This is a genomic window from Streptococcus sanguinis (assembly GCF_026781265.1).
Lineage (GTDB): Bacteria > Bacillota > Bacilli > Lactobacillales > Streptococcaceae > Streptococcus > Streptococcus sanguinis_T.
The window spans coordinates 230,687-288,357 of the sequence record NZ_JAKUVC010000002.1 but is presented as its reverse complement, the minus strand read 5'-3'; the positions used below and the strand labels follow the sequence as shown (position 1 = coordinate 288,357).

The 57,671-nt window shown below is 42.3% G+C and carries 53 protein-coding genes and 1 pseudogene (2 of these 54 running past the window's edge); 35 read left to right on the top strand and 19 right to left on the bottom strand.

The window, feature by feature from the left end; translation table 11 throughout:
* The 15 genes from nox to MK370_RS02205 form a co-directional block, all read left to right on the top strand.
* Positions 1 to 544, top strand: partial view of a H2O-forming NADH oxidase gene (gene nox, locus MK370_RS02275; RefSeq protein WP_268683977.1) — the 3' end only. It extends 833 nt beyond the left edge of the window; only the last 544 of its 1,377 coding nucleotides appear in the window; the start codon falls outside the window, past its left edge; its stop codon occupies positions 542 to 544.
* 149 nt (positions 545 to 693) lie between these two features.
* The gene (locus tag MK370_RS02270; RefSeq protein ID WP_268683976.1) at positions 694 to 2,250 is read left to right on the top strand and encodes a ClC family H(+)/Cl(-) exchange transporter; all 1,557 of its coding nucleotides are present in this window, start codon (positions 694 to 696) and stop codon (positions 2,248 to 2,250) included.
* Between the two features lie 117 nt (positions 2,251 to 2,367).
* Positions 2,368 to 3,240: an iron uptake system protein EfeO gene (efeO, locus tag MK370_RS02265; RefSeq protein ID WP_268683975.1), complete on the top strand. Its 873-nt coding sequence runs from the start codon at positions 2,368 to 2,370 to the stop codon at positions 3,238 to 3,240.
* Positions 3,241 to 3,244: 4 nt separating this feature from the next.
* Positions 3,245 to 4,453 (top strand): iron uptake transporter deferrochelatase/peroxidase subunit, encoded by a 1,209-nt coding sequence (gene efeB / locus MK370_RS02260; RefSeq protein ID WP_268683974.1) that lies wholly within the window; start codon positions 3,245 to 3,247, stop codon positions 4,451 to 4,453.
* Positions 4,431 to 6,131, top strand: coding sequence for an FTR1 family protein (locus tag MK370_RS02255; protein ID WP_268683973.1), 1,701 nt, complete (start codon positions 4,431 to 4,433; stop codon positions 6,129 to 6,131). The genes efeB and MK370_RS02255 overlap by 23 nt, the downstream gene beginning before the upstream one ends.
* On the top strand, positions 6,124 to 6,840 hold the full coding sequence (tatC, locus tag MK370_RS02250; RefSeq protein ID WP_268683972.1) for a twin-arginine translocase subunit TatC: 717 nt from the start codon (positions 6,124 to 6,126) through the stop codon (positions 6,838 to 6,840). The genes MK370_RS02255 and tatC overlap by 8 nt, the downstream gene beginning before the upstream one ends.
* Positions 6,840 to 7,028 (top strand): twin-arginine translocase TatA/TatE family subunit, encoded by a 189-nt coding sequence (locus tag MK370_RS02245; protein ID WP_268683971.1) that lies wholly within the window; start codon positions 6,840 to 6,842, stop codon positions 7,026 to 7,028. The genes tatC and MK370_RS02245 overlap by 1 nt, the downstream gene beginning before the upstream one ends.
* A gap of 64 nt (positions 7,029 to 7,092) precedes the next feature.
* Positions 7,093 to 7,674 (top strand): xanthine phosphoribosyltransferase, encoded by a 582-nt coding sequence (locus MK370_RS02240; protein WP_268683970.1) that lies wholly within the window; start codon positions 7,093 to 7,095, stop codon positions 7,672 to 7,674.
* A 120-nt stretch (positions 7,675 to 7,794) separates the two neighbouring features.
* On the top strand, positions 7,795 to 9,138 hold the full coding sequence (locus tag MK370_RS02235) for an MATE family efflux transporter (RefSeq protein WP_268683969.1): 1,344 nt from the start codon (positions 7,795 to 7,797) through the stop codon (positions 9,136 to 9,138).
* 227 nt (positions 9,139 to 9,365) lie between these two features.
* Positions 9,366 to 11,609, top strand: coding sequence for an ATP-dependent Clp protease ATP-binding subunit (locus tag MK370_RS02230; protein ID WP_268683968.1), 2,244 nt, complete (start codon positions 9,366 to 9,368; stop codon positions 11,607 to 11,609).
* 206 nt (positions 11,610 to 11,815) lie between these two features.
* Positions 11,816 to 13,156 (top strand): dihydrolipoyl dehydrogenase, encoded by a 1,341-nt coding sequence (lpdA, locus tag MK370_RS02225; protein ID WP_268683967.1) that lies wholly within the window; start codon positions 11,816 to 11,818, stop codon positions 13,154 to 13,156.
* Positions 13,157 to 13,171: 15 nt separating this feature from the next.
* Entirely contained in the window at positions 13,172 to 14,245 is a 1,074-nt protein-coding gene (locus MK370_RS02220; RefSeq protein ID WP_268683966.1) for a thiamine pyrophosphate-dependent dehydrogenase E1 component subunit alpha, read from the top strand.
* Positions 14,246 to 14,263: 18 nt separating this feature from the next.
* Positions 14,264 to 15,295 (top strand): alpha-ketoacid dehydrogenase subunit beta, encoded by a 1,032-nt coding sequence (locus MK370_RS02215; RefSeq protein WP_111675830.1) that lies wholly within the window; start codon positions 14,264 to 14,266, stop codon positions 15,293 to 15,295.
* A 13-nt stretch (positions 15,296 to 15,308) separates the two neighbouring features.
* Entirely contained in the window at positions 15,309 to 16,568 is a 1,260-nt protein-coding gene (locus MK370_RS02210; RefSeq protein WP_268683965.1) for a dihydrolipoamide acetyltransferase family protein, read from the top strand.
* Positions 16,569 to 16,810: 242 nt separating this feature from the next.
* Positions 16,811 to 19,411: a PRD domain-containing protein gene (locus tag MK370_RS02205; RefSeq protein ID WP_268683964.1), complete on the top strand. Its 2,601-nt coding sequence runs from the start codon at positions 16,811 to 16,813 to the stop codon at positions 19,409 to 19,411.
* A gap of 110 nt (positions 19,412 to 19,521) precedes the next feature.
* Here the strand turns inward: MK370_RS02205 and MK370_RS02200 are convergent, their stop codons facing one another.
* The 3 genes from MK370_RS02200 to MK370_RS02190 all read right to left on the bottom strand — a co-directional run bounded on the left by MK370_RS02200 (position 19,522) and on the right by MK370_RS02190 (position 23,505).
* Positions 19,522 to 20,907 (bottom strand): MATE family efflux transporter, encoded by a 1,386-nt coding sequence (locus MK370_RS02200; RefSeq protein ID WP_268683963.1) that lies wholly within the window; start codon positions 20,905 to 20,907, stop codon positions 19,522 to 19,524.
* A 115-nt stretch (positions 20,908 to 21,022) separates the two neighbouring features.
* Positions 21,023 to 22,984, bottom strand: coding sequence for a family 20 glycosylhydrolase (locus MK370_RS02195; RefSeq protein WP_268683962.1), 1,962 nt, complete (start codon positions 22,982 to 22,984; stop codon positions 21,023 to 21,025).
* An 83-nt stretch (positions 22,985 to 23,067) separates the two neighbouring features.
* A complete protein-coding gene (locus MK370_RS02190; RefSeq protein ID WP_268683961.1) occupies positions 23,068 to 23,505 on the bottom strand; it encodes a DUF3284 domain-containing protein in 438 nt (145 codons plus the stop codon).
* Between the two features lie 372 nt (positions 23,506 to 23,877).
* On the opposite strand from MK370_RS02190, the gene MK370_RS02185 reads away from it, so the two are divergent.
* Genes MK370_RS02185 through MK370_RS02170 form a run of 4 tightly spaced genes read left to right on the top strand, consistent with a single transcriptional unit; the run spans position 23,878 to position 27,221 of the window.
* Complete coding sequence (locus MK370_RS02185) at positions 23,878 to 24,210, top strand: PTS lactose/cellobiose transporter subunit IIA (protein WP_002895529.1); 333 nt, start codon at positions 23,878 to 23,880, stop codon at positions 24,208 to 24,210.
* Positions 24,207 to 24,497: a PTS sugar transporter subunit IIB gene (locus tag MK370_RS02180; protein ID WP_268683960.1), complete on the top strand. Its 291-nt coding sequence runs from the start codon at positions 24,207 to 24,209 to the stop codon at positions 24,495 to 24,497. The genes MK370_RS02185 and MK370_RS02180 overlap by 4 nt, the downstream gene beginning before the upstream one ends.
* A gap of 13 nt (positions 24,498 to 24,510) precedes the next feature.
* Positions 24,511 to 25,818, top strand: coding sequence for a PTS sugar transporter subunit IIC (locus MK370_RS02175; protein ID WP_002909757.1), 1,308 nt, complete (start codon positions 24,511 to 24,513; stop codon positions 25,816 to 25,818).
* Positions 25,815 to 27,221 carry a glycoside hydrolase family 1 protein gene (locus MK370_RS02170; protein WP_268683959.1) on the top strand — a complete coding sequence of 469 codons (1,407 nt, stop codon included), beginning with the start codon at positions 25,815 to 25,817 and terminating at the stop codon, positions 27,219 to 27,221. Before MK370_RS02175 ends, MK370_RS02170 begins: the two co-directional genes overlap by 4 nt.
* A gap of 47 nt (positions 27,222 to 27,268) precedes the next feature.
* Here the strand turns inward: MK370_RS02170 and MK370_RS02165 are convergent, their stop codons facing one another.
* Entirely contained in the window at positions 27,269 to 27,469 is a 201-nt protein-coding gene (locus MK370_RS02165; protein WP_223310287.1) for a 4-oxalocrotonate tautomerase, read from the bottom strand.
* 105 nt (positions 27,470 to 27,574) lie between these two features.
* Here MK370_RS02165 and MK370_RS02160 point away from each other — a divergent pair, with 105 nt between their 5' ends.
* The 9 genes from MK370_RS02160 to MK370_RS02120 all read left to right on the top strand — a co-directional run bounded on the left by MK370_RS02160 (position 27,575) and on the right by MK370_RS02120 (position 35,787).
* Positions 27,575 to 28,147, top strand: a complete 573-nt coding sequence (locus MK370_RS02160; protein WP_268683958.1) for a thymidine kinase — start codon at positions 27,575 to 27,577, stop codon at positions 28,145 to 28,147.
* 36 nt (positions 28,148 to 28,183) lie between these two features.
* Entirely contained in the window at positions 28,184 to 29,263 is a 1,080-nt protein-coding gene (gene prfA, locus MK370_RS02155; RefSeq protein ID WP_268683957.1) for a peptide chain release factor 1, read from the top strand.
* Complete coding sequence (gene prmC, locus MK370_RS02150; RefSeq protein WP_268683956.1) at positions 29,263 to 30,093, top strand: peptide chain release factor N(5)-glutamine methyltransferase; 831 nt, start codon at positions 29,263 to 29,265, stop codon at positions 30,091 to 30,093. The genes prfA and prmC overlap by 1 nt, the downstream gene beginning before the upstream one ends.
* On the top strand, positions 30,086 to 30,676 hold the full coding sequence (locus tag MK370_RS02145; RefSeq protein ID WP_268683955.1) for an L-threonylcarbamoyladenylate synthase: 591 nt from the start codon (positions 30,086 to 30,088) through the stop codon (positions 30,674 to 30,676). The genes prmC and MK370_RS02145 overlap by 8 nt, the downstream gene beginning before the upstream one ends.
* A 47-nt stretch (positions 30,677 to 30,723) precedes the next feature.
* On the top strand, positions 30,724 to 31,986 hold the full coding sequence (glyA, locus tag MK370_RS02140) for a serine hydroxymethyltransferase (protein WP_268683954.1): 1,263 nt from the start codon (positions 30,724 to 30,726) through the stop codon (positions 31,984 to 31,986).
* 1 nt (position 31,987) lies between these two features.
* Positions 31,988 to 32,962 carry a nucleoid-associated protein gene (locus tag MK370_RS02135; protein ID WP_268683953.1) on the top strand — a complete coding sequence of 325 codons (975 nt, stop codon included), beginning with the start codon at positions 31,988 to 31,990 and terminating at the stop codon, positions 32,960 to 32,962.
* Entirely contained in the window at positions 32,962 to 33,564 is a 603-nt protein-coding gene (locus MK370_RS02130; RefSeq protein ID WP_268683952.1) for a lysozyme family protein, read from the top strand. Before MK370_RS02135 ends, MK370_RS02130 begins: the two co-directional genes overlap by 1 nt.
* 113 nt (positions 33,565 to 33,677) lie before the next feature.
* Entirely contained in the window at positions 33,678 to 34,532 is an 855-nt protein-coding gene (locus MK370_RS02125; RefSeq protein WP_268683951.1) for an alpha/beta hydrolase, read from the top strand.
* Positions 34,533 to 34,806: 274 nt separating this feature from the next.
* Positions 34,807 to 35,787 carry a DUF1002 domain-containing protein gene (locus MK370_RS02120; protein WP_268683950.1) on the top strand — a complete coding sequence of 327 codons (981 nt, stop codon included), beginning with the start codon at positions 34,807 to 34,809 and terminating at the stop codon, positions 35,785 to 35,787.
* Between the two features lie 75 nt (positions 35,788 to 35,862).
* Here the strand turns inward: MK370_RS02120 and MK370_RS02115 are convergent, their stop codons facing one another.
* Positions 35,863 to 36,591 carry a TraX family protein gene (locus MK370_RS02115; RefSeq protein ID WP_268683949.1) on the bottom strand — a complete coding sequence of 243 codons (729 nt, stop codon included), beginning with the start codon at positions 36,589 to 36,591 and terminating at the stop codon, positions 35,863 to 35,865.
* A gap of 113 nt (positions 36,592 to 36,704) precedes the next feature.
* The gene (gene guaA / locus MK370_RS02110; RefSeq protein WP_268683948.1) at positions 36,705 to 38,267 is read right to left on the bottom strand and encodes a glutamine-hydrolyzing GMP synthase; all 1,563 of its coding nucleotides are present in this window, start codon (positions 38,265 to 38,267) and stop codon (positions 36,705 to 36,707) included.
* A 322-nt stretch (positions 38,268 to 38,589) separates the two neighbouring features.
* On the opposite strand from guaA, the gene MK370_RS02105 reads away from it, so the two are divergent.
* The 7 genes and pseudogenes from MK370_RS02105 to xerS all read left to right on the top strand — a co-directional run bounded on the left by MK370_RS02105 (position 38,590) and on the right by xerS (position 44,210).
* Entirely contained in the window at positions 38,590 to 39,288 is a 699-nt protein-coding gene (locus tag MK370_RS02105) for a GntR family transcriptional regulator (RefSeq protein ID WP_002909746.1), read from the top strand.
* Positions 39,289 to 39,441: 153 nt separating this feature from the next.
* Positions 39,442 to 39,774: a putative DNA-binding protein gene (locus tag MK370_RS02100; RefSeq protein WP_032907526.1), complete on the top strand. Its 333-nt coding sequence runs from the start codon at positions 39,442 to 39,444 to the stop codon at positions 39,772 to 39,774.
* A gap of 2 nt (positions 39,775 to 39,776) precedes the next feature.
* Complete coding sequence (locus tag MK370_RS02095; RefSeq protein WP_268683947.1) at positions 39,777 to 39,992, top strand: 2-oxoglutarate:acceptor oxidoreductase; 216 nt, start codon at positions 39,777 to 39,779, stop codon at positions 39,990 to 39,992.
* Between the two features lie 28 nt (positions 39,993 to 40,020).
* Positions 40,021 to 41,595, top strand: a complete 1,575-nt coding sequence (gene ffh, locus MK370_RS02090) for a signal recognition particle protein (RefSeq protein WP_268683946.1) — start codon at positions 40,021 to 40,023, stop codon at positions 41,593 to 41,595.
* A gap of 70 nt (positions 41,596 to 41,665) precedes the next feature.
* On the top strand, positions 41,666 to 42,466 hold the full coding sequence (locus tag MK370_RS02085; protein WP_268683945.1) for an alpha/beta hydrolase: 801 nt from the start codon (positions 41,666 to 41,668) through the stop codon (positions 42,464 to 42,466).
* A gap of 52 nt (positions 42,467 to 42,518) precedes the next feature.
* Positions 42,519 to 42,961: pseudogene (locus MK370_RS02080) on the top strand (MepB family protein).
* Between the two features lie 178 nt (positions 42,962 to 43,139).
* Positions 43,140 to 44,210: a tyrosine recombinase XerS gene (gene xerS, locus MK370_RS02075; RefSeq protein ID WP_268684461.1), complete on the top strand. Its 1,071-nt coding sequence runs from the start codon at positions 43,140 to 43,142 to the stop codon at positions 44,208 to 44,210.
* An 86-nt stretch (positions 44,211 to 44,296) separates the two neighbouring features.
* Here xerS and MK370_RS02070 read toward each other — a convergent pair whose 3' ends face one another.
* The 13 genes from MK370_RS02070 to topA form a co-directional block, all read right to left on the bottom strand.
* Positions 44,297 to 44,935, bottom strand: coding sequence for a hypothetical protein (locus tag MK370_RS02070; RefSeq protein WP_268683944.1), 639 nt, complete (start codon positions 44,933 to 44,935; stop codon positions 44,297 to 44,299).
* Between the two features lie 165 nt (positions 44,936 to 45,100).
* Entirely contained in the window at positions 45,101 to 46,090 is a 990-nt protein-coding gene (locus tag MK370_RS02065) for a lipoate--protein ligase (RefSeq protein WP_268683943.1), read from the bottom strand.
* Positions 46,091 to 46,156: 66 nt separating this feature from the next.
* Positions 46,157 to 47,860, bottom strand: coding sequence for a dihydrolipoyl dehydrogenase (gene lpdA, locus MK370_RS02060; protein ID WP_268683942.1), 1,704 nt, complete (start codon positions 47,858 to 47,860; stop codon positions 46,157 to 46,159).
* Between the two features lie 78 nt (positions 47,861 to 47,938).
* Entirely contained in the window at positions 47,939 to 48,982 is a 1,044-nt protein-coding gene (locus MK370_RS02055; RefSeq protein WP_061591774.1) for a dihydrolipoamide acetyltransferase, read from the bottom strand.
* A gap of 351 nt (positions 48,983 to 49,333) precedes the next feature.
* Positions 49,334 to 50,326, bottom strand: a complete 993-nt coding sequence (locus MK370_RS02050) for an alpha-ketoacid dehydrogenase subunit beta (RefSeq protein ID WP_268683941.1) — start codon at positions 50,324 to 50,326, stop codon at positions 49,334 to 49,336.
* An 18-nt stretch (positions 50,327 to 50,344) separates the two neighbouring features.
* A complete protein-coding gene (locus MK370_RS02045) occupies positions 50,345 to 51,313 on the bottom strand; it encodes a thiamine pyrophosphate-dependent dehydrogenase E1 component subunit alpha (protein WP_268683940.1) in 969 nt (322 codons plus the stop codon).
* Between the two features lie 224 nt (positions 51,314 to 51,537).
* A complete protein-coding gene (locus MK370_RS02040) occupies positions 51,538 to 52,704 on the bottom strand; it encodes an ATP-grasp domain-containing protein (RefSeq protein WP_268683939.1) in 1,167 nt (388 codons plus the stop codon).
* Positions 52,705 to 52,716: 12 nt separating this feature from the next.
* Positions 52,717 to 53,457 (bottom strand): esterase family protein, encoded by a 741-nt coding sequence (locus MK370_RS02035; protein ID WP_268683938.1) that lies wholly within the window; start codon positions 53,455 to 53,457, stop codon positions 52,717 to 52,719.
* A 32-nt stretch (positions 53,458 to 53,489) separates the two neighbouring features.
* Positions 53,490 to 54,314, bottom strand: coding sequence for an alpha/beta hydrolase (locus MK370_RS02030; protein WP_268683937.1), 825 nt, complete (start codon positions 54,312 to 54,314; stop codon positions 53,490 to 53,492).
* 114 nt (positions 54,315 to 54,428) lie between these two features.
* The gene (gene trmFO, locus MK370_RS02025) at positions 54,429 to 55,763 is read right to left on the bottom strand and encodes a methylenetetrahydrofolate--tRNA-(uracil(54)-C(5))-methyltransferase (FADH(2)-oxidizing) TrmFO (RefSeq protein ID WP_268683936.1); all 1,335 of its coding nucleotides are present in this window, start codon (positions 55,761 to 55,763) and stop codon (positions 54,429 to 54,431) included.
* Between the two features lie 100 nt (positions 55,764 to 55,863).
* Positions 55,864 to 56,808, bottom strand: a complete 945-nt coding sequence (locus MK370_RS02020) for a hypothetical protein (RefSeq protein WP_268683935.1) — start codon at positions 56,806 to 56,808, stop codon at positions 55,864 to 55,866.
* Positions 56,805 to 57,305, bottom strand: coding sequence for a phosphoribosylanthranilate isomerase (locus MK370_RS02015; RefSeq protein ID WP_268683934.1), 501 nt, complete (start codon positions 57,303 to 57,305; stop codon positions 56,805 to 56,807). Before MK370_RS02015 ends, MK370_RS02020 begins: the two co-directional genes overlap by 4 nt.
* Positions 57,306 to 57,363: 58 nt before the next feature.
* A protein-coding gene (gene topA / locus MK370_RS02010) for a type I DNA topoisomerase (protein WP_268683933.1) crosses the window boundary here: on the bottom strand, positions 57,364 to 57,671 show its final stretch. The gene runs 1,786 nt beyond the window's last position; the window shows 308 of its 2,094 coding nt (coding positions 1,787-2,094); its start codon lies beyond the right edge, outside the window — the gene reads right to left on this strand; it ends in the stop codon at positions 57,364 to 57,366.

Sequence of the window (57,671 nt, the reverse complement as noted above, 5' to 3'; positions counted from 1 at the left end):
AGATAAGAAGCAAGAAACTAGCATCAAAGATGTTTATGCAATCGGTGACTGTGCGACTGTCTATGATAACTCTATCAACGATACAAACTACATTGCCTTGGCTTCTAACGCCCTGCGCTCTGGTATCGTAGCAGCTCATAATGCTTGCGGTCATGAATTGGAATCAAACGGTGTTCAAGGTTCTAACGGTATCGAAATCTTTGGTCTGAAGATGGTTTCAACTGGTCTGACAGAAGAAAAAGCTAAACGCTTTGGTTACAGCCCAGCTGTGGTTGAGTTTAAAGACACTCAAAAACCAACCTTCCTTGAAAAGGTTGAGCATCATGATGTTACAATCAAGATTGTCTATGATAAGGACACGCGTGTAGTTCTTGGAGCTCAGATGGTTTCTAGAGAAGATATGTCTATGGGTATTCACATGTTCTCATTGGCCATTCAGGAAAAGGTTACAATTGATAAATTGGCCTTGCTGGATCTTTTCTTCCTGCCACACTTCAACAAACCGTACAACTACATCACTCAAGCAGCTTTGCGCGCTAAATAAGAAAATAAGTAAGTCTGGGACAATTCCTGGGCTTTTTTGTGTAGAGTCTTTAAAAAGAAAACTGAAATAAGAAATTTATATTTCATCTGTTTATCAGGCTTGCTTTGTGCTAGAATATTGGTAAAGTAACTATTTAGAGGAGATTGGGAATGGCAAAAGAAGCTAGCTCACGTGAGGACGACATCAAGAGAGAATTTAATTTCGCAACTCATTCAATTATTTCCCAGGTTTTGCGTGGTATCTTAGTTGGGATTTTTGCTGGACTGGTAGTGGGCGTTTTTCGCTTTCTGATTGAAAAAATCTTTCATTTAGTGCAGGATATCTATCAAAGGAGTCAGCAGTCTATGCTTTGGTTACTGGCTTTAGTATTTCTTTATGCTTTCATCGTCTTGCTCAATGCTCGCTGGGTAAAGTCGGAGAAAAATATCAAGGGGTCAGGGATTCCGCAGGTTGAAGCAGAGCTGAAAGGCCTGATGTCGCTTTCTTGGTGGAGTGTTCTCTGGAAGAAGTTTGTTTTAGGGATTTTAGCCATTGCCAGCGGTCTGATGTTGGGGCGAGAAGGACCAAGTATTCAGCTGGGCGCCATGAGTGGCAAAGGCGTCTCTAAATTTCTGAATCTGAGTGCTGCTGAGGAGAGAGCGCTCATTTCTAGCGGTGCGGCAGCAGGCTTAGCAGCAGCTTTTAATGCACCAATCGCAGGTCTGCTATTCGTAGTAGAAGAAGTTTACCGTCATTTTTCACGCTTTTTCTGGGTTTCTACGCTGGCGGCCAGTCTAGTTGCTAACTTTGTCTCGCTCTCCATGTTTGGACTGACGCCAGTACTGGACATGCCTGATAATATCCCGGTCATGAGGCTGGAGCAGTATTGGATTTACCTAGTCATGGGCTTGCTGCTGGGCTTGTCAGGCTATATTTATGAGAAAGTCATTTTGAATATTCAGCTGGTTTATCAGTTTTTGGGGCGAATGTTTAGGGTTTCAGAAGCCTATTATCCCATTCTGGCCTTTGCCTTGATTCTTCCGATTGGTTATTTCCTCCCTCACTTGCTGGGCGGGGGCAATCAATTGATTTTATCTTTGACTGCTGGTCATTACACTGTGGGAACCTTGCTCTTGTTTTTTGCTCTGCGTTTTGTCTGGAGCATGATGAGTTATGGCAGTGGATTGCCAGGTGGTATTTTCCTGCCTATCCTAGCTCTGGGTTCATTGCTTGGCGGAGCAATGGGTGCGATCTGTCTGCAGCTTGGTTTGATTTCTCAGGAGCAATTTCCGATTTTCATTATTCTGGGCATGAGTGGCTATTTTGGCGCCATTTCCAAGGCTCCACTGACAGCCATGATTCTGGTCACAGAGATGGTCGGGGACATTAGCAATCTCATGCCACTGGGACTGGTCACTCTGACAGCTTACATCATCATGGATTTGCTAAAAGGAGCGCCCGTCTATGAAGCCATGTTGGAAAAAATGTTGCCAGACAGTATCGAGGACCAGGGAGATACGACTTTAATTGAAATCCCTGTTTCTGAAAAGATTGCTGGTCGTCAAGTGCATGAGCTAAACTTGCCTGATGGAGTCTTGATTACCATGAATGTCCACAAGGGCAAGACTCAAACGGTCAATGGCAGCACGCGCCTCTATTTGGGGGATACGATTTACTTGGTGCTGAAAAAGACGGAGATTGGGAAAGTCAAAGAAGAGCTGCTTTAGCGGTCTAAATATATAGTTTTTGATTAAATTGTCAGACAATTTCTTGAAATATGAGAAAAAAACTGGTATAATTTACAGGAAATAATCTCATATCAGAGAGAAAACAAAGGAGTCACCATGAAAAAACTTGGCATCGTCCTATTTTCAACGGCAATTTTACTGACTGGCTGTGCAGCCAACAACTCTTCAAACAAGACTGGCTCAAGCAGTCAACCATCCAGCAGTCAAACGACTGTCAATCAGAAAGAATTGGACAAGGCTACAACGGATTACAAAACGTTTGTCCAAGGACAAATTGATCAGCTCCTGACAGATACAGAGAAATTTCGCGATACCCTTAAAGAAGGCAAGCTTGATGAGGCTAAAAAGCAATATCCGCTTATCCGGATGGCCTACGAGCGCTCGGAACCGATTGCTGAGAGCTTTGGTGAATCAGATGTAAAAATTGACTTCCGTTTAGTCGACTATGTGGACGAAAACAAGACCGAAGAAGGCTGGTCTGGTTTCCACCGCATCGAAAAAATCATGTGGGAGCAAGACACGACTAAGGGAACGGAAAGCTATGCTGATCAGCTGGTCAACGATATAAAGGAGCTAAAAGCTAAAATCGCAACAGTTGAAGTGACTCCTGATATGATGTTGACGGGCGCTGTTGACTTGCTCAATGAAGTAGCGACCAGCAAGATTACAGGCGAGGAAGAGGTGTTCTCCCATACAGATCTCTATGATTTTCGGGCCAATATTGAAGGGGCAGAAAAGATTTTCGAACTCTTCAAGCCATTGATTCAAGACAAGGACAAGAAACTTGTCAAGACCTTGGAACTTGAGTTTAAAAACGTCAACGTTCTTTTAGACAAGCACATGACCGACTCGGAAAACTACAAGCTCTATACAGAATTGACAAAAGAAGATACCAAGGAGCTGGCAGAAGCAGTTACCAAACTGGGTGAGCCTCTTTCACAAATGGGAGTCATTCTAGACGGGGAGTAAGCTTATGACAAACGACGAAAAATGGTTTAATAAAAAGATGGATCGTCGTGAATTTCTTAAAAAAGCAGGGATTGGAGGCGCTGGTCTTGCACTGGGTGTCTCTGGTGCATCTGCTTTTTTCGCTAATCAGGCGAAGGAAGATAAGAAATTCGCTGACGGTGAGGAAGAAATCAGCTTCTATGGGGAGCATCAGGCGGGTATCACAACTCCGATGCAGAAGAATATCTACTTTGTTGTGTTGGATTTGCATACGACAGATAGGGAAACCATTATCCAGCTCTTCAAGGACTGGACAGCCTATAGCGAGAAGCTGGTAGACGGAGAATTGGTCAAAAAAGATAATTCCAATGCTCTTTTGCCGCCAACGGATACTGGAGAAACTGTCGGTCTCAACCCTTATCGACTGACCTTGACCTTCGGTGTCTCAGCCTCTTTTCTGAAAAAAATGGGCTTGTCAGACAAACGACCGAAAGCTTTTCGGGATTTGCCGCCTTTTCCAAAGGAGCAGCTTAAAGAAAAATATACAGGTGGCGATATTGTCATTCAAGCCTGTGCAGATGATGAGCAGGTAGCCTTCCATGCGGTCCGAAATCTAATCCGCAAGGGCAGAAATGCCATCACCATGAAGTGGAGTCAGTCAGGCTTTGCTGCTATCGGAGACCGGATGTCAACACCTCGTAATCTCTTTGGATTTAAGGACGGCACAGCCAATGTAACCAAGGAAAAAGACTTCGATAAGGTCATTTGGTGCGATAGCAAGGACTGGATGCGGGGCGGCTCTTACATGGCTGTCCGCCGAATCCAGATGTTCCTTGAGACCTGGGACCGGACCAATCTGCAGGAGCAGGAAAACACTTTTGGTCGCTATAAAGAAAGCGGAGCGCCTTTTGGCAAGAAAGACGAGTTTGACGAGGTTGACTTGGACTTGCTGCCAGAGGATTCACATGTCCGTCTGGCCAAGGAGGTTGATAAGCCCATATACCGCCGGTCTTATTCTTACTCGGACGGGATTGATGAAACTACTGGTCAGTTTGACACAGGCTTGCTCTTTCTTTCCTTCCAGAAAGATCCAGACAGCTTTGTCAAAGTTCAGACCAATCTAGGCGCTCAAGATAAGATGAATGAGTACGTCACGCATGTCGGCAGTGGCTTGTTTGCTTGTTTTGGTGGAGTGAAAAAAGGAGAGTACCTTGGTCAAAAATTATTTGAATAAAAGTCTCTTGATATTAGGGCTCTTGCTGATCTTTTTGGCTAAGCCGGTTTTAGCAGACGAGAGCTACAGCAGTTTATTCGTCAAAATCACTGATGCCAGCACTGCGGTCAAGCAGAAGGACCAGGAAAAAGCCAAGCAGTTAGTCAGAGAAATCAAGACTGACTTTGAAAAGGCGGCTAATCACGACTCTGCAGCAGGACAAGATGTAAGTAAGGCGCTAGACTTATCGGGTCAGATAACTGAGGAGAAGCTGACACAGATTTCTTCTGCCCTCTTGAAATTTGAGAAAGAGCAGAATCCAGTCGACTTAGAGGCTGAGAAAAAGAAGCTTCTCAGTAAGCTAGAGCCAAAATTTGAAAATCTACAAAAAGCTATCAATGCTAAGGATTTAGAAGCGACAAGAGAAGCTTACAAAAAGATGAATAGCACCTGGACTACCAACGAAAGCGTGGTGCGAGACAACAGCACAGCCCATTACGGCAAGGTAGAAACAGCTATTTCATTCCTGCGCAGCGCCATTGAGACAGAGCCTACTAACTTTGACATGATTCAGTCTTCTTTTGATGATTTGAAAACCGCCATTGATAATTTTGTCAAAGGCGAGAAAGTCCAAGAAGCTGCTGGCAATCTGACGCTGAAAGATGGAATTAAGCTCCTAGAGGAGGCTTTGAGTCTCTTCCAAAGTGGAGATGATAAAAAGGCTGCTGCTAAGATGAAAGAGTTCATCACCATTTGGCCAACGATTGAAGGAGATGTCAGTGTCAATAATCCTTCGCTTTATACCAAGGTTGAGAGTCAGACACCTGTTATTATGGTTAAGGGGAGCGAAGAGAAGTATCAAAAGCAGCTAGAATCTTTGATTAGTGAGCTGTCACAGATTGACACAACAGCTTCTTATCATTTTTTTGATGCTATGCTGATTTTGCTACGTGAGGGTGTAGAAGCGCTCTTGATTGTCATGGCTTTGATAACGACTCTGAAAGCCTCCAAGATGAAAAAAGGACTCAAATGGGTTTATGCAGGAGCAGCGAGTGGGCTTCTAGCCAGTGCTGTGATTGCGGCTTTGTTGCAGTTTCTTTTCCCGTCAGTTGCTTCTGGATCCAATCGTGAGATTATCGAAGGTGCAGTGGGTATTTTCGCTGTCGCCATGGTGATATTGGTTGGTATCTGGCTGCATAGCAAGGCATCTATCGAGAAATGGAATGACTTTATGGAAAGCCAAATGAAGGCAGTAACAGCCACAGGCAGTTTTCTTTCCATGTTTGCTCTTAGCTTTCTGGCAGTTTTCCGCGAAGGGGCTGAGACCATCCTCTTTTATGCAGGAATTCTGCCGCGTATCACTATGACTGATTTCCTTTTGGGAATCGGCTTGGCTCTTCTGGTCTTGGTCTTGCTGGCCTTTATCATGAGCAAGGCTTCTGGTCTGCTCAAGCCACACAGTATTTTCTTCTGGCTGACCTGGTTAATCTATGCTCTGGCCTTTAAAATGCTGGGTGTCAGCATCCATGCTCTTCAGCTGACCAATATCCTACCGACTCACTTAATCAATGGCTTTGTGACAGTAGAATGGATGGGGCTTTATCCAAGCCTGGAAGTGGTCGTCAGTCAGGTGCTCTTTATCCTGCTGGTGGTCTATGTAAGCTTTAAAAATCTGAAAAGCGAGCAGCAGCATGGATAAAAAAGAACAGACTATTATTGAGCATTTGACAGAGTTCAGACGGCGTTTTCTAGCGGTACTGGCTTGCTTCTTCCTGGTTTTTCTGGTTAGCTTGCTCTTTTCAGCCGATATTTACCGATGGCTAACCAGTAATTTTGAGCAGAAGCTGCTGGTGCTGGGGCCGGATGATATTCTTTGGATTTATATCAGTCTGGCTAGTCTGGTCGCTTTTTCCCTGACCTTGCCATTTTTGGTTTATCAGGTGTGGGAGTTTGTACGACCGGCTTTGCGAGCCAATGAAGCACGAGCCGTTTCCGCTTATATCCCGGCTACCTTTCTCTGTTTTGTTTTGGGGCTGGCTTTCGGCTTTTACTTTGTGACTCCAGCTATTTTGCAGGTCTTGCTGTTGCTGGGTGAGGGCCTCTTTGAGACTCGACTGACAGCACAGAATTATCTTAGTTTCGTCTTTCATACCACTATTCCAATTGCTTGCCTCTTTGAGCTGCCAGTTCTTGTATCCTTTCTGACTTCTATCGGTTTGCTCAATCCGAAATTTTTGGTAAAATATAGACGATATGCTTACTTCATTTTGCTGGTTTTAGCAGTTGTCCTGACACCGGCTGACTTTATCAGCGACTTGTCTATGACAGTGCCTTTGATTTTGCTCTATGAAGTCAGCATCTTACTCAGTCGCATCATTTATCAAAGAAAATCAAGGAGAAGAAATTAATGGGACTTTTAAAAGACATCGGAGTACCTGGGGTAATCATTATTGTTCTGGGAGCTCTGCTTATTTTTGGACCAAAACGCCTGCCCGAACTAGGACAATCTATCGGTAAAATGTTTTCAGAATTCAAAAAAGCAGTCAATCATGCTGGAGAAGAAGAAAAGACCGAGAATAAAAATCAAAAAGAGTAAACGAAAAGCACGGATAGCCGTGTTTTTCTGCTAACATCAAGTATGCTTGTATTAAGGAGTAAAAGTGAAAAAATTAGAAGAACGGATTCTCAGAGATGGACAAGTGTTAGGTGAAAATATCTTGAAAGTTGACTCTTTTCTGACCCATCAGGTTGATTTTTCTCTGATGAAAGAGGTTGGCCAGATCTTTGCGGAGGCGGTAAAGGACGCAGGAGTTACCAAGGTAGTGACCATTGAGGCTTCTGGTATTGCTCCGGCTGTCTACGTGTCTGAAGCTCTGAATGTCCCAATGATATTCGCCAAGAAAGCCAAAAACATCACCATGACAGAGGGGATTTTGACTGCTGAAGTATATTCTTTCACCAAGCAAGTGACTTCGACTGTCTCAATTGCAGGGAAATTTCTCACCTCTGACGATAAAGTGCTGATTATTGATGATTTTTTAGCTAACGGTCAGGCAGCCAAGGGCTTGATTACCATTATTGAGCAAGCAGGAGCGCAAGTGGAAGCTGTCGGAATTGTCATCGAAAAATCTTTCCAGAATGGACGTCAAGTCTTGGAAACAGCTGGCTATCGAGTGCTTTCTTTAGCGCGAATAGCAGGATTTGAGAAGGGGCAGGTTGTCTTTACTGAGGCAGATATATGATTTCCTTTTCTTTTTGACTATCTGTCTGGCTTATAGTATAGTATAGTAAAGATAGTTGATATTTTAAATATCTAAGCTCATTGATTTTACTTGGGTAGAAAAAATTTTTGAGGGATTTCTATGCACCAAACTCATAATTTACAGCAGCGAATGCGGCTCTTTATTTCTATTTTTTTGCCAATTTTGATCTACCAACTGGCCAATTTTTCAGCTTCATTTGTCGATACGACCATGACTGGCCAGTATGACACCTTGCATCTGGCTGGTGTTTCCATGGCAACTAGTCTTTGGATTCCATTTTTCGACCTGCTGATAGGAATCGTGTCTGCCTTGGTTCCTATAATTGGGCATCATTTAGGACAGGGGAAAAAAGAAAAGATTGCTTCTGATTTTTATCAATTTATTTATCTTTCTTTAGGGCTATCGCTAATTTTATTTGCCTTGGTATTTGTGGGTGCTCCTCTAGTTTTGGCCCACCTTGGCCTAGAGCCCTTGGTAGAAGAAGTGGCTAAGAACTATCTTTGGTATCTGGCGCTCGGTATTATCCCTCTTTTGCTTTTTAGCACCATTCGTTCTCTGTTTGATGTTCTAGGCTTGACCAAGCTTTCCATGTATCTCATGCTCTTACTCTTGCCCTTGAACGGCTCTTTTAATTATGCCCTAATCTACGGAGCATTTGGTTTTCCAGAAATGGGCGGAGCTGGAGCTGGACTTGGGACTTCTTTGGCTTATTGGGTTTTGCTCCTCATATCCTTGTTAGTAGCAGTCAAACATCCAAAAGTCCGAGTCTATGAGCTGTGGAAGATTCGACCGTTAGAGAAAAAGGCATTAATAGAAGGCATTCGACTTGGACTGCCTATCGGAGGAACGTTTTTTGCTGAAGTTGTGATTTTCTCGGTTGTTGGCTTGGTCATGGCTAAGTTTTCGTCACTAATTATTGCCAGCCATCAGGCGGCCATGAATTTTTCAAACTTAATGTATGCCTTTCCTATGAGCATTTCAACCTCAATGTCCATCATTGTTTCTTATGAAATTGGAGCCAATCGTCCTGACGATGTTAAGAAATTCTGTAAACTTGGGCGGCTGACGGCTTTGGGAATTGCTGGATTTACCTTTCTCTTTCTCTATATCTTACGAGACCGAGTGGCTGCACTCTATGGTTCGGATACCGAGTTTATACGTATGACATCTGTTTTTCTGACCTACAGCCTCTTTTTCCAGTTGGCAGATACTTTTGCGGCTCCTTTGCAGGGCATTCTTCGGGGCTATAAGGATACTCAGGTGCCGTTTTACTTGGGTCTGATTGCTTATTGGGGAGTTTCGCTTCCCCTGGGACTCTTCTTAGATTACTATACTAGTTTAGGCCCTTATGGATATTGGATCGGCCTCATTGCCAGCTTGGTGATGAGCGGCATTCTTTTTCAGTGGCGGCTTAATCGTTTGGCTAAAAATATCATAACTTAAAGATCGCTGGCTTGTCCTTTTAAGATAAGTCAGTGTTATTTTTTTCACAAAGTTTTATTAAAAGTAGATTAAAACGGTAAAACGCTTACATATTTTCTAGTATATTGATTGTGAAAATGATATAATAGTCGTAAGATTATCAAGTCAAGTTTTTGTTAAAATAGGTTATTTCTTAAAATATTGTTTGCAGTTGTCTTTGGTTTTCAGAAGAAAAGCGAGGGAACTATATGACTGAACACTATACCCATCTTTTGCAAGAAGTACTAAATGCTGCAAAGGAATTAGCTATTCAAAAACACAATTATCAAGTGGACATTCCGCATGTTTGGACAGTGCTGACCCAGCCTCAAGCTTTTGCCTTGGAATTCTATACCGGTTTGGACCTTGATATTAATGAATTTATTTGTGTCATCAATCAGGAACTAGCCAAGATTCCTGTATTTTCACATACGGACACAAATCGCTTTGGACGTCAGTATAGCCAGCGTCTCAAGAATCTTTTGGATGATGCAGAGGCTGAGAGGACGGAACTGAGAGATGAGGTGGTAACAGTAGAACACCTGATTCTCAGTCTATTTCATCAGCAAAGGAATCCGATAACTGTTTTTTTAAAGCAGACTGGGATTGATAAGGAACTGGTTGCGAAAAAGTTGAATAAGGTTCGTCAAGGCAAACGAGCAGTCTCTTCCAGTCAGGAGAGTCGCTATCAAGCCCTGAGCAAATATGCAACTAACTTTAATCAGTGGTTGGCAGACCAGTCCGGTAAGAAGGTGATAGGCTGCCAAGAGGAAATCAATGATATTATCCGTGTGCTGTGTAGGAAAGAGAAAAGCAATGCCATTCTCCTAGGCTTTCCAGGTGTTGGAAAATCCAAAGTAATGGAGGGATTTGTTAGCAGACTGATTGCTGATGATGTTCCAGAACATTTATTGGGCAAGGAAGTTTTTAAGTTAAATCTAGGCGGACTGATTGCCGGGACTAAATATAGAGGAGAGTTTGAAGAGCGCTTCAAGGCTGTTTTGGATGAGGTGCTGGCTGCTAAGAGGAAGATTATTCTTTATATTGAGGATATTCATCAAATCGTGACAGCAGGTCGGACAGAGGGCTCTCTTGATGCAGGCAATCTTTTAAAGCCGCTATTGGCTCAGGGACAGATTAATATCATCGGAACCACAACTTTTGCAGCCTATCGAGAAAGCTTCGAACTAGATCAAGCTTTGGAGGGGCGTTTCCAGCGGATTCGCATTGAGGAGCCTGATCAAGATAAGGCATTGACAATTCTGCAAGGACTGCGGCAGAATTACCAGGACTTTCACGGAGTTTTCCTGACGGATGAAGCTCTGCAAGCAGCGATTAGTCTTTCAATTCGTTATCTGTCAGATCGTTATTTGCCTGATAAGGCACTGGACTTGATTGATGAGGCTTGTGCTGTCAAGAAAATCCAGCTAGCTCAAGCGGAAACTGAACGACCATACGTCAGTCGCGAAGATATAGCCAGTATCGTAGAACGTATAACGGGAATCAAAGTGCAGGGAATCATGGACAATGAGCGCGAACACCTGTTAAATCTAGACAAGCTCCTGCGCCAGAGAATTGTAGGACAAGACCAAGCTGTTCAAAAGGTTTCGGAGGCGATTTTGCGCTCTAGGGCTGGAATTCAAAATCCAAAGCGTCCTATTGGTTCATTCCTCTTTCTGGGGCCTACTGGAGTCGGGAAGACTGCTCTGGCAAAAGCCCTTGCTGAGCGGCTGTTTGGCAATGAGTTGGAAATGGTTCGACTGGATATGTCTGAATACATGGAAAAACATGCCGTGGCTCGTTTAGTTGGTCCGCCACCAGGCTACGTAGGATTTGAAGAGGGAGGACAACTGACAGAAGCTGTTCGTAGGAGGCTTTATTCGATTGTCTTGCTGGATGAGATTGAGAAAGCCCATCCGGATGTATTTAACACCCTGCTGCAAGTCTTGGACGAAGGACGCTTGACAGACTCTAAAGGCCGTACTATTGACTTTAAAAATACTATTTTGATTATGACAAGCAATATTGGCTCCCAGCAGATTTTGGAAAGTCTCAAAAGTGAACAGGGACTGACTGCTGAAACGCAGGAAGAAGTTCTGTCCTTGCTGCAACATAGCTTTAGACCAGAGTTTTTAAATCGGATTGACGAGACGGTTATTTTCAACCCTCTGAGGGCGGAAGATATGATCAATATCGTAAAAATTATGGTCCAGCAACTTCAGGAAAGGTTGAAACATCAGAAGATTCAGCTTCATCTGAGCGAAGAAGTTTATGCTTTTTTAGCCCAGAAAGGTTACCAACCAGAGTTTGGTGCCCGTTCTATTCAAAGAAGCATTATGCGCTATCTCGAAACGCCTTTGGCTCGTTATTTGGTTGAAAATAAGGAAACAACTGAAATGACAGTTCAAGTCAATTTGAAGGATAGGCAACTGGAGTTTAATTATTTGGTATAAGCTTCTTCCAAAAAGTAAGCGCTTACTATGTGTAGACGAAGAAAATGAAGAAAGGAGGTTCATAGCTTCTGAGCAGACTCTATCCTGAGATTTTAAAATGAGTCTTAGGTATACGAAAAATAATAAGATACTTTTTGTATCTATAGCCGACAGCAATCATTTTGATTGTTGGAGCACCCTTTGCATTTTATGAAAGGAGGAGTGTTTTGTCTGTTTATGATGTTTTGATTATCGGTGCTGGACCGGGCGGTTATGTGGCTGCTGAAGAAGCAGCTCGTTTAGGTAAGAAAGTCGCCGTAGTAGAAAAGAAGTCTATCGGCGGAACCTGCCTGAATGTAGGATGTATACCGTCTAAGGCCTATCTCCAGCACGGTCATTGGTTGCTGACAATGGAGGAAGCTAGGCGTTATGGCGTTGAGAGCAAGCTTGAAAGGATTGATTTTGAGAAATTGGTAGACCGAAAGAATCAGGTTATTGCCAGTTTGCAATCTGGAATTCATGCTAGCTTTAAGTCTTTAGGTATTGAATATATCCAAGGGCAGGCCAAGTTTGTCAAAGACCGAACTTTCTCCGTCAATGGTAAAGAAATCAGTGGCAAAGATGTGATTTTGGCTACTGGCAGTTATCCTTTTGTGCCTCCTATCAAGGGATTGGAACAGGTTGACTATCTAACGACGGATACGTTTTTTGACTTGAGGGAGCTTCCTGAGAAGTTAGTCATTATCGGAGGTGGCGTTATCGCAATTGAGCTAGCTTTCGCTATGGCTCCTCTGGGTGTCGCTATCACTGTTATTGAGGTTGCGCCGGAAATTCTTTTGACCGAAGAAGCTGAAGCGCGACATGTGATTCAAAAGAAACTAAAGAAAATGGGGGTGATGATTTATCAGGGAGCGCAGATAAAGGAAGTCACTGCTAGTTCTGTCTTACTTGAGAACGAGCAGGTTGCTTTCGACCATCTTTTAGTCGCTACTGGCCGCAAACCAAATCTAGAGCTAGCAAAGGATATGGGATTAGCCTTAACAGATCGGAATTTTGTCAAGGTAGATCAATACTACGAAACATCCAAAGAGCATGTTTATGCTATCGGTGATCTCTTGGAATCTTATATGCTGGCTCACGTAGCTAGTGCAGAAGGGATAAAGGCTGTAAGAGCTATCTGCCGGAGAGCTGAAGAAGCAGTTGATCCGCTGGGTGTTCCCCGTTCACTCTACACCAATCCTGAAGTAGCTTCTTTTGGTCTCAGCAAGGAAGAGGCTGAGCAGGCCGGCTATGATGTTCTGGTCGAGAAGCTGCCTTTCTCTTATAATGGGCGGGCTATCGCTATAGGTGAGACAGAGGGCTATGTCAAGTTAATTTCAGAAAAGAAATACCATCTTCTCCTAGGGGCTGTCATCGTCGGTCCGAACGGTACAGATCTTCTGCAGAATTTGATTTTGCTGAGGCAGGCTGAAGCAACGCTGGATCAAGTTCTTGAAACAGTTTTTGCTCATCCTACCACATCAGAACTAATACAAGAGGTCGCTAAAAGACTCGTTCAGGACGATTAATGAGGAGGTAAAAATATGTCAAATTATAAAGATTTACCACAACAATTAAGCAAAACAAGAAACCAAAGTGCTGTATCAGAGCTAGTAGATTTAAAAGTCTATGATGCTACTGAAGTTGAGGTAGAGCAGGTTTCCAAAGAAAAAGCCAAGACCTTGTATAAAACCATGTGGGATATCCGTAATTTTGAGGAAAATACTCGGCGTTTCTTTGCTGCAGGACAGATTCCTGGCTTTGTTCACCTTTATGCAGGAGAGGAAGCGATTGCTACTGGCGTCTGTGCCAATCTGACAGACCAGGACTATATTACCAGTACTCACCGGGGACACGGTCACTGTGTTGCTAAGGGCGGTGACTTAAAGGGAATGATGGCAGAAATTTTTGGCAAGGAGACTGGACTCGGAAAAGGAAAAGGCGGATCTATGCACATTGCTGATTTGGACAAGGGAATCCTCGGTGCCAATGGTATGGTTGGTGGAGGCTTTGGTCTAGCTACAGGTGCAGCTATGCGCAACAAGTACTTGAAAACTGACAGTGTAGCGGTCTGCTTCTTCGGTGATGGTGCAGCCAATGAAGGGAATTTCCACGAATGTCTCAATATGGCATCAATTTGGAAACTGCCAGTTATCTTTGTCAATGAAAACAACTTCTTTGCAGAATCGACACCGCAATGGTATTCTTCAGCATCTGGCACCATTGCTGAAAGAGCAGCTGCTTATAATATGCTTGGCATCCGGGTTAATGGTAAGGATTTATTCGCTGTCTACCAAGTAGCCAAGGAAGCTGTAGAGCGGGCTCGTAGAGGTGAAGGACCTACCTTAATTGAAGCTGTAACATATCGCGATCATGGTCACTTTGAAGGGGATGAGCAGAAGTATAAGGCTTTGGAAGGTGAAGAAAAAGACTGGGCTGATGTGGATGCTCTAGATGTCTTCCGTGATTACGCTATCGAGCATGGCCTCTTGACTGAAGAGGAACTTGATGCCATATTAGAGGAGTCTAGAAAGGATGTGGAAGAAGCTATCAAATTTGCTCAAGACAGTCCGATTCCTCGTTCCGAGTCTCTGCTGGAAGATGTATTTGCTGATTGATAGAAGGAGGTTGATCAAATGGCTAGACAACTGTTATTTATGAAAGCAATCAATGAAGCGCTGGATCAGGCAATGGCAAAAGATGACACCGTAATCCTTCTGGGAGAAGATATTGCTGGCGGTGTAACAATCAAGCACTTGGAAGAAGAAAACGAAGATGCTTGGGGCGGTGTAATGGGTGTAACCAAGGGACTCATGCCAAAATACGGCCGAGAGCGGGTGATTGATACTCCGATTTCTGAGCACGGATACGTGTCAGCTTCTGTTGGAATGGCTCTGACTGGCTTGCGGCCAGTACCGGAGCTGATGTTCAATGACTTTATCGGTTTCTGCTTTGACGCCATTCTGGGGCAAGGCTCAAAAATGCGCTATATGTTTGGCGGTAAGGCCAAGGTTCCGATGACAATGCGGACCATGCATGGGGCAGGAGCTTCAGCTGCAGCTCAGCACTCGGGTTCATATTACGGTCTCTTTGGATCTATACCTGGCATAAAGGTAGTTGTTCCAGCAACTCCGTATGATGCTAAAGGGTTACTGCTGGCTTCCATTGAAGACGACAATATCGTGATTTATTCAGAAGATAAAACTCTCTATGGTATCAAGGGAGAGGTACCAGAAGAATATTATACAGTTCCAATTGGAAAGGCTGCTGTCCGCCGTGAAGGAACAGACCTCACTATCGTTACTATCGGTAAAATGCTTTATGTTGCTTATGAGGTAGCGGATCGCTTGGAAAAAGATGGTATTTCGGTTGAAGTGATTGACTTGAGAACGGTAGCCCCTTGGGATGAGGAGACTGTCTTTGAATCAGTCAAGAAAACTGGACGGCTGATTATCGTTGATGAATCCAACCCTCATAATAACACAGCGACGGATATTGCAGCAGCAGTGACAGACAAATGCTTTGACTATCTGGACGGCCCAGTGAAATGCGTCTGCGCGCCAAATGTGCCGGTACCATTTGCGGTGAATCTGGAACAGCTCTATATCCCTAATGCTGATAAGGTTCTGACTGTTGCTGCAGAATTGATTGACGATCTGAAGAGATAGAAGGGAGGTAAGTATGGCTACAGAAATTGTAATGCCTAAGCTAGGCTTAACAATGACCGAAGGTCTGATAAATAACTGGCTGGTCAAGGAAGGCGACACCGTAGCTGCTGGTCAGCCTGTCTTGGAAATCAGTTCTGAAAAATTGACCAGCGATGTAGAGGCGCCAAGCGCAGGAGTGATTTTAAAAATTATCAGTCAGGCGGGCGATACTGTCCCGTGCAAGAAAGTAATTGCATGGATTGGTGAAGCAGGAGAATCTATTCCAGGTATGGAGACGGAAGAAGTTTCTGCGAACCAGTCAGAAAGTGAGCAAGAGGCAGCTGATGCAGGGGTTGGACTAGCAGAAAAAACTGCGACAGCAAGTTCCAACTCTGTCGGAAACAGTGAACATGGACGTATTTTCATCACTCCTCTTGCCCGCAAGATTGCTAAGGAAAAAGGATATGATATTTCCTTGATTTCAGGAACGGGAGGCAATGGCCGTATTACCCGACGAGATGTGGAAAATTATAAACCAGAGGCGCTTCCAAACCAAACACCTGAAAGTAGCTCAGCAGTCCTTCAGCATGCTGGTCAAGTTGACTATGGTGCAGGATTGACAGGTATGCGCAAGACTATTGCAGAGCGGATGATGAATAGTCTCCAGACATCTGCTCAGGTGACCTTGCATCGTAAGGTGGATATCAGTCGGCTGATAGCCTTTAGGCAGGATATGAAGGATAAGGTCACTTCACCACTAGAAAATGGCGAAATCAGCATCACAACCCTGCTTACAAAGGCTGTTGCCAAGGCGTTGAAAGATCACCCTCAGCTCAATGCTTGGTATTTCAATGGTCAGTATCAGGAAGTAGAAGATATTCATATCGGTATTGCGACTGCGCTTAGTGATGGTCTGGTGGTGCCAGTCATTCGTCACGTGGATAAGCTAACGCTGGCTGACTTGGGCTTAGCTATCAAAACAGAGGCCACCCAAGCTCGTAAAGGCACTTTAGACCCAGCTCTTTACTCAGGTTCAACCTTCAGTATTACCAATCTCGGGGCAGCAGGGATTGAGTATTTCACTCCTATTCTAAATACACCAGAAGTGGCGATTTTAGGAGTTGGTGCCCTGCAAACGGCGCTGGCTCTTGACAGCCAAGGACAGGTCTATGAGCAGAAATTCCTGCCGCTCAGCTTGACTTTCGACCATCAAGTCGTAGATGGTCAGCCCGCAGCGGAGTTTCTATCTAGTCTAGTGGACAAGTTGGAATCTCCTTACGACTTAGTTTTCTGATAAATGAATGAATAATGAATTTCATTCCTACATGATAAAGAAAAAAGCCAGCTGTTTATATCACTCATTAACAGTTGGCTTTTATGTATTCTATCATTCTCTTGCTTCAATTTATAATGTTTAGATAAGGAAATGACAGGATGATAGGGAGTAAGTTCTAAGGCTCTAAGTAGGTGAATCAAGCTGCAGTATAAGATAAATTGAATGACGATAATGGGAGAAAAATATCAGTGAGGTAGAATATGAAGGTTGCCAAAACACTAGTCTTAGAATATCTAGAGCAAGAATTACTAAAGAATAATAAGCAAGGCCTTGAAACGAAAGTAATTGCTGCTGCTTTAGGAATGCAACGCTCAAATGTGAGCACTATTTTGAATCAATTGGTAAAAGAAGGGATACTCGTTAAAGGAAATACACGGCCAGTTCAATACCAATTAAAAGAGGTATTTGTGGAAAATCCTTTGGATTTTCCAAGCATTATAGGTGAAAACGGCAGTTTGCGAACAGCCATCCAGTTAGCACAGGCAGCTATTTTATACCCAAATTATGCTCTTCCTGTACTCATTTTATCCGAAATTGGTGCTGGTAGAACTCACTTCGTTAATAAAATGATAGCGTTTGCCATTCAAAATCAAGCGATTAGTAAACCTCAGTTGTTTGAAAAAATTAACTGCTTAGACTATATTGATGTTCTGGATGATTTGCTGAAGTTGTTATTTGGCTCAGAGGGGACGAAGTCTGTATTTGAGAAAGTGGCAGAAGGAATTTTATTTATAGATAACATACAAGTTCTATCTTCGGCGGATCAAAATAGATTGATTTCCTGGCTGAATCACAGAGAAGGAGAACAAAAGAGACGTCAGAAGAAAGGTTTGGTAATTATCGGAAGTAGCGCTAAGCTATCTGAACATTTATCCAATAAACTTCCTGTTGTAATCCAGCTGCCTTCTTATCCGAATCGACCGATTAGTGAAAAGCTAGAGTTACTAAATTACTTTTTAGCTATCGAATCAAAGAATTCTGCGAATGATATTCAAGTACCGCGTGATGTCATTCATTCCTTCATCCTATCAGCGAATATTAGCAATATAAAAGAATTAGAATATGCAGTTCGAACTGCTTGTGCCAATGCTTTTGTAAGAAGTCTGAGGTCGGAGCTAAAAGATTTAACACTTAGTAATGACGATTTGCCCATTCCTTATCAAGGAATTCGGCATTTAGGTGGTCATAATGTAGTTAAAATCGATGAATTGATTGGCAAACGTAAGGTGCTGATTTATGATAAGGAGTTGGGATTGCTGGATTTTCCAGAGCAAGAGTCGGATGATTTATATAACAAAATTAAATCAGAATATTCTCAGTTATCAGAAAGAGGCATTGAGCAGGATGATGTTTTTGAGGCAGTGAGAAATTATATTCAAAGCTATATTGAATACAAACCTTTTGTTAAGAAAGAAGATGAGTTGGAAAATCTTAATCATCTTGAGACGATTGTTTCTGCTGAAGTAATCCAGTTGGTACAAGCCTTTGTTCTATCTGTTCAAAAAGAACTCAATATAGAGCTTAATTCGACGGCATATTACGGCATCAGCCTTCATGTCAATGCGATGCTTAAGCAGAAAGGGTCGTTAAATCGGCAGTTGGATAATGATGCTATTGTGAAAGTGATTCGGGATTATCCAATAGAGTATGCACAATGTTCTAAATTTGCTAGGCAGCTAGAAACAAGATTTCAACTAGCTGTTCCAATAGATGAAATCGTCATCCTAACAATGTTTATTATTGAATCCGAAAAGAAACAAGATAGTCTACGACCTATCTTGCTCTACGTTCTGCATGGTAAAGGGGTTGCCAAGTCCTTGGCTGAGTCAACCAAGATGCTGACTAAAAATAGCCAAGTGTATGGCTTTGATATTCTATTAGAAGAGTCTCTAGAGGAAAGCTATTGTAAATTAAAAGAGCAAATTGAGGAGCTAGACCAAGGTTTAGGGGTCATCGTCCTCTATGATATGGGCTCGATTAAGGAAATGCTGGATAAAATTCGAGAAGAAACTCTGATTAAAATCAGAGAATTTGAAATTCCCATTACTATGATTGGCATGGGGATTGCACGGCGCTGTTTGATAGAAAATGATATTGAAAGTGTCTTTCACGCTTTTCATATGGAAATGAATCAGCTTTATAAAAATCGGGACCAAGAAAAAATCATCATTACACTCTGTTATACCAGCGAAGGCGGTTCTCTTCAGCTCAAGCACTATCTTGATCAGTATTCAAAGTTGGGTTATCGTGTCATTGCTTTGTCAGTTGCTAATAAGGAGATGTTGATTGAGGAAGTGATGGCCTTAAGAAAGACCTATCAAGTTCATGCTTTTGTTGGAACTTTCGACCCTCAAATTATGGGTATCCCTTTCATTTCCATTAAAGATGTTTTTGAGCAGCCCAAGGAGCACTTAGATAAATTATTGATGTTTGTACCGACCTCTGTCAATAGCTACGATTATGAGAAAGTTTACCAATTTTTAGAAGAGCAATTTGTCTATACTTCCTTAGCTAAGATTAAAAAGATTCTTCCTGCTATTTTAGATGATTTTGATTTTTATTATCAGCTGACAGAGGACCAAACAATAGGTTTGTTTGTTCATATTGCGTGTCTAGTGGAGCGGACCCTTTCAGGAGAATGCCTGAAGAAGAGTAGTAAAGAAATTGCTGGTGTTATCGAAAAATTCCCTGATGACTATAAGTACGTTAGGAAAATCATTCGAACGGTGGAGCGAAGCTTTAAGATTATTGTAGATGACGCAGAGGTCAGTGTTTTAATTCAGATGCTGCGCAAATTATAAAATTGTAAGTTGGAGTCGCAAACTAATAAAAAGCACCTAACTCTCATTACCTTTTTAGTCGGGATTTACATTTCCGATTTCTGTGGTAATGTTGTGAATTAGATGCTTTTTTACATGTGCTCTTGCACAAGATTATGCAGCCATTTCCCTGAGAAGACACGAGGGATGCCCCAGATTGGTTTGAGAATATCTTCGCCATTTATCACAAGAAAGATTAGCCAAATGGGAGCCTGCAGGCTAACTAGGACATAGCCAAGTGGAATGCTGAAGAGCCAAACAGGTAAAATATCTAGCAGGCAGGCATAGTTGGTATCGCCTCCGCTACGTAAAATCCCAACGATTAAAACAACACTAAAAGCTTTTGGGATAAACAACAGGGCATTTAATTGAATCATCAAGATGGTTAGCTGCTCTGTCTGATTACTTAAATTGTAGAGTTTCAGGGCTAAGGGCATGGCCCAGATGAGTAGGATGCTGACGATTAGCCCGATGAGAGGTAGTAGAAGTAAGAAGCGCTTGGCATCTTGTAAGGCTTTTTCTGCTTGATTCTCTCCTATGGTATTGCCTAGCATAACAGCTACGGCATTGCCTGCACCTCGTACAAAGACAAAACCAATTTGGGCAATGGCGCTAGCAATCTGGGTAGAGGCCACCACTTCAGTACCTAATAGTCCGATAATGGCCAAGCCAATCGATGTTCCGAGCGACCAAGCGCCTTCATTGAAGACGACTGGCAAGGTTTTTTTCAAAAATTGATAAACAAAGTCTTTGTGGAAAGCAAAGAGTTCAGCTATGCTAGCGGCTCCAGCCATCCTTGTTCGATAGACACCAAATACTAACAAGCAAAGCTCCAGCAATCGAGCTATAAAGGTAGCAATAGCAGCACCAACCAGTCCAAGTTTAGGAAATCCAATCAGTCCAAAAATAAGAACGGCATTGCCAATAATATTGGTCGCCATGGATAGGAGGCTTGCAAGAGTTGGTAAGAAAACTTCGTTACTACAGCGACACATGGTGGCTAATGAGGTTGTGATGGCTGTCATCAGGTAGGTCCAGGAGACGATAGATAGGTACTGGGCGCCCAACTGAATAGCTTCGGTATCATGGATATAAAAGCCAATCAGTTGCTTGGGAAAAAGTAAAGCGACTAAAGTAAAGGAAGCGGAGATGAGCCCGCTCAGCATATAGACTAATCCCAAGGTTTTTCTCATATCAGCAATTCGCTGGGCTCCCCAGTATTGGGCCATGAAGACAGAAGCTCCGCTACCGATACCAAACTGTACAATAGTCAAGAGAAAGAAAATCTGGTTGGCAGCACCAGCAGCTGCGATTTGTTTTTCCCCTAGCTGTCCAATCATGACAACATCAGCTAGATTGACAGCGCTGGCTAGTAGAAATTGAAGAGAAAACGGTAGACTGAGACGTAAGAATTGTTTCAGAAATGTTTTCTTTTCACTCACTCTCCCACCTCCTTTCGTTTCAAATAGGATAAGCAATCAGTATATCCAGTAAGCCGATGTCTAGAAAGTATCTGTTCTTTTTGAATTGGATGATTCTGATTCCTCATAAACTTCGCTATTTCTATCTGATAGCTTGAAATAAGCCTCAAGTTTAGTGATAATAGGCAATTTGATCAACAAAAATTTGACAATCTTTGTCAGCTTCTGTTTGAACTTCTACATTCTTCAATTCCTTTTCAGGATAAGGGTTTTGAATAGGAAATGCGAAGAAAGTTTGCTGCTCTTTTTGATAAGGTTTGGTGCTAAGAGAGACTTCAAATAGTTGCTCATCTACCTTATAGATAGGTTCACCAGGTAAAGGGTTGGTATTGGTAGACCGATCCCAGTCAACACTTGTTTTGCCAATGTTTTCTCCAAAGATAATGGGAACAGTGAACTCGGTTTGATCAGTATAGGTTAGTAGGATATTTCCGATTTGATAAGTTTCCATTTCAGGGAAGACACCGTCCACAAACCATTGGTATTCCACAAAATAGTCAGTAGCATAGCCGATTTCAATCCAGCTGGGATGCGCCAGTGCTTCAAGACTGCGCGTGTGGTTTTGCAGGTCGGGATAGTGGTAATGGAAGAGATAAGATAAGGTTTTATCACGGATAGTCGCATAGTCTTCATCACGATAGTCATGATTCCAAAACATCTCGTAAGCATAGGCCAAGCCGAAGAAAATGACATTTCTCTGCAGGATTACCTCATTTAAAGTGCTCCAGTTGGAGATGATAGCTCCCTTGCTCCCCTTCTTCAAATGCTCAGCCCAATGCGGAAAGAGATAGCCTTCAAAATTACCATAACGGATGCTAAAGCCTTCTTCTAAAACTTCATCTTCCAGTTTTTCATCCAAACTCCAGAGCCAATGGAGAATTTCGACATCTTTGGGAATCTGGTGAATGGCCTGCCAGGTTGCCGGCATAATGCCAACTTTTGTGCCTGTATCTTTTTTGAACTGGGGAGTGTACATGATGATTTCTGCTCCACCAAAAGGCCCTGCATCAGGAACGATAGCGTTTTTCAGTAACTTGTCTCCCCAAATCATGGTTCGGACATTTTTCTGCTTGAGGTGGTCATAAATCTTGATAATGTCCTCTGCAAAGATATCAGCTCCAGCCTTCCCTTTGCAACGCTCACACATGGCAATTGAATAGTATTCATCATGCCCGATATTGATGACTTCAGGTTCAAAGACCTCAATGATTTCATCCAGAACATCAAAGAGGAGTTCATAAGAGGCAGGATTTGATGGGCAGTAAGTGTCTGGATAAGGATCTTCAGGGATTTCTGCAATTTCTGGGTGGCCAAGCATCAAATAATCGCAGTGACCGAGGGATGGCACTTCAGGAATCACCTCAAAAAATCGTTCCTTGCAGTAGAGGACCAGATCTTTCACATCATTTTGACTTAGAAACTCCCCGTCACCATTCTCCATGTGAATGGCATTCTTGTACCAAGGGAAGGTATAGTCTTGGATTTCTTTGGTCTTGCCAGAGTATTCAGCCATATCAGCACAATATTTAATCCACTCCTGATTAATTTCAGGGTGTTTTTTATATTCCATAGCACCACCGATTTCAATCATGAGGGTATTGTACTTGAAGAAAGCAAGCATATCCACAAATTGCTTGAAGAAATCCATATTCTTACGAGATGGTAAAAAGACCTTGAGGCCACGCTCGGAACAGACAGGTTCATCGTAGGCCAAGCCATAAGGCAAGTAGCCATCCTGTAACATTTGGATAATTGAAATAGCCCCAAAAAATAAGCCACGCTGGGATAAGGCATAAACGAAAATACCGTTTTGAGCAACCTTTACGATGTGCGCTTCAGGGTTGGATGGATAGGGAAGTGAAAAGGACTGCATAACCTCTTGTCCGACTTCTCGGGAAATCCCTTCTATGAAATGAATGGCAGGGAAAGCCAGCTGGCCATCATTTCTTACTTTTGGATGAGCCAGTAAGGTGTCGGTCAAAATAGGCAGAGGGCTGAATATTTGAGTTTCTTTAGTGAAATAGCGACCGTTGTTTTCTTGTTTCCAATATTGAGGTGTGATGCCTTGTTTCATAATCTACTCCTTGAACTATCTGGATATCTGCGAGTCATAAAAAATCTGGGCGCAGAAAAGAAGGTATGGATTGGATTTGCTTTTTACTGAGTTCTCACTTTTCTAGCCTTCTCAATTTCCCCTTGAATCTTATAAAGATTTTCCGAAAGGCGACCAAAGTAGAGAAGCTCTCCCATCCACTTGATGAGCTTGCTTTTTGAATTTTTTGTCAATTTATTTTGTTCTTGCTCTAGCGTAACCTCAAGCCCTTTTGAGCAAGGCTTGGTCTTGTAGAAAGTAATCGTTTTTTCACTATGTGACGTGATTTGAATGACGTAGGTTTCATGGCGACGATAGTCCAGAATCTCATAATCAGTCTTGGTATAGACATTGTCTGACAATTTTGAGTAACGAAGTCCTTTCTTTAACCTATCTATCTTTTTTGTTTGATTGTCAGTTTGATTGATTTGATTCAGAAACTCGCTTTCCAAGAAGTCATAAAATTCATCTGAAGTGACTTGGAGTTCTCTAATAATCTTCATAAATTAAGTATATAATAAGCCCTTGTGGAAAGTAACCCCCTGAGGAAAAAGAGACGGATTTTAATGAATTTTTATACTCTTTAGCTTTGTGTTATACATTATCATAAAAAACGATTAATTTTTATACACTAATTTTACGATAGGTTCTAAAATATATTAAAGGAACTATTTAAAAATAGCAGAGTACTAGAGGTAGAGCACGTAAGAAACTGCTGCTTTAAATTTTTTATAATAAATTGAGTATGAATGACATTTGAAAATGGATACACTAAGCTAGAAAGCTGTATATTAAGAAAATATAAACGCTTTTGACAGTAGAATAGAGCTATAGTAAACTTTGGGTAAGAAGTCAAATTGAAAGGAGGAGTTTGTATGGAAGAATGGAATAGTTCAGCGGAGATTATTGCCATGTCCTTAATTGCCAATTCTGGTGCAGCCCGATCCTTAGCTTTTGAAGCACTTAAAAAAGCAAAATTAGCTGAATTTGATGCAGCTAAGGAATTAATGGATGAGGCAAATAGTGTTATTTTAAAAGCCCATCATTCCCAAACGGATTTATTGCAGGAAGAAGCACAAGGAAACGGTCATCAGTTGAGTATATTGCTTGTTCATGCACAAGATCATTTTATGACGAGTCTCTTGGCCATTGACCTTATCACCGAGATGATTGAGCTGTATTCCAATAGAGAAGGAGAAAGACAATGAAAATCTTATTAATATGTGCAGCGGGTATGTCCACGAGTATCCTGATGAAAAAAATGGAGCAATATGCAAATGACCAAGGTATTGACCTCGATATCAAAGCGGTCGGATTGATGGACTATCAGGATTATGCTCAGGACTATGACGTAATTTTATTAGGTCCTCAGGTTTCTTATAAACTTGATTCTGTCAAAGAGACAGTTTCAAAACCTGTTGCCACCATCCCAGATATGGATTATGCAATGGGAGATTGTAAGAATATCTTTCAATTAATTAAAGCAATATCTTAAGGAGGTTTTTCTGATGGAAAAATTCTTTAACAGTAAATTCATGACCAAACTTCAGGAAATTGGTTATAAACTGGCCAACAATGTGTTTATACAGTCTTTACAAGCTGGATTGGGCTCTCTCTTGGGATTGATTACCGTAGGTTCCTTATTTCAAGTCTTAGCTGCAATTGGAAATGAAACAGCTCTAGGTTGGTTCAAAACAGGGGATGCAGTGTATAATACATTGACCTTGCCTTTCCGTTATTCGATGGATTTTATTTCTATCTGGGTTGCCATCTTCTTTGCTTATCATTATGCTAAGAATTTGAAATTAAAATCCCCTATTATGGCAGCTGTTGATACAGCAGTTACTTTCATGCTTGTGGCAGGAGCTTTTGTTGATACTGAAGAATTCTCCGGTCTGCAATTAGACTATCTCGGCTCACAAGGTATGTTTATCAGCTTCTTTATTGTCTTTGTTGTCGTACAGATTGAAAAATTCTGTTATGAAAAAGATATTAAAATAAAGATGCCAGATGTTGTGCCGCAGTTCCTGCAAGATAGTTTCGGCTCTATTCTGCCGGTATTCTTCTCCATCACTCTCTTCCTCTTGCTGAATGTTGGAATTGGAGCATTGACAGCAGGAGCTTATAATGTTCCGTCTGGTTTTATGGCCCTCTTGCGTGCACCGCTTGGCGCTGTATCATCTGTTCCAGGGATTGTGATGCTTTGTATGTTAGCGCTGATTCTTTGGTGCTTCGGTATTCATGGTACCCTCATCATTATTCCAATCATTTCTCCGCTTGGGATTCAAGCGGCAACAACCAATGCTGCTCTTCATGCGAACGGTCAGCCAATGCAATTCTTCCCAGTCTTACTCTACACTTCCATGGCCTTGGTTGGTGGTACAGGAAATACATGGGCCCTGGTCCTGATGGGCTTACGATCAAAATCTAAACAAATCAGTGCCGTATCAAAGATTTCACTCATTCCTGGGTGGTTTGGTATCAACGAGCCAGTAACATTTGGTATGCCAATTATGTTCAACCCAATTCTTTGTATCCCTTATGTACTCAATGTGCCTATTATGATGATTTTGACTTATTTTGCTTACAAAACAGGCTTTATCATTCCAGCTTGGATTGTTGTCAGCGCTCAGTTGCCAATGGGCTTTAGTAACTATCTGACCACCCTTCGTTGGCAAAACTTTGTTTGGGACTATATCTTGATTTTACCAGCTATGTTAATCTACTATCCATTCTTCAAAAAATACGAAGAGCAATTGGTTAAGCAAGAAGCTGAAATGGAAGCTCTAGAAGCCAAAGGAGGTGCAGCAGCTTGATTGATGTGACAAAATTTTCCAGAGACTTTCTCTGGGGATCGGCTTCAGCAGCCTATCAAGTTGAAGGAGCTTGGGATGAAGATGGTAAGAGTCTGTCTATCTGGGACACCTTTGTCCGCCAGCCTAATAGGACCTTTAAAAACACTACAGGCGATGTGGCAGTGGATCATTATCATCGCTATAAAGAAGATGTTAAACTGATGGCCGAAATGGGCCTAAAAGCTTATCGATTTTCTATTGCATGGACCCGTATTTTGCCCGAAGGACGAGGAGAGGTTAACCAGAAAGGTATTGAGTTTTATTCAAATCTGATTGATGAACTTCTCAAATATAATATCGAACCCATTATCACGATCTATCACTGGGATTTGCCTCAAGTACTGCAAGATGAGTACGGCGGTTGGGAATCTAGAAAGATAATCGACGATTTCCTGTATTATGCAGAGATTCTCTTCAAAAACTTTGGAGATCGAGTGAAATATTGGATTGGACTCAATGAGCAAAATGTCTTTGTTGGACTAGGCTATCGGGATGGTCGTTTTCCACCAGGAATCAAAAATATTCAGTTAATGCACCAGGTGAATCACATTGTCAACTTGGCCAATGCGACGATTATCAAACGATTCCATGATTTAAAAATAAAAGGTCAAATCGGTCCAAGCTTTGCTTTTCCTGTCCTCTATGCTCTGGATAATCGGCCAGAAAACGTTCTAGCCATGGAGAAATCTTTGGATGTTAATGTTTGGTACTGGATGGATGCTTATTTATTAGGACGTTATCCAAAGACAGCCTTAGCTTATCTGAAAAATCAATTCAGTATAGAATTAGATATTCGAGAAGGGGATTTAGAGATTTTAAAAGCTGGTCGTCCAGATTTCGTTGGTGTCAACTATTACCAATCTCATACTTTTGCTGCTAATGTTCCGAATGCTGAAGCTGGAGAACCGGACCAGTTTAAGCATGTGCCAAACGAACACTTAGAGCGTACCAGCTGGGAGTGGGAAATAGATCCAATCGGTTTACGAATTGCTTTGCGACGGATTACCAGCAAATATGATATTCCAATTATGATAACTGAAAATGGGCTAGGAGAGTATGACACCTTAACAGAAGATAGAAAGATCCACGACCCATATCGGATTGAATATCTTGATAAGCATATTACAGCTGTACAAAATGCCATAGAAGATGGTTGCCAAGTCATCGGCTATTGTACATGGTCTTTCACAGATTTACTTTCATGGCTAAATGGTTATGGCAAGCGCTATGGATTTGTTTATGTAGACCGTGATGAGGAAGAAGGTGGTAGTCTAAAGCGGATTCGAAAAGATAGTTTTTATTGGTATCAAAAATTAATTAAAGAATTTGAAAATAAAAGAGATAACAGTAGGAGTCATTCATAGAAAAAAGCCAGCAGTTTGTATCCCTATACACTGCCGGCTTTTCTTTTTTATTTTTCTCGCATTTGACCTTGTGGGAAGTAGGTTCCTTCTGGCATGTCGTTAATAATGACATGGACAGCAGACTGAGGTGCGCCTGTATTTCTGACAACGGCTTCAGTTACTTCCTTGGCAAGAGCTTTTTTCTGCTCCAGAGTACGACCTTCAAATAAATCAATTCTAACAAATGGCATATTTTCTGCCTCCTTTATTTCTTTATCATTATTTTATCACAAATGAGGTTTTAAAGAGTAGTGAATTATGGTAAAATAATGTGAAGTAAAAATGGAGATAGTGAATTAGCAAAGATTTAAATTATGGCTCAGTTATACTACAAATATGGTACGATGAATTCGGGCAAGACCATTGAAATTTTAAAAGTGGCCCACAATTATGAAGAACAAGGCAAGAGCGTGGTTATCATGACCTCGGCTATCGATACAAGAGACGGCTTTGGGGTTGTTTCCAGTCGCATCGGCATGAAACGAAATGCCATAGCTATTGAGGATGAGACAGATATTTTTGGCTATATCCAGCAGCCGCCTGAAAAACCTTATTGTGTTTTAATCGATGAAGCTCAGTTCTTGAAACGCCATCATGTCTATGATTTAGCTAGAGTGGTAGATGAGCTGGATGTTCCGGTGATGGCTTTTGGTCTAAAAAATGATTTTCGCAATGAACTCTTTGAAGGCTCCAAACATCTCTTACTCTTGGCTGATAAGATTGAGGAGATTAAAACTATTTGCCAATATTGCTCTCGTAAAGCCACCATGGTTTTACGGACTGATAACGGAAAGCCGGTTTACGACGGAGAGCAGATTAAAATTGGCGGCCACGAGACCTATATCTCAGTCTGCCGCAAGCACTATTTTAACCCCGATATTAAGTAATCCAATGATAGAAATAAAGGAGATGATGAAAAATCTATGAACATCTATGAACAGTTACAAGCGGTGGAAGATCGCTACGAAGAACTTGGTGAACTCCTAAGCGACCCTGATGTAGTTAGTGATACCAAGCGTTTTATGGAGCTTTCTAAGGAAGAAGCCAGCACCCGCGATACAGTGACGGCATACCGCGAGTATAAAAAAGTCCTGCAAAATATCATAGACGCTGAAGAAATGATAAAAGATGCCTCTGGTGATGCTGATTTGGAAGAAATGGCCAAGCAGGAGCTCAAAGACGCCAAGGCTGAAAAAGAAGAATACGAAGAAAAACTAAAAATCCTCCTTTTACCAAAAGATCCAAACGATGATAAGAATATTATCCTTGAAATCCGGGGTGCAGCGGGAGGAGATGAGGCGCAATTGTTTGCAGGAGACCTCTTGCAGATGTATCAAAAATATGCTGAAAGCCAAGGTTGGCGCTTCGAAGTTATGGAAGCTTCTTACAATGGTGTAGGTGGAATCAAGGAAGTGGTCGCTATGGTCTCAGGCCAGTCAGTCTACTCGAAACTTAAGTATGAATCTGGCGCTCACCGCGTACAGCGGGTTCCAGTGACCGAAAGCCAAGGTCGCGTTCACACCTCGACGGCAACTGTCTTGGTGATGCCAGAAATCGAAGAAGTGGAATACGACATTGATCCTAAAGATTTGCGGGTGGATATCTACCATGCTTCAGGTGCTGGCGGACAGAATGTCAATAAGGTTGCGACTGCTGTTCGTATTGTCCATCTGCCGACCAACATCAAGGTTGAAATGCAGGAAGAGCGGACCCAGCAGAAGAACCGGGATAAGGCTATGAAAATCATCCGAGCTCGTGTGGCAGACCACTTTGCTCAAATTGCTCAAGATGAGCAGGATGCAGAACGCAAGTCTACAATTGGTACTGGTGATCGCTCAGAGCGGATTCGCACCTATAATTTCCCGCAAAACCGGGTGACAGACCACCGTATCGGATTGACTCTGCAAAAGCTGGACACGATTTTAGCTGGTAAACTGGATGAAGTCGTTGACGCTCTGGTTCTCTATGACCAAACGCAAAAACTAGAAGAGCTGAATAAATAATGATGCTGGCTCAATATTTGGCTGAGCTAGAGCAAGAGCTGGTAGCAGCTGGAGAAGAAGCAGAAAGCCTGACTTTCGTTTATCGGGCTCTCAAGGATCTCTCCTTTACCGACTTTGTTCTTAAGCTTCGGACAAAAGTCAGCCAAGAAGATCGTGACCAGCTAAAAGCAATTCAAGAGCAGCTGCTTGCCCACATGCCAGCCCAGTATATCATCGGTAGCAGTGACTTTCACGGCCTGACTCTCAAGGTGGACGAGCGGGTTCTGATTCCAAGGCCTGAGACGGAGGAGCTGGTGAAGCTAATCTTGGCAGAAAATCCTGAAAGTTCTCTGTCTGTCTTAGATATAGGTACGGGTAGCGGAGCCATTGCTCTTGCACTGGCGAACAGCCGTCCAGACTGGCAGATTACTGCTTCTGATCTGTCAAGCGATGCTCTTTCCTTGGCAACAGAAAATGCTCAATCCTGCGGACTCAGCCTCACTTTTGTCCAATCTGATTGCTTGGACGCAATCAGTGGGAACTTTAACATTATCGTCTCTAACCCGCCCTATATTTCAGAAGCGGATAAGGACGAAGTCGGACTTAACGTTCTGACCTCAGAGCCTCACATGGCCCTCTTCGCAAAAGGGGATGGCTATGCCGTCTATCGGAAAATAGCCGAGCAGGCAGGAGACTATCTGACAAAAAAAGGAAAAATCTATCTGGAAATTGGTTACAAGCAAGGAGACGGTGTCAGGGAGTTATTGAAAAAATCTTTTCCCCAAAAACGAATCCGAGTCCTGAAAGATCAATTTGGCAAAGATAGAATGGTGGCGATGGACAATGGATAAGATAGAAAATACTCTGGCAGCTGGCGGAGCGGTTGTCCTGCCGACAGAAACTGTTTATGGCCTCTTTGCTCAGGCTTTGAATCAAGAGGCGGTCGAACGAGTCTACGAATTAAAACGAAGACCTCGTGCAAAGGCTCTTAATCTCAATGTGGCTAGCTTGGAAGAGATTTATGCTTTTTCTAAGAACCAGCCCAGTTATCTAAAGCAACTCTATCAAACCTTTCTACCTGGGCCGCTGACTATTATCCTCCAAGCCAATGACCGAGTGCCTGCTTGGATAAACTCAGGTATGGAAACTGTGGGCTTTCGGATTCCTAAACATCCAGTTACCCTGGACTTGATTCGGAAGTACGGTCCCTTGATTGGTCCATCCGCCAATCTTTCTGGAAAAGCTAGTGGAACTTCTTTCCAGCAGATTATGATGGATTTTCAAGATGAGGTCTCGGGAGTAGAAGATGATAACTTTTTGACCGGTCAGGATTCAACTATTCTGGATTTGTCTGGAGAAAAGGCTCTTATTTTACGCCAGGGAGCCATTACCCGCGAGGACATTCTCGCACAAGTAAAGGATATAAAATTTTAACTTTTAGGACCTAAGGTCCTATTTTCGCAAAAGAAGGGAGACACCTTATGATTTTTGACCAAGAAGACTACAAAGCATTTGACCCAGAGATTTGGGAAGCAGTTGCTAAAGAAGAAGAACGTCAGCAGCATAATATTGAGCTGATTGCTTCAGAAAATGTTGTTTCTAAAGCTGTCATGGCTGCTCAAGGTTCTATTTTGACCAATAAGTACGCTGAAGGCTACCCAGGTCGCCGTTACTATGGTGGGACAGATGTAGTGGATGTGATTGAGAGTCTGGCAATTGAACGCGCCAAGGAAATCTTTGGTGCCAAGTTTGCTAATGTTCAGCCTCACTCAGGCAGCCAGGCTAATTGCGCTGCTTATATGGCTTTGATTGAGCCAGGCGATACAGTTATGGGCATGGATCTGTCTGCCGGCGGCCACTTGACTCATGGTGCATCAGTCAGCTTCTCTGGTCAAACCTATAATTTTGTATCTTATAGCGTTGATCCAGAAACTGAATTGCTGGACTTTGATGCCGTCCTCCAGCAAGCCAAGGAAGTACAGCCTAAGCTGATTGTAGCGGGGGCTTCAGCCTATTCTCATATCATCGACTTTTCAAAATTCCGTGAAATCGCTGATACAGTTGGTGCCAAGCTTATGGTAGATATGGCTCACATCGCTGGCTTGGTTGCTGCAGGTCTCCATCCAAGCCCAGTTCCTTATGCGGATATCACAACAACAACGACCCACAAGACCTTGCGTGGACCTCGCGGTGGTCTGATTTTGACAAATGATGAAGACCTGGCTAAGAAAATCAACTCAGCTATCTTCCCAGGCATTCAGGGCGGACCATTGGAGCATGTCATTGCAGCCAAAGCAGTTGCATTTAAAGAAGTGCTGGATTCAGCTTTCAAGGTTTATGCACAGCAGATTTTGGATAATGCCCAAGCTATGGCTCAAGTCTTCCGTCAGCATGACAAGTTCCGTGTGATTTCTGATGGCACTGAAAATCACCTTTTCTTGGTGGATGTCACTAAGGTTGTAGAAAATGGGAAAGTCGCTCAAAATCTCTTGGATGAGGTTAATATCACGCTTAATAAAAACTCCATCCCTTACGAGACTTTGTCACCATTTAAGACTAGCGGAATTCGTATCGGTACAGCAGCCATTGCAGCTCGAGGCTTTGGTGTAACAGAAAGTATCAAGGTAGCCGAGCTTATTATCAAGGCTCTGGAAAACGCTGAAAATGAAGCGGTGCTGAATCAGGTGCGGGCAGAAGTTCGTGAATTGACGGACGCTTTTCCACTCTATGAGGGCTTGAACTAAGATGGATATTTACGTAAAAAAAGCGATTATTCATCAATTCAGCCCAGCTGATACCGAACTGCTACTGGCAGATAAGTTTCTCAACATTACTCCCAAGATTGAAGAGTACCTGCGCAAGAAAATCGAGCGAGTTTATTCTGACGATGCTAAAACAGGTGTTTTCGATCCTGAAAACGTCTTTTTAGCCCAACTTTCAGACGACCTACTGGAAACATCGGTGACAGTTGCCAAGCTCTGGCAGGAGGAGTTTTCTATCAGTGAAAACCAGAAAACCAATGATCTGATTTTTGTCCAGTTTGACAAAGAAGGTGTGGAGCACTTTGCTTTTCTGCGGATTGCTCTGCGGGAAACACTTACTCACTTAGGTGGTGAGGTTGACAATCCCATCAAGCTGACGCAGAACAATCTGCCTGGCTTTGGTACGGGGGCAGACGAGGCTTTGGTCATCAATCTCAAATCTCGCAAGTACCATCTGATTGAAAAGCGCATCAAGTATAACGGTGCCTTTCTCAATTATATGTCAGATAATCTCTTGCAGGTCAATCCGACAATCTCAGCTAAGAAATCAATCAAAGCTCTGGAGAAGACAGCTCAGAAGGTTGCCGAAAGTTTTAACAAAGACGATTTTCAGTTCCAGTCCAAGGTCAAATCCAGTATTTTCAAAAATCTGGAAGAAAATGACGAACTGTCGCCTGAAAAGTTGGCCGATGATCTTTTTGACAGTAATCTGACTGCCCGCCTTACCTTTATCGATCAGGTTAAGGAAGCTATTCCTGAGCCAGTCAAGTTTGATGAGATTGACAGCCGCCGCCAGAAGAAAAAGTTCGAAAATCAGAAACTCTCCCTTTCAAATGGAATTGAGCTCATCGTTCCCAATAATATCTATCAGGACGCAGAGTCGGTAGAATTTATCCAGAATGATAACGGGACTTATTCTATTTTGATTAAGAACATCGAGGATATCCAAAATAAATAATGTTTAAATTTCTAAGAAGACTGATTTTAGTCCTTTTCGTGCTGTTTGCCGGCTACAAGATTTATCAGGTTCATCATGATGTCAAGCAGGTCATGAAGTATCAGACTTTGGTCAGAGAAGTGCTGGACGAGCAGGACACAGCGGCCAATGAAGAATTGGTACTGGCCATGATTTATACAGAGACCAAGGGAAAAGACACTGATGTCATGCAGTCCAGTGAAAGCGCGACTGGTCAGACCAATGCTATCACGGACAATAAAGAAAGCATTCGCCAGGGAGTTCAGACCTTATCTGATAACCTAGAGTTAGCCAGCGAGAAAAAGGTGGATGTTTGGACAGCAGTACAAGCCTATAATTTTGGTCAGGCCTACATCGACTACGTATCTAAAAACGGTGGCGAAAATACACTGGAGCTGGCCAAGAAATATTCCAAAGATGTGGTAGCGCCAAGTTTAGGAAATGTAACTGGCAAGACCTACGGCTACTATAACCTGATTTCAATTTTTCACGGACCAGAGCTCTATATCAACGGCGGTAATTATTATTATTCCCGTCAGGTCAAGATGAACATGCACATCATGCGCCTCTTAAAATGGTTTTAGAAAGAAGCAATCAAGCTTCTTTTTTTTTGATGGTGAAGTAATAATCCGGATATTTGTAACCACGATGGATACATGATATAATTTTGTACATCTATCATAAAAAGGAATGAAAAATGAACAAGAAACTTGGGTTTAAGCTCCTCATTCTGGTTTCAGTGACAATTGCCGGTCTAACAGCTTTTTACAACCATAAAGAAGCCACTAGCCTCAATACAAAACAATTTGTGCAGTCAACAACGCCGACCTTGTTTTTCCACGGTTTTGGATCCAGCTCTAATGCTGAAAATCATATGACAGAGGCAGCCAAAAAAGCTGGAGTCACTCAGACAATTATCACAGCAAATGTCAGTAAAAACGGTCAAGTAAGCTTATTAGGAGATATACCGAAAGATGCTATCAATCCCATTATTAAGGTAAACTATGAAGATAACCGCAATGCCGACTATGCTCAAGATGGTAAGTATGCAGCTGCTGTGATTCGTAAGTTACAAGAGACTTATGGCTTTGATAAGATGAATCTGGTAGGCCATTCGATGGGGAATATGTCCATCCTCTTTTATATGTTAGAGAACGGTCAGGATGAAAATCTTCCTCAGTTGCAAAAGCAGGTCAATATTGCCAACCATGTTAATGGTCTCGAAGGAAGGGACTTGCCTGAAGATTTGACAATTCTAGATGACCAAACCGGCCAGCCTAGTGCTATGAGCCAGACTTATCAAAAACTACTGGGATTACGAGAAGTTTACCCGCAAGAACAAGTAGATGTTCTGAACATTTACGGTGATTTAAAAAACGAATCCGACGGTTCTGTCCTCAATATTTCTTCTCGCAGCCTCAAATATCTCCTAGTTGAAAATGCCAAATCTTACCATGAAAAGAAAATCACAGGTCAGTTGGCTCAGCACAGCCAGTTGCATGAGAATGCGGAAGTAGACGAGTTATTAATTGACTTCCTTTGGAAAAAGTAGAAATGAGCAGTTGCTGGCTAGCAAATCCAGTGACTGTTTTTTCTTTGAACTTCTTTGAGAAATGTTGTAAAATGTATCTATTATCTCAAGCCCTCAATGGATGAGATAATAATAACTCCATCATTGCAGCAACTTAACTGAAGCACTCTGAATATCACAAGGAGCGGAAATCGCAAGCTCAAGAAACAGAAATTCGAGGTACTCAGAAAGAAGCTTGCTCTATAAAAAGCTATAGAATTTGAGAAACTATAGCGGGAGGAAAAGAGGAAAGAATATGAAATTCAAAAAAACTTTAATGACAGCAGGAGCCTTGCTGGCTACTCTGTTTACTGTATCAACCGCAGCTGCCGATTCAAATGTTCAGAAAGTCATTGATGAGACATACGTGCAGCCTGAGTATGTGCTGGGTTACTCCTTAGATGAGAGCCAAAAACAGCAGACCTTGCAGATGTTGGGCTACAATTCATCTAGCGATAGCAAGCCACTTAAGACCATGACACCGGAAGTCTACTCTAAAATCATGGATGTTGCCAATGACCCTAGCCTGCAGCTTTATTCTTCTGTAAAAATCCAGAAGTTAGGCGGCAATAAGCCATTAGAGGTCAAAATTGTCACTCCGCAAAACATCACCAAGGTTACTGAAGATATGTATCGCAATGCGGCTGTTACTCTAGGTGTTCAGCACGCGCAGATTACCGTTGCGGCACCAATTCCGGTAACAGGTGAGAGTGCCTTGGCAGGGATTTACTACTCTCTGGAAGATAATGGCGCGACCATTCCTCAAGAGAATAAAAACCTAGCTCAAGAAGAACTAGCTGCCCTTTCTGGTATCAATGCTGAAAACACAGGTAAGGAAGGCTATGACGCAGACAAGCTCAACGTAGCCTTGGCTGATATTAAAGCGGCCATCGCCAATGCTAAGAAGAACAACAGCAATCTGACAGCAGATGATGTTCGTAAGATTGTTGAAGAAACCTTGAAAAACTACGGCCTGTCTCAGTCAGTGACCAGTGACCAAATTAACCTCATCGTGAATTTTGCTATCAATCTTTCAAACAGTGGAGTCATTACAGATTCTGACTTTACGAAGACCCTTAGTGACTTGAAAGACAGCATTGTTTCAAAGGCAGGGGATACCTTTAACAATATTAACCTCAACTTTGATGCAAACGGCCTCCTTCAAGAAGGCGGTAATTTCTTTTCTAATATCTGGAATGCCATCGTCAACTTCTTTAAAGGATTGTTTGGCGGTTAATTCCAAGACTATATAAAACAAGGCTGGAACTAAAATGTCCTAGCCTTGTTTTATGTCTAGAAATAAAATTTTAATTTAGCTTTTTAAAAAGAAAATCCGGAAGAGCAGCAGTAGACAAAGGTGAAGCGGATAAAAAGCATAAAAACCCCACTTTACCCAGGCAGGCGAATAACCGCGCTGGCCGTTATAGGCTTTGAGAAGCGGCAGAGTCAGGAGTAGGCCCAACATAGCAACCGCATCGCAAAGAATGATAGGATTAGGATCTTCATGAAAAGCCCAGATATTTATCAGAATAGATACTATCATGAGGGAGAGGATAGGACTAACAAAGCTATCTGACTGCTCCCTTTTTTCATAGAAACCTACAATCGTCAGAATTCCCAAAAAGCCCCAGTCTGATTGTAAAGTCAGAAAAGAAAATGATAAAATTAAGACAAAGCGCAGAAAGGAATGTTGAAGCTTTTCCAAAAATACTAGCAATAGAAGCCCTAAGAGCAAAGTGTAGAGAATGTTATTGTCAACCGTCAACGGTTTGTGGCTTTCAAAAAGATAATAGAATGGTAGAATGGATAGCAACCAAAAGAGAGTTAGACGAAGAGCATATTTTCCTCTACTTCGTGTATGCTGAAATCCCTCAACAAGTAAATAAGCCATGATTGGAAAAGCTAGTCGCCCAATTGTTTCAGTCAAGAAATACAAGTAAATATTCTGATTTTCTAATTGCAGTGTATGTCCCAAGTGATTGATAAACATAGCAATGATAGCAATTAATTTTAAATGAAAAGCATCTAGAGATTTTTTCAACTCTAACTCCTTTATGTATATTAAGCGTTCTTTATATAAAAATGATTTAGGAAGTCAATTTAATCGAAAAGACAAGAGTCCCTTTTGTTAAATAAAGATATAGGTTTCCAATATTACTCCCACTCTACAGTTGCAGGTGGTTTGCTGGTGATGTCATAGACGATGCGGTTGACATGGTCTACTTCGTTGACGATACGTACAGAGATTTTTTGCAGAATATCCCAAGGGATCTTGGCAAAGTCAGCTGTCATGCCGTCTATAGAAGTGATAGCGCGAATTGCAATTGTGTAGTCGTAAGTCCGGCCGTCACCCATGACACCAACAGAACGGACACCTGTATTAACAGTAAAGTACTGCCAGATGTCGCGGTCAAGACCAGCTTTGGCGATTTCTTCGCGGAGAATAGCATCAGATTCGCGGACAGTTTCCAATTTTTCCTCAGTGATTTCTCCCATGACACGAATAGCAAGCCCTGGGCCTGGGAATGGCTGGCGCCAGACAATTTCATCAGGCATACCAAGCTCGGTACCCAAAGCACGAACTTCATCCTTGTAGAGCGTGTTCAGTGGCTCAATCAGCTCAAATTGCATGTCTTCCGGAAGACCACCAACGTTATGGTGAGATTTAATAGTCTGAGCAGTGTCGGTACCAGATTCGATGACATCGGTATAAAGTGTACCCTGAGCTAAGAATTTTACATCTTTTAGTTTGCTGGCTTCGTCGTCAAAGACATAGACAAACTCGTTTCCGATGATTTTACGTTTTTGCTCTGGATCTGAAACACCGGCTAGTTTATCAAGGAAACGTTTAGCTGCGTCAGCCTTGACGATATTCAAACCAAATTTGCCGCCAAGCATATCCATGACCTGATCAGCTTCGCCTTTACGCAAAAGACCATGATCCACAAAGATACAGATTAGTTGATCACCGATTGCTTTCTGCAAGAGAACACCGACGACAGAAGAGTCTACACCACCAGAAAGTCCCAACAGCACCTTTTTGTCTCCAACAGTTTGACGGATTTTCTGGATTTCCATGTCAATGAAGTTATCCATAGACCAGTCGCCTTTGGCTCCACAAATATTAAGAGCAAAGTTGCGCAGGATATCATAACCAAACTCTGAATGACGAACCTCAGGGTGGAACTGAATGCCGTAGATTTTCTTAGCTGGATTTTCAATGGCTGCAAAAGGACAGTCAGCAGAAGTACCAGTACGGACAAAGTCAGCAGGAATTTCTGTTACTGCATCTCCGTGGCTCATAAGAACTAACTGGCTTTCAGGCGTACCGTTGAAAAGGCTGGAATTAGCAGTATGTGATAGATTTGACTGACCGTATTCACGATTTCCAGCATGACCAGCAGGAACAACCTTGCCGCCTAGCTTGTGAGTTAACAGCTGCATACCATAGCAGATCCCCAAAATCGGGATGCCCAACTCGAAAATTTCTGGGTCAATATCAAAGGAGCCGTCTTCATATACAGAATTTGGACCGCCGGAAAGGATAATCCCGACAGGCTGGATAGCACGGACTTCGTCAGCAGTAATCTTGTGGCTCTTGAGCTCAGAAAAAACACCGATTTCACGAATGCGGCGTGAAATCAGCTGGTTGTACTGGCTTCCGTAATCAAGCACGATGATCTTTTCGACATCTTGCAATTCAGTTCTAGTAGTCATCTGTTCCCTTTCTTAAAAGAAGTAATCTTTTCCCCTCATTTTATCACAAAAAAGGAATTTTTCCAAGGTAATAAGGAGTAAGAGTGATGAAAAAACGAATATGAGACTTTGGTTTGCTATTATCGTTTGTTTAGACCGACTTGACATGGACGCCAGTACTATCTCTGACTAAAATCAAATAAACAAGCTCTTAAAATGTTGATCTTTTTGAAAAAATAACTGATTTCGTGAGAAAGGCCTCCGCTCTTCAATATTTAGTTTGACATTTGAAGTATTTGGTACTAAAATAAAGGAAGGTACCAAATAAGAAAGAAGAGTCAACATGTTGCCCGCATATATCAAAATTCATGATCAGATTAAGAAAGATATCGACGATGCCGTTTGGGAGATTGGGGAGCGCCTGCCCAGCGAGCGAGATCTAGCCGAAACTTTTAAAGTCAGCCGTATGACCCTGCGTCAGGCTATTACACTCTTGGTTGAGGAGGGAGTGCTGGAGCGTCGAGTCGGGAGTGGAACCTTCGTAGCCAGCACACGTGTTCAGGAAAAAATGCGCGGCACCACTAGCTTCACGGAAATCATGAAGGCGCAAGGCAAAACGCCATCCAGTCAGCTCATTTCTTATCGCCGTACCCTTCCGAGTGAGCAGGAAGTGGAGAAGCTAGGCATCCATAAGACAGAAAATGTCATTCGGATGGAGCGGGTTCGCTATGCTGACGATTTGCCGGTGGTCTACGAGGTGGCTTCAATTCCAGAGAAGTTCATTAAGAATTTCAAAAAAGAAGAGGTGACCAGTCATTTCTTCCAGACCTTGCAGGAACATGGCTATAAGATCGGCAAGTCCCAGCAGACTATTTATGCTCGGCTGGCTAAGGAAAAAATCGCCAATTACCTCGATATTCCTCGTGGCCATGCCATCTTAGGACTGACTCAGATTTCTTACTTTGACGACGGCACAGCTTTTGAATATGTAAAAAGTCAGTATGTTGGCGATCGTTTTGAATTTTATTTGGAAAACAATTAATTATTGCAAAACTCTTGGTTATCGCCAAGGGTTTTTAACTTGTCTTTTGCTCGGCAGAAAAAAGCTGATTGACATTTTGCAATCTCATATTTCGAGTGTATATTTCCCTTGTCAGACTAGAGTTTATCATGCTTTTCTGGTATAATGTTTCTTATGGAAATTGAAAAAACAAACCGAATGAATGCTCTATTTGAGTTTTATGCGGCGCTTTTGACTGACAAGCAGATGAACTATATCGAGCTCTATTATGCGGACGACTACAGTCTGGCTGAGATTGCTGAGGAATTTGGTGTCAGCCGTCAGGCAGTTTATGATAATATCAAACGGACAGAGAAGATTCTGGAAGACTATGAGAAAAAGCTGCACATGTACTCGGACTACATCGTCAGAAGTCAGATATTTGACCAGATTACAGAGAAATACCCTGACGACAGCTATCTGCAGGAGCAGATCGGGATTCTGTCTGGTATTGACAATAGGGAGTGACTATGGCTAAACAAGTTATCTACAAGGGAATGTCTTGCTGGTTGTTGGAGTCGGAAGAACCTTTTCCTGCCAGGGTACAAATCATCTCCCCTGACGATCTTTCTAAGGCAATGCAAGAAGGTTTCAGTTGCTGGGGCTACCCAAATGAGATTATGAAAGAAGTCTCTGCTGAGGAATATGCTTGTTTAACACGTTTTGGAAATTTTCCACTGAATTGATTGAAATAGAAACTAGGAGAAATAAAAAATGGCATTTGAAAGTTTATCGGAACGTTTGCAGAACGTCTTTAAAAATCTGCGTAAAAAAGGAAAAATCTCAGAGAGCGATGTTCAGGAAGCAACCAAAGAGATTCGTCTGGCTCTCTTAGAAGCCGACGTTGCCCTGCCAGTTGTGAAAGACTTTATCAAGAAAGTCCGTGAGCGCGCTGTCGGTCATGAGGTTATCGACACCCTCAATCCGGCGCAACAGATTATCAAGATTGTTGACGAGGAACTGACAACTATCTTAGGCTCTGATACAGCTGAGATTATCAAGTCACCAAAGATTCCGACTATTATCATGATGGTTGGTCTGCAAGGGGCTGGTAAGACTACCTTTGCCGGAAAGCTTGCTAATAAGCTCAAGAAAGAAGAAAACGCTCGTCCACTCATGATTGCGGCGGATATTTACCGTCCAGCGGCTATTGATCAGCTGAAAACACTTGGACGGCAAATTGATGTACCCGTTTTTGCTTTGGGTACGGAAGTTCCAGCTGTTGAGATTGTTCGTCAAGGTCTGGAGCAGGCAAAAGCCAACCACAATGACTATGTCCTGATTGATACGGCTGGGCGTCTCCAGATTGACGAAAAGCTCATGCAGGAGCTGTCAGATGTCAAAGCGCTGGCTAATCCGAATGAAATCCTCTTGGTTGTCGATGCCATGATTGGTCAGGAAGCGGCTAATGTCGCTCGAGAATTTAACAGTCAACTGGAAGTGACCGGGGTTATCCTGACTAAGATTGATGGTGATACCCGTGGCGGTGCGGCCTTGTCTGTTCGTCAGATTACTGGTAAGCCCATTAAATTTACTGGTACCGGTGAAAAGATTACTGATATCGAAACCTTCCACCCAGATCGTATGTCCAGCCGGATTTTGGGCATGGGGGACATGCTGACTCTGATCGAAAAAGCCTCTCAGGAATACGATGAGAAAAAATCGCTTGAAATGGCTGAAAAGATGCGGGAAAACACCTTTGATTTCAATGACTTCATTGATCAGCTGGATCAGGTACAAGGCATGGGACCTATGGAAGATTTGCTCAAGCTGATCCCAGGTATGGCCAATAATCCTGCCCTCAAGAATATCAAAGTGGATGAGAAAGAAATTGCTCGCAAGCGCGCCATCGTATCCTCTATGACACCAGCTGAGCGGGAAAATCCTGACTTGCTGAGTCCTAGCCGTCGCCGTCGGATTGCCAATGGTTCAGGTAACAGTTTCGTTGATGTCAATAAATTTATCAAAGACTTCAATCAAGCTAAGCAGATGATGCAGGGCGTTCTGTCAGGCGATATGAGCAAGATGATGAAGCAAATGGGGCTCAATCCAAACAATATGCCTAAGAACATGCCTGGTGGCGGAGGAATGCCCGATATGTCAGCTCTTGAAGGCATGATGGGCCAAGGCGGTATGCCTGATATGTCAGGCTTAGGAGGAGCCGGCATGCCGGATATGAGCCAAATGTTCGGCGGTGGCCTCAAGGGTAAGGCCGGAGAGTTTCTAATGCGCCGCAGCATGAACAAGATGGCCAAGCAAATGAAGAAAAACAAGAAGAAGCGGAAGTAATAACAAAAACAAGTCGCATAACTAAGTTTTATGTGGCTTGTTTTTGGAAACATCAGATACGGAGACTAACATGAAGCCTTTTTTGACTCAATTGATTCATCGACTTGCTAAAACCTTTCAAAAATTATTGAATAAGCTGCCTTCCCACCCTATTTCTCATCTTCCTGCCAGCAAGGTCGAAATACGTCCTATTATCATGATTCCGGGTAGTTCGGCAACAGAAAATAGATTTAATCGAATGGTTAAAAAACTTAACCGGAATCAGCATCCACGTCATAGTCTGGTCCGTATTAAAGTCTGGAATGACGGGCATATAACTTACCGAGGGCATTTGAAGCGGAAGGATAGAAATCCCATTTTTGTGGTTGGCTTTCAAAATAATCGTGATGGTTATGAAAATATCAAGCAGCAGGCGGCAATGTTTGATGCTGCCTTGACCGTTTTGCGAGAGAAGTATTCTTTTAACAGCTTTAAGGCGCTTGGACATTCTAACGGTGGTCTAGTTTATACATTATTCCTGCAGCAATACCTTGCAAACCATTCTGGGCTAGAGATGGAAAAGCTCCTGACTATTGGCAGTCCTTATAATCTGAACAAGAAAAATCTCAATCATCGAGTTGAGATGTTAGATGACTTTGTAGCCAACCAGGAAAAACTGCCTAAGAAACTGGAGCATTTGTCAATTTTGGGAATCTTTTTCCGAGATGGCGACGGAATTGTCCATAAAAGCAGTGTAGAGGCTGGGAGTTTGATTTACAAAGGAAAAATCGCTTCACACAGAGAGGTCGTCATCGTAGGCAAGGACGCCCATCATTCTTCCTTGCCGCAAAATGAACAGGTAGTTGATTTGATTAGTGAGTTTTTGTTCTAGTAAATATTTTACATAATTTAATTTCAGTAAAAATTAGAAAGACAATAAAACAATGAAAATGGTAGAGATTCTTCATAGGTATTATGGCGACTTCAATCTGGTAAATGAGAAATGGAACGAAGACTATGAAAGCATTTTAATTAAGCCAAAGGATGATCAAGAATATAAAAGATGCCGTTTGGCAAAGAAAACACCCAAAAAAGAAGGCTACTTTACAGTCTTTTGGAAAAAAGACCAAGACAACAAGAATATTCCTTATACTGATAGAGACTTAGGTGATGAACTGGTTATTGTCGTCATCGACAACCTTCATTGCGGTATATTTATAATTCCAAAGAGGTAGCTATTAGTAAAAAAATTCTTTCTACAAAAGATTGTAAAGGAAAGATGGCTATGCGGTTTTATCCGCCCTGGTGCAGCAATTTAAATAAAACAGCTCAGTCAACACAAAAATGGCAACTGGATTATTTTCAAAAAATCGAATTAGAAGAATAAGTTTTAGGTAAAACAAGATAGAGTTTAGTTTCTCAATTCTGTCTTGTTTTTATTATCTATCTTGTAGTAAAGTTAAATTGATTACTTCCCTCTATCATCTTTCCGAAAAACTATAATTTTCTTGAAAAATATATCTAGATATGCTATACTACCATTATAGAAAAAACGGAGAAATATGATGAGACGTGAACTGTTATTAGAAAGAATTGATAAACTCAAGGCTACTATGCCCTGGTACATTTTAGAATATTACCAGTCTAAGCTGGCGGTGCCTTATAGTTTTACAACCCTATACGAATATCTCAAAGAATATGATCGCTTTTTTAACTGGGTGCTAGAATCTGGTATCACAGATGCTTCGCATGTTGCTGAGATCCCTCTCTCGGTCTTGGAAAATATGAGCAAGAAAGACATGGAGGCCTTCATTCTGTATCTGCGAGAGCGGCCGCTTCTTAATGCTAATACAACCCAAAACGGTGTTTCCCAGACAACAATCAACCGGACTCTTTCGGCTTTGTCCAGCCTCTACAAATATTTGACTGAGGAAGTTGAAAACGATCAGGGTGAGCCCTACTTCTATCGAAATGTGATGAAAAAGGTTGCTACTAAGAAGAAAAAGGAAACTCTGGCTGCTCGTGCAGAGAATATTAAGCAGAAGCTCTTTTTAGGGGATGAGACGGAAGAATTTCTCCAGTATATTGATACGGAGTACCCCAAGAAACTCTCTAATCGAGCTCTGTCCTCCTTCAACAAGAACAAGGAACGTGATCTAGCCATCATTGCCTTGCTGCTAGCCTCTGGTGTTCGTCTGTCTGAAGCTGTTAATCTAGACCTAAAAGACATTAATCTCAAAATGATGGTTATTGAAGTGACAAGAAAAGGTGGAAAAAGGGACTCTGTCAATGTTGCTGCTTTTGCTAAGCCCTATTTAGAAGACTATCTGAACATTCGAAGCAAACGATACAAGGCCGAAAAGACTGATACAGCCTTCTTTTTGGCTGAATACCGCGGCACTCCTAATCGAATCGATGCTTCCAGTGTCGAAAAAATGGTGGCCAAGTATTCTGAGGACTTCAAAGTGCGAGTGACACCACACAAACTCCGCCATACGCTTGCTACACGTCTATATGATGCAACCAAATCTCAAGTTCTCGTCAGTCACCAGCTGGGGCATGCTAGCACTCAGGTAACAGACCTCTACACCCATATTGTCAATGACGAGCAAAAGAACGCTTTGGACAAACTATAATGTTACATAATTTAAAATATGTAATTCAGAGAATAACAATAACAACAAAAGAGCGAAAATCTAGTTTAGATGCTTCGCTCTTTTTCTTATAAAAATTCAATCCAATAGTTCCGATGGGGTTCAACAATCAGCGGTTTGCCCCAGAAGTGCTTGAGATGTTCTAGATTTGCTGCTGTGACAGGTCGATTTTTAGAGTTGTACTTTTCAGCGCCTTCTTTAGTTAGGAAGCATTTAACCGCTTCGTAGGAGCCTTTTGCTGTCTCTCTATTCAGCCCTTCAAAGCTAACTTCATCATCTGGTTGAGGGTTGTCCGTGAAGAGTCTTCCGATAAAGTAAACTGTCTTACTCTTCATCAAATCGTAAGCCTTGATATTCTCTATCCGGTGATTAGCTGCAGCAAACATGATGCAAAAGCTGTCGACAAGGTCCTTTAAGGGCATCAGGTCTTCCTTGGGAACGAAGACATCTACCATGTAGAGTCCGCCAATGACTAGGTTTTGGAAAGAAGATTGCTGAATAACATTATCTAAGGCCATGCCAAGCGGCAATTTCACGGCTTGATAGCCTGATTTTTCAAATTCTTCTTTCTTTTTCTCATAATCTTCTGCAGATATGCTAACATAAAAATTGTCTGGATTAGGAGAAGTTTTTTTCTTCAGAAAAGCTACAACTGTGCGGTCCAACTGCTCAAACAGACCAAGGCTTTCTACTGGGACTTTCTGCATCAAGACACCTCTTTCTCTGATTCCCTATCATTTTATCATATCTGGTAGATAAAGCCTAGAGAAAACTAGCTGGTTAAGGAAACGTAAGAATGTTGTTGATTTGAAATATACTGTTTACATGAAAAACCAAACTCTTCGAGAGCTTGGTTTTCTTTATATCAGATTTTAACCTACGATAGCTTCGGCAATCTCTTCTCTGCTGATTCCAGCAAAGTAGCGGCTAATATCAATCGTTTCAAGAGCTTTCAGGACATCTTCGCGTTCGTATTTAAGGCCGCGCAGCACATCTTCTACTGCTGCTACGTCCTCAATACCAAAGAAGTCTCCATAGATTTTAATATCCTGAATCTTGGATTCAACAACATTGGCAAAGATTTCTACTTTACCGCTGGTAAACTTGGTCCCACGGCGCACGTTGTATTCAGGCGATTTACCGTAGTTCCAGTCCCAAGTTCCAAACTTGCTATCCCTGATTTGCTTGATTTCTTCCAATTCTTTCTCGGAAAAGACATATTCTGTCATTTCTGGATACTCTTTCTTCATATAGTCCAGAAGCAGGTCGCGGAATTCTTCGACAGTAATCTTTTCCGGCAATTCATTGACAATATTTGTCACGCGAGCACGGACGGATTTAACGCCTTTTGATTCGAACTTGTCTTTAGAAACCTTAAGAGCATTGGCTAAGACAGACAAATCAACATCAAAGAGCAGGCAGCCATGGTGCATGATACGGCCATTGATATAGGCCTGCGCATTGCCACAGAACTTCTTGCCATCAATCTCTAGGTCGTTACGGCCAGTGAATTCAGCCTTTACACCAAGCTCTGCCAGGGTATTGATTACTGGCGTAGAAAAACTCTTGAAGTCAAAGGCACGATCTTCGCTTTCCTTGGAGATAATGGTGTAGTTGAGGTTGTTTAGATCATGATAAACAGCTCCACCGCCGCTAATACGACGTACGACCTCAATGCCATGCTCACGAACATAATCACGGTTGATTTCTTCGATAGTGTTTTGGTGGCGCCCCACGATGATAGAGGGTTTGTTAATCCAGAGCAGGAAAATTTCATCCTCATCTAAGAGGTGTTTGAAAGCATATTCTTCCAGAGCAATATTAAAAGCTGTATCATTTGAGTAGTTAACAATGTATTTCATAAGCTACCTCTTTATACGATAGAGACTGGAACAATGATTTATGCCCAGTCTAATCTATCATTTTAATTATTTTTTCTTAGGTGAGTGAACTGCCAACCCCAGTACGTCAGCAAACGCTTCGTACATAACTTCTGAGAAGGTTGGGTGACCATGGATGGTCTTCAGCATCTCTTCTACGGTGATTTCCATTTCGATGATGGTTGATGCTTCGTTGATCAATTCTGCAGCTGCAGGACCGATGATATGAACACCGAGCACTTCACCATACTTCTTGTCAGCAATGACTTTCACAAAGCCTTGAGCTGCATCGGAAGCGATAGCACGGCCGTTAGCAGCGAAGTTGAACTTACCAATTGCTACATCGTATTTCTCACGAGCTTGCTCTTCTGTCAAACCAACTGCTGCTACTTCCGGAAGGGTGTAGATAGCTGCAGGCGTCAGGTTGAGTTTGGCAACATGGTGATTACCTTTCAGAGCATTTTCAGCAGCGACTTCACCCATACGAAAGGCTGCATGAGCCAGCATCTTAGTACCATTGATATCACCAGGTGCGTAAATACCTGGAACAGAAGTTTCCATGTACTCATTGACCTTGATACGGCCGCGATCCAGTTCGAACTCAACCTCACCGATGCCTTCTAGGTCTGGCACGCGTCCGATAGAAAGAAGGGCCTTATCTGCTAGAATATCTTCTTTTCCTTCAACCTTGATACGGAGTTTGCCGTTTTCTTCGATGATTTCTTCCAACTTGGTTTCAGTCAGAATTGTCATGCCCTTGCGCTCCAAGATGAGGCGAAGGTTTTTAGAAACTTCCGCATCCATAGCAGGTACGATACGGTCCATCATTTCGATAACAGTGACTTTTGAGCCAAATGTCATGAAGGCTTGGCCGAGCTCAATACCGACAACACCACCGCCGATAATTACCAGATTTTCTGGCACTTCGTTCATTTCTAGAATATCATCACTGGTCATAACGAGAGATGATTCCATACCTGGGACATTAATTTTGCTGACTTTTGAACCACCAGCCAAGATAATCTTCTTCGTTTCTAGCAGCTCGCTGCCGTTTACAAGAACATTCTTGTCTTTAGTAATGGTACCAATTCCCTTATGAACATCTACGCCATAGCTGCGAAGAAGTCCAGCAACACCGCCAACAAGCGTATTAACAACCTTGTTTTTAGTTTCAAGAACCTTGTCCATGTCCACTGAGAAGCTTGGATTTTCGATGATGATACCGCGATTAGCAGCATGACCAAGGTTTTCAATAATTTCAGCATTGTGCAAGTAAGTCTTAGTAGGGATACAACCACGGTTCAAGCAGGTTCCGCCTAGCTCAGACTTCTCAACCAAGGCAATCTTGCCACCTAGCTGGGCTGCTTTGATAGCCGCTACATAACCAGCAGGTCCGCCACCGATAACAACGATATCGTAAGCATCATCACTCTTATCATCATCTGTATTTGCCGCTGCAGCAGGAGCTGAAGTTTCCGCAGATGCAGTTCCGCCAGCAGTCGGGATGTTTTCTCCTTCTTCTCCCAAGTAACCGATAACTTCCGTTACTGGAACAGTTTCTCCATCACCTTTGAGAATGGCAATCAGATAGCCATCTTCTTCAGCTTCCAATTCCATGCTGACCTTGTCAGTCATAATTTCCAGAAGGATTTCCCCTTCTTTGACAAATTCGCCGACTTTCTTATTCCATTGGACAATTTGCCCTTCGGTCATATCCACGCCGGCTTTTGGCATAATTACTTCTAAAGCCATTTTTCTTTCCTTTTCTAATTTAATTTTTCATTTGCTGAGTGCTTCTTCGCTTTTTAGAATAGCAAAGAAAATAAAATCTTATACCAACATTGAAATTGGATCTTCAATCAAAGCCTTCAAATCTTTCATAAACTTAGCTCCAGCCATTCCATCAACTACACGGTGGTCAATGGTCAAGCCCAGACTCATAATTGGACGGATAACAATTTCGCCATTAACAACGACAGGTTTCTCTACCGTTGAGCTCACACCCAAGATAGCAGAGTTTGGCTGGTTGATGATTGGCCCAAAGGACTGAACGCCGAACATACCTAAGTTACTGATTGTGAAAGTTGAGTTTTGCAGCTCGCTCGGAGCCAACTTGCCTTCCAAGGTGCGTCCGATTACATCTTTAAAGGCTACCACAAGCTCTGATAGGCTCATTTTTTCTGCATTGTAGACAACTGGTGTCATCAGGCCATTATCCATACCGACTGCCATTGAAAGGTTGACATAGTTGTGTGTGATAATGGTTTTGCCATCCTCTGTCAAAGTCGAGTTGAGATAAGGGTGCTTCATCAATGTCTTGACAACAGCTAGCGAAAGCAGGTCTGTGACAGTTACTTTCTTGCCAGTTGCTTCCATGATTGGTTCCAGCACTTTTTTACGCAAGGCCAGCATTTCTGTCATATCAACATCATAGTTAAGGGTGAATGTCGGCGCCGTCAGGTAAGATTCTACCATTCGCTGAGCAATGACCTTCCGCATCGGCGTCATTGGAATACGCTCAATTTCACCGTAAGGAGTGACATTATCAGGAACTTCTTCCACTTTTTCAATTTGAGCAGGAGATTTGATTGTATCGCTCTCAACATTCTCAGGCAAGAAGGCAAGAACATCCTTCTTCATAATCTTGCCACGATGACCAGTTCCTTGAATCTCTTGCCAAGCGATATTATGTTCTTGAGCAATTCGTTTTGCCAGTGGTGAAATACGCACCACATTTGTATCTTTATAAGTTTCCACGTCTTCTTTGTGGACACGACCGTTTGCGCCTGAGCCAGAAACATCATAGAGGTTGATTCCCAAATCATCCGCTAACTTTCTAGCTGCAGGAGTCGCTCTTAGCTTATCATCAGCCATGACCTCTCCAATTCTAATTATGATACTAAGGGCGTAAAAAAGCGACTGAAAAATAGGAAATCTACGCAGGCTTCGATGAAGCTAAGAAGATTTATCTTTTTTTCGAGCTTTTAGCCCATGTTCAACTCTACAAGTAACTTAGATACGAAAAGTATCTCAAGTTACTACGGTTGTCGCTATCTGCGACCAACCTAGTAGACTTACTAAGTCGTTCATCGGATAAAATCGGTCCGAATAACGATTGTCTGTAATTTGTAAAATTTTAGCTACTTTGACCCTCTACACAAGATTAGATTACATAAAATAATTTATGTAATCTAATTCGTGAGAAAGCCTTTTCTTTATTATACCTTATTCTTTATGATATGTCTTCCGAATAGCGTCTTTGATGCTTTCAACGGTCGGAATCATCGCGTTTTCCAAGTTCTGTGCATAAGGCATTGGCACATCTTCACCTGCACAGCGGCGGATTGGAGCATCTAGATAGTCAAATGCTTCAGACTCAGAAATAATCGCTGAAATTTCACCAATGAAACCACTTGTTTTGTGGGCATCATTAACCAGAACAACCTTACCAGTCTTCTTAACAGAATTGATGATAATATCCTTATCAAGGGGCACCAATGTACGTGGGTCAACCACTTCTACAGAGATACCTTCTTCTGTCAATTCTTCCGCCGCCTGCATAACACGACGAAGCATTTTTCCGTAGGTAACAACTGTTACATCGGTACCTTCTTTTTTGATTTCACCTACACCGAGTGGGATTACATACTCAGGATCTAGTGGCACCTCGCCTTTTTGGTTAAATTCAGACTTGTATTCTAGGATAATGACCGGGTTGTTGTCTCGGATAGAAGCTTTAAGGAGCCCCTTCATATCTGCCGGAGTTCCTGGAGCGACTACCTTAAGCCCTGGAATGTGGGTAAACCAAGATTCCAAAGATTGAGAGTGTTGAGCTGCAGAGCTAACTCCATTACCTGCTGCACAACGGACAGTCATTGGCACTTGTCCTTTTCCGCCAAACATATAGCGCGTTTTAGCGGCTTGGTTGACAATAGCATCCATGGCGATTACAGAGAAGTCCATAAAGGTCATGTCTACGATTGGACGCAGCCCTGTCATAGCTGCTCCAGCTGCTGCTCCAGAAATCGCTGCTTCCGAAATCGGACAGTCACGAACACGCTCTGGCCCGAACTCTTCCAGCATACCAACAGATGTTCCGAAATCTCCACCAAAGACTCCGACATCTTCTCCCATCAGGAGTACATTTTCATCGCGACGCATTTCCTCAGACATAGCGAGGATAATGGTGTCACGGAAAGACATAGTTTTAGTTTCCATTTTCTTTTTCTCCTCTCTTTAGTCTGCGTAAATATCTTCAAAGGCAGATTCAAGCGGAGGAAATGGACTTTCTTCTGCAAACTTCACAGACGCTTCTACTGCTTCTTTTACTCCAGCTTGGATAGCTTCCAGCTCTTCCTCGCTTGCAATCTTGTTTTCCAGCAAGTATTTACGAAGATTTTCGATTGGATCCTTCTTCTTCCATTCTTCCACTTCTTCACGAGTACGGTATTTACCTGGGTCAGAGGAAGAGTGTCCCAACCAACGATAGGTCACGCTCTCAATTAAGACAGGTCCTTTACCACTGCGAACATGCTCGACAGCCTTTTGGAAGCCTTCATAGACATCCAGAACATTATTACCATCTTCGATGAACATACCTGGAATGCCATAAGCTGCACTACGCTCGTGGATGTGCTCTACATTGGTCATTTTCTTGATGTCGGCAGAAATACCATAGCCATTATTGATACAATAGAAAATTACTGGCAGATTCCAGATAGAAGCCATGTTGACCGCTTCGTGGAAGACACCTTCGTTGGTAGCACCGTCACCAAAGAAGCAGACAACAATCTTGCCTGTCTTATGCATTTGCTGGGTCAGAGCTGCTCCGACAGCAATTCCCATGCCACCGCCTACGATACCATTAGCACCAAGGTTTCCGGCATCTAGGTCAGCAATGTGCATAGAGCCGCCTTTTCCTTTACAGGTTCCGGTGTATTTCCCTAGGATTTCCGCCATCATTTCGTTGAGGTTGATTCCTTTGGCGATAGCTTGACCGTGTCCCCGGTGATTAGAAGTCAGTAAATCATCCTCATTTAAGGCTAGCATAGCACCGACATTGGCTGCTTCCTCACCCACCGAGAAGTGAGTCATTCCAGGAACCTTTCCTTTTTTTACAAGTTGAGCAATTTTTAAGTCCATACGACGAATTTCTTCCATCTTACGGAACATCTCTAACAAAAGATCTTTATCTAAAGTTGCCATTTTTTTGCCTTTCTAAGCATAATATTTACTACTTTAATTTTATCTAAAGCTGTAAGCACTGTCAAAACTTCTGCTCACTTGCATTTCACAAAGAAAAACCAGTCAATCCATTGGATAAACTGGTTTAAGGCACCAAAATAGGAATTTCACAAACTTTTTGTGCTAGAGTAGTTTTTACTATTTTGAAACTGTTATACGAAAATAATAGCAGAGCATGCCTCTGATTAATCTGCCTGTTTAGCAAAATCTGCAATCATCTGCTCCATCTGCTCGCGGCTTGGTGTTGTCAGCATATAGAGATAGTCACCTTGCAGCTCCGCAAATGCAGCTGGCATGTCTTTCTTGACCTTGAAGTTATCTCTATATTTCTCCAGCAAGTCAGCTTCAGGGTAAGCATAGTTCGTTGATGCACGGCGTGAGGTTGCCAGACAGAACAAGGGCTCCATGTGGGCAGCTGGGAAAGGCTCTCCAGCTACAATCGCTGCATAGCCTCTGTAAAGATCGATTGAGTGAGCGAAATTATAGACATCAATGGTAAAGCCAACGGCTGGACGGTTATTGTACTCAATGGCTACATAATCATCACCTTCACGGAAGAACTCAATATGGAAAAAACGTTCTTTCATGCCGAAGATTTTGACAATCGCTTCTCCATAAGCACGCAGTTTTGGATCCATATCCTTGAGAACGTAGTAGGAATTGTCCATCTTATACATCATCAAATCCAGCGGTGTATGCGCATAGTCAAAGGTGGTTGCAAAGACGATCTGACCGTCCTTATCTACCAAACCATCAAAAGTACAGATTTCGCCAGACTGGACAAACTTTTCAAAGAAATAAGCTGTCTGATGATCCCATTCTTGCTTGAATCGTTCGACATCTTCTGCTGTTTCCAATTTAAAGGTCGCAGCTGCTCCCACTCCATTATCAGGCTTGGCAATCAAAGGCAGCCCAAGTTTCTTGACAGCCAAATCAGCCCCAGCTTCTGTGTTGACAATCTGACCGGGTACGACTGGAACACCTGCTTTTTTAAAGAGTTTCTTCATCTCTGATTTGAACTTGGTCTTTTTCAAGTCTTTGGGTTTTGCTCCAAAAACATTGAATTGCTCCCGCAACTCAGCGTCCAGTTCCAGCCAGTATTCATTATGAGACTCAATCCGATCGATAGGCCCATGCTTGTAGAAAAGAAAGGCCACAGCTCTTTTTACTTCGTCAAGATTTTCAAGATTTCCTACTCTGAAATATTCAGTCAATGAATCCTTCAAAGGCTGGTCTAGCTGGTCATAAGGCTCCTGACCAATTCCCAGAACGGTGATTCCTTTGTTAGCCAGTTCAACCGTAAACTGCTGAAAATTTTGCGGATAGTAGGGAGAAATAACGATATAATTCATAGGAAACCTCCTTTAAAGATTGAGTTCATTAAGGAAATAAGGCATTTGCTTACGCCACCAAACCCAGTCATGGGAAACATCGTGGCCCCATTCAGCAAACCAAGCTGGAATATTCTTATGATCAAAAGCTTCTTTCAGCGTGTAGAAGGAAGGAAGGCCATCCTGCTCCCAGTCGCCCAAGCCAGTACAAACGATAATATCCGCCTGTCGATAGCGGTCAATAAACCAGCCATCATTTTGGTTCCAGATATAGTCAGCTGGCGAGTTTTGATAAATTACTTCGTCATTCAAATTGTCACCGACAAAGAAACGTGCATCATAGACACCACTAAGGGCAATCACTTTATTGAAAACATCTGGATGCTGCAGGAAGAAATTAACAGCATGATAAGCGCCCATAGAGCAGCCTGTCGTCATCATAGGGTCAAACCAGCCTGTCTTATGCTTGACAAATGGAATCGCTTCTTCAATGACATAACGTTCATAGGCACGATGCATTTCTGCTCGGTCGTGAGGATGCTTCCAGTCCGCCAGCCAGCTCTCACTATCAACGCTGCTGAGAGTGAAAAACTGAACCTTACCTGCCTCAATAAAGCCAGCGCAGGCTTCAATCATCCCAAAGTCAGCATACTCATTGTGGCTGCCGCCTGATGATGCAAAGACTATAATAGGAAGCCCGGCATGGCCATAGCGATTGACATACATTTCACGGCCTAGATTACCGCTCCAATGACTTAAAAATTCTACATGCATAGTTTCTACCTCTTTCTTAGTGTTTGACTAGCTTACCATTTTTCGCCGATAAAACGGAAACAGTCTGGCAAGTGCTCCGCCCAAGCGATCTCGTTGTGAATAGCTCCAGACTGGATCTTAATCTGGATATTGGCTAAATCTACCCCAGACACAAGAAGCTGTCGGAAATAACTGAGCGATGAATCGATATAGGCCTGCTTGATATTGCCAGCCATCAATGTCTTATCTGTATCATCAGCCTCTTCCGTCCCAACATAAATGAAAACTCGTTGGTCTACCTGAAGTTTCTTTCTCTCAATATAACGGTCAAAGGCTTCCTGATGCAGCCAATTAGCTGATGAAAAAATTCCCAAACAGCCAATCTGATCTTGGTATTCAACACCGATAAACTGGCTGATATTTCCTCCAAGAGAAGAGCCAATCATAGCCGTATGCAGCCGATCCGACTTGGTCCGATAATGCTGGTCAATGAAAGGCTTGACGACTTCCATGACAAACTCCGCATACTCCGTTCCCTTGCCGCCAAACTGAATACCGGGAATATTGGACTCTTGGAACTTCCAAGCTGAATACTCATTCATCCGCCCTTGGCCATCGTTGTCAATAGCCACAACAATCATTTTTTCAATATCTGGATTACGTTTGATTGTCGGAATCACCTTCCACGAATGGCCGCTGAAAGATTCCTTGCTATAAAGAACATTTTGTCCGTCGTGAAAATAAACGACCGGATAGGTCTTGTTTGTATCTTGGCTATAGTTCTTTGGAAGCAAGACGCGGACACGGCGTTTTTGCTTAGTATAAGGAACGACCAACTCATGTGTTTTCATTTCAAGGTAAAAATAGGATTTATTCATTTTCAGAAAACTTTCTATTTTCAAAATTTTTATTTATTATATCACAAATTAAGCAAAAAGTTAGGAATTTCCTAACTTTTTAATGATTTTTATTAGATAATGATAGAAAATAGATTATTTATCCAAATAAGGCTGTAAATCCTGCAAGGCTCGCTCAGCGATTTTCTCATAGCGTTCCTTCTTATCACGAATCCGAGGGCCGTCCAGCTCTTTGATAATGCCAAAATTGACATTCATGGGTTGGAAATGCTTGCTGTCAGCGTGGGTAACATAGTGTGGCAGGCTACCGATTGCTGTTGTTTCTGGAAAGACAAGTGCTTCTTCTCCCTTGAAGAGTCGAGCAGCGTTAATACCAGCAACTAGACCAGAAGCCGCTGACTCGACATACCCTTCAACTCCAGTCATTTGACCTGCAAAGAAAAGATTTGGCTGTTTCTTAGAGCGGAAAGTCTGTTCTAGCAGATTTGGAGAGTCCATATAGGAGTTTCGATGCATAACTCCATAGCGGACAAATTCTGCATTCTCAAGACCAGGAATCATCTGAAAGACCCGCTTTTGCTCGCCCCATTTGAGATGAGTCTGGAAGCCGACAATGTTGTAAAGACTGCCTGCTGCATTGTCCTGACGAAGCTGCACTACAGCGTATGGCGTCTTATATTCACCATCTCGAGGTCCTTGGTAGTCATCGGGATATTCTAAACCAACCGGCTTCATCGGTCCATAAAGCATTGTTTTAATGCCCCGCTTAGCCATAACTTCAATAGGCATACAGCCTTCAAAGTATTTTTCTTTTTCAAAGGAATTGAGCGGTGCTTCCTCAGCATTGACCAAAGCATCATGGAAATCCATAAATTCTTGCTTAGTCATTGGCGCGTTGAGATAGGCAGCTTCGCCCTTATCATAGCGGGATTTGAGATATACCTTGGTCATATCAATAGTATTGACGTCAATGATTGGCGCTGCTGCGTCGTAAAAATAAAAACCGTCGCCTTCATTGAGCATGTGGATTTTTTCTGCCAAAATATCGCTGGTCAAGGGTCCTGTCGCAATGACTGTGATGTCACCCTCTGGAATTTCAGTGATTTCTTCACGAATGACCTCAATCAATGGATGGTTGCTCACTAGTTCCGTTACCATCTGAGAAAAAACTTCTCTATCAACCGCTAGGGCACCACCTGCTGGCACCCGAGTCGCTTCTGCAGCTTTTAAAATGACCGAGTCCAACCGCCGCATTTCTTCCTTTAGCAGACCAACTGCATTGGTCAGCGCATCTCCTCGCAAAGAGTTAGAGCAGACCAGTTCTGCAAAGTCCGCAGTTTTGTGCTGAGGCGTTGACTTAACACCCCGCATTTCATAGAGTTTGACTGGGATGCCACGCTTGGCAATCTGGTAAGCTGCTTCACTGCCAGCCAGACCAGCACCGATAACATTGATATAGGATGATGACATGATACTCTCCCTTGGATATTTCTAGATTTTCACTCTGACCATTATAACAAAAAGATAGTAAAAAAGACAGACAGGAGAATTCCTGAATGTCTTTCCAAAATTATTGTTTAACAAAACTGAATGTCTTATAAGCATACAGATGACTATTGTCTTCGTAACTTATGCCAAAGCCCACTTCTGTATTCCTAGGTAGTTTATCGATTTGAAGTATTTGAACAAGTAAGTATTCAAAATCAGAGTCTGTCCAATTGTCAATATCTTCATTAGCTAATTGTAGGTTTTGTTTTCGTACTTGTTCTATATCAATGCTTATATGAATACTAAAAGTCGAACGATTGTCAGCAACTCTTTTTGAGAGTATATCGCGATTAAGAGTAAGCAAATCTTCATCTAGTTTATTTGCTCTACTTAGGTCTAAGTCCTTGATTAACGGAGCTAGTTCTTTGACATCTGTTTTCAAAATTGCTTCTCTTTTTTCTTGTTCTTCAAGATGAGTTTCTGGGTTGCCACTATATTCTTCTTGTGGCACCAAAGAATAACTTGAGTCAAAGGAGTCCAATTCAATTGAGTTTTTAATATAAAGCTGTCTAATCATATCTTTGCTCAAAAATGTAGAAGTCAAGCTATCACTTTGAAGCAATCTATTGTATGCTTCTTCAAGTCTATCATAATTGTCATCGCCAGAAACATACTCCATTTCTAAACGATAGACTTTTTTCTTGGCCAAACCAAAGAAAATTTTATTCTCAACTTCTTTAAGTCTCGGGTTGTATCTGAGGACTGGAGTTTTCTGAACATAATCTTTTTCAAAATCCACATAGACATCAACAAATTTTTTGTTTCCTTCAACGTAAAACGGAAATCCCTGATAGCCAAAAGTATCAGCAGTCGAGTATCCTTCTGCTTCTAGTCCTGCAGCTTCTATTACGGAACTAATATTTGATATAGCCGTACTACTTAAATCATGATCTACACTGTTGTTGCATGCTGACAAAATAAATAATGCGAGAATAGAAAACAGTACACTAATTATTTTCTTAATCACTTTGCTTTTAACATCTCCTCCAAGTAAACAATCTTAGCAAAATCCTTATGATTGTTATTTTCATTTCGGTAGGAATCCTGAGAGGAAGCGCGGTAGATAGCTAAAAATTGCTCTGCTGTAGGCAGTAGAAACTGAACACCTTCTACTTCTCTTCGAGACAGCTTCTCTAGCGGCACACCTGAAAAAGCCTCCAAGGTTTCCATGGCTCCGAATTCAATAGACAAATCTTCTTTTTGAAATTCATGCTCGTGCAAATCGACTAAACGATAGCCCAAGCGGTCCATCATTGGTTCAATCTTATCCATATCATAAATACGCTCTTCGTCTGGCGCTTCCCAGCCACGCTCATCACCGTGAACATGAATATCAATATCCCGCGCCTGCCAGTCTTGTCCAGTAACTTGCTCCAGACCTAGAGAACCCATCAGAAGTGGAACAATTCCCATCTTATTCAGTTGGGACGCGATTTTTAGAAATTCTCCAAATTTATCTGTCATAAAACTGCACCTCTTCTTCAGAAAAATATTTTACGTAATATAAATTATGTAAAAATTACTATTTCACTTTTTCTTCTTCGTAGTCACCATTGCTGCAGACCACTTGCTTGCCGCCGCCACGAACTTTCTTTTCGATCAGATACTGGTCACATTTTGGACAGTTCCGACCGACCGGCTTGTCCCAAGATGTGAAATCACAGTCAGGATAACGATCACAGCCATAGAAAATGCGATTTCGTTTAGTCTTACGCTCAATAACTTGACCTTTCTGGCACTGTGGACAGGTCACGCCGATTTCCTTGACGATAGCCTGAGTGTGACGACAATCTGGGAAATTGCTGCAGGCATAGAACTTGCCAAATCGAC

Coding starts and splice junctions, on each gene's coding strand:
- MK370_RS02270 (WP_268683976.1), top strand. CDS start 694: ATGGCAAAAGAAGCTAGCTCACGTGAGGACGACATCAAGAGAGAATTT.
- efeO (WP_268683975.1), top strand. CDS start 2,368: ATGAAAAAACTTGGCATCGTCCTATTTTCAACGGCAATTTTACTGACT.
- efeB (WP_268683974.1), top strand. CDS start 3,245: ATGACAAACGACGAAAAATGGTTTAATAAAAAGATGGATCGTCGTGAA.
- tatC (WP_268683972.1), top strand. CDS start 6,124: ATGGATAAAAAAGAACAGACTATTATTGAGCATTTGACAGAGTTCAGA.
- MK370_RS02245 (WP_268683971.1), top strand. CDS start 6,840: ATGGGACTTTTAAAAGACATCGGAGTACCTGGGGTAATCATTATTGTT.
- MK370_RS02235 (WP_268683969.1), top strand. CDS start 7,795: ATGCACCAAACTCATAATTTACAGCAGCGAATGCGGCTCTTTATTTCT.
- MK370_RS02230 (WP_268683968.1), top strand. CDS start 9,366: ATGACTGAACACTATACCCATCTTTTGCAAGAAGTACTAAATGCTGCA.
- MK370_RS02220 (WP_268683966.1), top strand. CDS start 13,172: ATGTCAAATTATAAAGATTTACCACAACAATTAAGCAAAACAAGAAAC.
- MK370_RS02215 (WP_111675830.1), top strand. CDS start 14,264: ATGGCTAGACAACTGTTATTTATGAAAGCAATCAATGAAGCGCTGGAT.
- MK370_RS02210 (WP_268683965.1), top strand. CDS start 15,309: ATGGCTACAGAAATTGTAATGCCTAAGCTAGGCTTAACAATGACCGAA.
- MK370_RS02205 (WP_268683964.1), top strand. CDS start 16,811: ATGAAGGTTGCCAAAACACTAGTCTTAGAATATCTAGAGCAAGAATTA.
- MK370_RS02195 (WP_268683962.1), bottom strand. CDS start 22,984: ATGAAACAAGGCATCACACCTCAATATTGGAAACAAGAAAACAACGGT.
- MK370_RS02190 (WP_268683961.1), bottom strand. CDS start 23,505: ATGAAGATTATTAGAGAACTCCAAGTCACTTCAGATGAATTTTATGAC.
- MK370_RS02185 (WP_002895529.1), top strand. CDS start 23,878: ATGGAAGAATGGAATAGTTCAGCGGAGATTATTGCCATGTCCTTAATT.
- MK370_RS02180 (WP_268683960.1), top strand. CDS start 24,207: ATGAAAATCTTATTAATATGTGCAGCGGGTATGTCCACGAGTATCCTG.
- MK370_RS02175 (WP_002909757.1), top strand. CDS start 24,511: ATGGAAAAATTCTTTAACAGTAAATTCATGACCAAACTTCAGGAAATT.
- MK370_RS02160 (WP_268683958.1), top strand. CDS start 27,575: ATGGCTCAGTTATACTACAAATATGGTACGATGAATTCGGGCAAGACC.
- prfA (WP_268683957.1), top strand. CDS start 28,184: ATGAACATCTATGAACAGTTACAAGCGGTGGAAGATCGCTACGAAGAA.
- prmC (WP_268683956.1), top strand. CDS start 29,263: ATGATGCTGGCTCAATATTTGGCTGAGCTAGAGCAAGAGCTGGTAGCA.
- MK370_RS02145 (WP_268683955.1), top strand. CDS start 30,086: ATGGATAAGATAGAAAATACTCTGGCAGCTGGCGGAGCGGTTGTCCTG.
- glyA (WP_268683954.1), top strand. CDS start 30,724: ATGATTTTTGACCAAGAAGACTACAAAGCATTTGACCCAGAGATTTGG.
- MK370_RS02135 (WP_268683953.1), top strand. CDS start 31,988: ATGGATATTTACGTAAAAAAAGCGATTATTCATCAATTCAGCCCAGCT.
- MK370_RS02130 (WP_268683952.1), top strand. CDS start 32,962: ATGTTTAAATTTCTAAGAAGACTGATTTTAGTCCTTTTCGTGCTGTTT.
- MK370_RS02125 (WP_268683951.1), top strand. CDS start 33,678: ATGAACAAGAAACTTGGGTTTAAGCTCCTCATTCTGGTTTCAGTGACA.
- MK370_RS02120 (WP_268683950.1), top strand. CDS start 34,807: ATGAAATTCAAAAAAACTTTAATGACAGCAGGAGCCTTGCTGGCTACT.
- guaA (WP_268683948.1), bottom strand. CDS start 38,267: ATGACTACTAGAACTGAATTGCAAGATGTCGAAAAGATCATCGTGCTT.
- MK370_RS02105 (WP_002909746.1), top strand. CDS start 38,590: ATGTTGCCCGCATATATCAAAATTCATGATCAGATTAAGAAAGATATC.
- MK370_RS02100 (WP_032907526.1), top strand. CDS start 39,442: ATGGAAATTGAAAAAACAAACCGAATGAATGCTCTATTTGAGTTTTAT.
- MK370_RS02095 (WP_268683947.1), top strand. CDS start 39,777: ATGGCTAAACAAGTTATCTACAAGGGAATGTCTTGCTGGTTGTTGGAG.
- ffh (WP_268683946.1), top strand. CDS start 40,021: ATGGCATTTGAAAGTTTATCGGAACGTTTGCAGAACGTCTTTAAAAAT.
- MK370_RS02085 (WP_268683945.1), top strand. CDS start 41,666: ATGAAGCCTTTTTTGACTCAATTGATTCATCGACTTGCTAAAACCTTT.
- xerS (WP_268684461.1), top strand. CDS start 43,140: ATGAGACGTGAACTGTTATTAGAAAGAATTGATAAACTCAAGGCTACT.
- MK370_RS02070 (WP_268683944.1), bottom strand. CDS start 44,935: ATGCAGAAAGTCCCAGTAGAAAGCCTTGGTCTGTTTGAGCAGTTGGAC.
- MK370_RS02065 (WP_268683943.1), bottom strand. CDS start 46,090: ATGAAATACATTGTTAACTACTCAAATGATACAGCTTTTAATATTGCT.
- lpdA (WP_268683942.1), bottom strand. CDS start 47,860: ATGGCTTTAGAAGTAATTATGCCAAAAGCCGGCGTGGATATGACCGAA.
- MK370_RS02055 (WP_061591774.1), bottom strand. CDS start 48,982: ATGGCTGATGATAAGCTAAGAGCGACTCCTGCAGCTAGAAAGTTAGCG.
- MK370_RS02050 (WP_268683941.1), bottom strand. CDS start 50,326: ATGGAAACTAAAACTATGTCTTTCCGTGACACCATTATCCTCGCTATG.
- MK370_RS02045 (WP_268683940.1), bottom strand. CDS start 51,313: ATGGCAACTTTAGATAAAGATCTTTTGTTAGAGATGTTCCGTAAGATG.
- MK370_RS02040 (WP_268683939.1), bottom strand. CDS start 52,704: ATGAATTATATCGTTATTTCTCCCTACTATCCGCAAAATTTTCAGCAG.
- MK370_RS02035 (WP_268683938.1), bottom strand. CDS start 53,457: ATGCATGTAGAATTTTTAAGTCATTGGAGCGGTAATCTAGGCCGTGAA.
- MK370_RS02030 (WP_268683937.1), bottom strand. CDS start 54,314: ATGAATAAATCCTATTTTTACCTTGAAATGAAAACACATGAGTTGGTC.
- trmFO (WP_268683936.1), bottom strand. CDS start 55,763: ATGTCATCATCCTATATCAATGTTATCGGTGCTGGTCTGGCTGGCAGT.
- MK370_RS02015 (WP_268683934.1), bottom strand. CDS start 57,305: ATGACAGATAAATTTGGAGAATTTCTAAAAATCGCGTCCCAACTGAAT.